Source organism: Pseudomonas sp. S1(2024) (assembly GCF_046557535.1).
In genome coordinates, this window is the sequence record NZ_JBKGFP010000042.1 from 1 (window position 1) to 57,671 (window position 57,671).

The following is a 57,671-nucleotide window of genomic DNA, read 5'->3' on the forward strand; positions in this document are numbered from 1 at the left end:
TCCCCCTTCTGTACCCCCCCCTCCCTGGAGTTTTTTTCGGGTTCCTCGGGGGGGGCGGGCGTGCCCGCGAAAGGGCCAGTGAAACCCTCATCAAAGCAAGGGTGATCCCCCATTACAGACCAAGGGGTGAAAACCTCCCCCCCGGATGCAGTACAATCGCCCCCTTTTTCTTGGCAACGAGTCGAAGCCAATGATCGAACCCAAGCGCGTCCTGCGCGCCCTAGCCGAACACTGGGCCCTGATCGAGCCGCTGTGCGAGCGTTTCGACCAGGGCACCCTGAGCCTGGTCGAATTGCGTCAGCATGTGGCCCGCCAGCAGGTCGAGAGCACCCCGCAGGACATCACCCAGCTGCTCGACGTGTGGATCCGCCTGGATATCCTGGTCCCGGTGGCCAAGAGCCCGAACCGTTTCGAGCTCAACGCGCAGATCCACGACTTCCTCGCCTACCTGCGCCGCGAACACCGGCTGGGCCTGTGCCTGGAGATCGAAGCCTACCTGCGCCACCTTGAGCGCCTGGCCGGGCATATCCAGGACGCCTTCGACAACCGCGACAGCGACGACCTGGCGCGCCAGCTGCGCCTGCTCGACATGCGGGTGCGCGATGTACTGAAGAAGCTCGACAACGACGAACAGGCACTGGTGGCCGTGGCCGAGCGGGCCAAGACCAGCAACCGCCAGATCCCGCTGCGCCAGCGCTATGCCGAAGTACTGGCGACCTGGGACGAGTACGTCGAGCCGATGATCCAGCTGGTCAACGCCGACGGCGCCTTCGAACAGGGCGTGCGCAAGGTCGAGACCGTGCTGCTGAAGCTGCTGGGCGAACAGGCGCGCCTGGGCCACCTGGTCGACGACGACATGCTGCTGCGCACCCACGCGCGCATCCTGGAAATGCAGACCAGCGCCCAGCTGACCCTGCGCCACGCCCGCGAATTGCTGTTGCCGCTGCGTGAAGAAGCCCGCCGGCACAACGCCGTGACCCGTGGCGCCGCACTGGCCCTGTCGGTGATCCGGCGCAAGGGCATCGACGCCGTACCGCAAGCGGCCATGCCGATGTTCACCCGCCCGCAAAGCACCTTCCTCGGCAGCGCCAGCCAGGTCGAGGCCTATGTCTACGCACTGGCCCGCTTCGAGCCCAAGCCGGCGCGCTTCCCCAAGGCCCACAAGACCCAGTCCGGCGCCCTGCCCCGCGCACCGCGCACGGTCAAGGAAATGGCCGAACGCTGCGAACAGGCCCTGCCGCTGCCCGACCTGATGGTCTGGCTGCTGGAGCAGGAACCCGAAGGCGCCACCGACGAGCTGCTGTACTGGTTCTCGCGCCTGTCGCGGGAAAAGCGCTTCAAGCGCGAACGCCTCGACCGCCGCGAGTACATCACCCAGGAACACCTGGTCAGCCTGCGCTCGTTCGCCCTGACCTCCAGCCGCGAAGACGCCGCCAGCGCGCCTACCGAATCCAACGCGAGCCCAGCCCATGCATCTTGATCTTTCCGAACTGTCCCAGCTCGCGCCGATCTTCCGCGAGCTGTTCAAAGGCTTCCACGTCAGCCGCCGCGACCCCGAGCTGTACGCCCAGCTGTCGAACTTCCAGGACCAGTACCGCACCCTGTTCAAGGCCCTGGGCTTCGAACTGGTGTGCGACACCCGTGGCTTCTACTACTTCGTGCCGGACATGACCGCCGCGCAGGTCAACAAGACCGCGCAGCGCCTGTCGCTGTTCACCTTCATCCTGGTCGAACACCTGGCCGACCAGGGCCGCGACCCGATGGCCGTGCTCGATGGCGGCAGCATTGGCCGTGACGAACTGCCCTCGCTGCTGGACAAGTACCGCGACCTTTTCCTGCAGGCCGAAGTGCAGACCGTGGACGAGCTGGAAGAAAAAATCCTGCGCCGCATGACCCAGCTCGGCTTCGCCTTCGAGGAAGGCGGCATCTACCGCTTCCTGCCGCCGATGCATCGCTTCCTCGACGTGTGCCTGGCCGTGCAGCAGGACCGCGACCTGGCCGCCACCCTGCACAGCGACCTGCCGCTGCCGACCCCGGTACTGGTCGAGGAAGAAAGCCCCGAAGAACTCAACCGCACCGACGACCCGCTCGACCTCAGCCCCTTCGAGGGCGAGGAAAGCGAAGAGGAAGCCCTGGCCCGGGCCATCCGCGAAGAGCAACAGGAGATTGACGCATGAGCCAGGAACGCTACGGCATCCGCCGCTTCGCACTGCTCAACACCGCCGGCTACAGCCTTGGCCTGTTCCCGCTGGAGCACCCACTGTCGGTATACGGTGCCAACAACCTGGGTAAATCGGCGTCGATCAACGCCCTGCAGTTCCCGATCCTGGCGCGCATGTCGGACATGAGCTTCGGCAAGTACAGCCTCGAGCAGTCGCGCCGCTTCTACTTCGCCAGCGACACCTCGTACATTCTCTGCGAACTGAGCCTGCCACACGGCCCGCACGTCATCGGCGTTGTCGGCCGCGGCCCGGGCGGCGGTTTCGGCCACCAGTTCTTTGCCTACAAGGGCGAACTGGACCTGGCCCACTACCAGAAGAACGACACCTGCCTGCGCCAGAAAGAGCTGTTCACCAACCTCGAGCGCCTGGGGATCAAGGCCTACGAGCTGAAGCCTGACGAACTGCGTCGTCTGCTGGTCGGTGGCCACACCTCGGTGCCGCTGGACCTGACCATGATCCCGCTGCGCTCGACCAGCGAGCAAAGCCTGAAAACCTTCCGCGCGCTGTTTATCAACCTGCTGCACATGCGCGAAATCACCGCCGCCAAGCTCAAGCAACTGTTCCTCGACGCCTTCGAGCACAGCCTGCGCTCTGGTAGCGTCGACTATATCGCCGCGTGCGAGGAAGCCTTCCGCGACGTGCGCCGCATGGAACAGGACTACAACGCCCTGGTCGCCGCCGGCCCGCTGGTCGAGGCCCTGGCCGGTGGCGTGGCCCAGCGCGACATCCTGCGCGGCAAGCTGCACCGCATTTCACCAGTGCTCGACACCCTGCTGGGCACCTGGCAGGAATACGCCATGGCGCGCAAGGAAGAGCTGGTGATCCAGGCCGAGCACTACCGTGGCGAGCAGGACCGCCTGCAGAACGACCAGCGCGGCGGTACTCAGGAACTGATGCGCCTGGAGCGTGAAATCACCGGTATCCAGCGCTGGCTGGGCGAACTGTCGGTGCTCAAGCATCGCTTCGCCCTGGTCGATGACGTCAAGGTGCTTGAGCAGCAACTGCTGGCGGCCAAGGACGCCCACGACGAACTGGCCGGCGCCCTGGCCCAGTCGCGGCAGTTCAGCGCCGAAGACCTGGACGAACGCGTCCGCGACCTGGAAAAGCGCCTGAAGCAGGTCAAGCAACAGCTCGACCACGCCGACAACAACAGCTACGCCCGCCTGCGCGAAGAGTTCTCGCAGCAGGACGTCGACCGCCTGATGCGCCTGTTCAATGGCGCACTGTTCAGCCTGCCGCTGGGTGAGCGCGGTATCGAACTGGACGACAGCGACCTGTGGGTAAAATCGCTGGAAGCGGTGCTCGACGGCTTCAAGGGCGAACGCTTCGAAGCCCCGGGCCTGTCCATCGACCTGTCGCACATCGACCCGCCGGCACTGCAGGCCCTGGCCGACCGTGCCGCCCTGCGTGACCAGAAAGAGCGCCTGGAAAAAGAGCTGAAGCAGCTCAAGACCCAGCAAGCCGTGGCCGCCGACCGCTCCGCCTCCAAGGCGCAGACCGAAGCCCTTTACCAGGAAGTACTGGACGCGCAGAAAGCGCTGGAAGACTTCCGCCGCAGCGAAACCCTGGCCGCCGAAGAGCCCGAGAAGCTGGAACAGCTGTCGCAGCTCGAAGCCGCCCAGGACGAACTCAAACGCTCCAGCGACGCCTTCACTGAACGTGTCCAGCAGCTGTCGGCCAAGCTGCAGCTGGTCGGCCGGCAGATCGGCGACCTCGAGGCCAAGCAGCGCACCCTGGAAGACGCCCTGCGCCGTCGCCAGCTGCTGCCGGCCGACCTGCCCTACGGCACGCCGTACATGGAAGCCATCGACGACTCGATGGACAACCTGCTGCCACTGCTCAACGACTACCAGGACAGCTGGCAGAGCCTGCAACGGGTCGACAACCAGATCGAGGCGCTGTACGCCCAGGTGCGCCTGAAAGGCGTAGCCAAGTTCGACAGTGAAGACGACATGGAACGCCGCCTGCAGCTGCTGGTGAATGCCTACGCGCACCGCACCGACGAAGCCCTGACCTTGGCCAAGGCCCGCCGCGCTGCGGTCACCGACATCGCCCGGACCCTGCGCAACATCCGCAGCGACTACGACAGCCTCGAGCACCAGTTGGCGCTGTTCAACCGCGAGATCAACAAGCGCCAGGTATCCAACCTGGAGAGCTTCCGCGTGGTGCTGGCGCCGAACAAGGAAGCGCTCAAGCACATCGACCAGATCATTCACAGCGCCGGTCAGTACGAAGAAGGCGAAACCCTGTCGGTATTCGACCTGACCCAGAGCGCCGAGCAGGACAACAAGAACGAAGAGGCCAAGGAATACCTGGCACGGCTGGTGGCGGCCAACCACAACCAGCTGGGCCTGAAGGACCTGTTCGAGCTGGCATTCGAGATCACCAAGGTCAACGGCCAGCCGGTGATCCATGCCGACATCGACGGCGCGGCATCCAACGGCACCACCATGACCATCAAGGCGCTGACCAACATGTACCTGTTGCTGCACCTGATGGACCGCGACCTGGCCGGGCGTATCCGCCTGCCGTACTACCTGGACGAAGCGGCGGACATCGACGAACGCAACCAGGCTGCACTGCTGGAGACCAGCCTGCAGCTCGGCTTCGTGCCGATCCTGGCGAGCGTGAAGCCGCAGGTGTCGGCGCGCGTGGCGATCGACCTGGAAGGTGGCAGTGGGCCGAATGGCATCTACATCGACGAGGCGGACTGGAAGTTCATCAGCCGTCGCGATGAGGTGAAGGCGGTTGTGCGTGAGGATCATCAGGCCGAGGAATTGGCCTGAGGTAATTGGGGCCGCTTTGCGGCCCTTTCGCCGGCAAGCCAGCTCCCACAGATATTGCACAAGCCCCGAGGCCTGCAATGTACCTGTGGGAGCTGGCTTGCCGGCGATGGAGGCCAAAGGCCTCCCGGCGATCTGTCAGGCTATCAATGAGCCCAAGGCAGAATCGGAATCGCGGTCACCGCATTCTGCGGGCTGCCTTCGATCATGCGGTCGCTGTACACCAGGTACACCAGCGTATTGCGCTTCTTGTCGAGGAAGCGCACCACCTGCATGGTCTTGAACACCAGCGAGGTGCGTTCCTTGAACACTTCCTCGCCATCCTTCAGCTCACCCTTGAAGTTGATCGGCCCGACCTGACGACAGGCAATCGATGCCTCCGCCCGGTCCTCCGCCAGCCCCAGCCCACCCTTCACGCCGCCGGTCTTGGCCCGCGACAGGTAGCAGGTCACGCCCTCGACCTTGGGGTCGTCGAACGCCTCGACCACAATACGATCATTCGGCCCGAGGAACTTGAACACGGTGGACACCTGGCCGATTTCCTCGGCCCCGGCCAGCATTGGCAGCACCAATGCCGCCACGCCGATTACCCGTTTCAGCACGCTCATACCAGCACCAGGTTGTCGCGGTGCACCAACTCCGGTTCTGCGCTGTAGCCCAGCAGGCTTTCGATGGCATCGGAGGGCTGGCCGATGATCTTCTGCGCCTCAAGGGCGCTGTAGTTGGCCAGCCCACGGGCTACTTCCAGGCCGTCCGGGCCGACGCACACCACCATCTCGCCACGACGGAAGCTGCCCTGCACGGTCTTCACGCCAACCGGCAGCAGGCTCTTGTTGGCCTGGCGCAGCGCCTGCACGGCACCGGCATCCAGCACCAGGGTGCCACGGGTCTGCAGGTGGCCGGCCAGCCACTGCTTGCGCGCGGCAAGCATGCCGCGCTCGGGCGACAGCAAGGTACCCAGGCGTTCGCCAGCCTTGAGGCGATCCAGCACGCGCTCGATGCGGCCACCGATGATGATGGTGTGGGCACCGGAACGGGCAGCCAGGCGCGCGGCGCGCAGCTTGGTCTGCATGCCGCCACGACCCAGCGCGCCACCGGTACCGCCGGCCACGGCATCCAGTGCCGGGTCGTCGGCGCGAGCCTCGTAGATCAGCTGGGCTTCGGGATTGTTGCGCGGATCTGCGTCGAACATGCCATCGCGGTCGGTGAGAATCACCAGCAGGTCAGCCTCGACCAGGTTGGCCACCAGCGCCGCCAGGGTGTCGTTGTCGCCGAAGCGGATCTCATCGGTGACCACGGTATCGTTTTCGTTGATCACCGGCACCACGCCCAGGTCGACCAGCGTGCGCAGGGTGCTGCGGGCGTTCAGGTAGCGCTTGCGGTCGGACAGGTCGTCATGGGTCAGCAGGATTTGCGCGGTGTGCTTGCCGTGCTCGCCGAAGCTCGACTCCCAGGCCTGCACCAGGCGCATCTGGCCGATCGAGGCAGCCGCCTGCAGCTCGTTCATCGCACTCGGTCGCGACGTCCAGCCCAGCTGGCTCATGCCGGCAGCCACGGCCCCGGAGGAGACCAGTACCAACTCCACGCCTGCCTCACGCAGCGCGACCATCTGCTCGACCCAAACGGCCATGGCACCGCGATCGAGGCCTTTGCCATCGGCGGTCAGCAGAGCACTGCCAATCTTCACGACCCAGCGCTTGGCGCCCGTCACCTTGCTTCGCATCTTCTTCCAACCTATGTCGAATCTGTAGATACCGTGGATACAAAAACGCCGCTCCAAAGAGCGGCGTTTAGTGTACTGCAACCGGTCAGTCGCGCACGTAAATGATTTCCGGGCCGTCTTCGTCGTCCTCGAAATCATCGTCCCAACCATCATCGTCGCCGATGTCGTGCACGCTCTTGACACCAGTACGGCGCAGGGTACGGGCATCGTCCAGGGCCTGCAGCTGGGCACGGGCTTCGTCTTCGATGCGCTGGTCGAGGTCGGCCAGCTCTTCGGCGTAGGCCGGGTCGTTGGCCAGGCGGTCGGCGCGGTCTTCGAGGTAGCGCATCAGGTCGTGGCTGAGCTTTTCGGTGCCCTGCTTGGAGATGGCCGAAATCACGTAGACCGGGCCCTCCCACTGCAGGCGCTCGACCACCTCCTTGACCCGCTCGTCGCGCTCGTCATCCATGACCATGTCGGCCTTGTTCAGCACCAGCCAGCGCTCACGCTCGGCCAGCGACGGGCTGAAGCGGGTCAGCTCGTTGACGATGACTTCGGCGGCATCGGCTGGGCTGCTTCCGTCCAGCGGCGCCATGTCCACCAGGTGCAGCAGTACGCGGGTACGCGCCAGGTGCTTGAGGAAGCGGATACCCAGGCCGGCGCCTTCGGAAGCACCTTCGATCAGGCCGGGAATGTCGGCGATGACGAAGCTCTTCCAGCGGTCGACGCTGACCACACCCAGGTTCGGCACCAGGGTGGTGAACGGGTAGTCGGCCACCTTCGGCTTGGCGGCCGAAACCGAGCGAATGAAAGTGCTCTTGCCGGCATTCGGCAGGCCCAGCAGGCCGACGTCAGCCAGCACTTTCATTTCCATCTTCAGGTCACGCTGGTCACCTGGCTTGCCCGGGGTGGTCTGGCGCGGTGCACGGTTGGTGCTGGACTTGAAGCGGGTGTTGCCCAAACCGTGCCAGCCGCCCTGGGCGACCATCAGTTTCTGGCCCGGGGTGACCAGGTCACCGATCACTTCCTGGGTGGAGGCGTCGATCACGGTAGTGCCGACCGGCACACGCAGGTACAGGTCGTCGCCCTTCTTGCCGGTGCAGTCGGTGCTGCCGCCGTTGGCGCCACGCTGGGCCTCGTGGTGACGGGTGTAGCGATAGTCGACCAGGGTGTTGAGGTTTTCGTCGGCGATCATGTACACCGAACCACCGTCGCCACCGTCACCACCGTTGGGGCCACCGTTCTCGATGAATTTCTCGCGACGGAAGCTCATGCAACCGTTGCCACCGTCACCGGCCTTGACCCGAATGGATACTTCGTCAACAAACTTCATTCAAAACCGCCTCTCGCCTGCTGGCGAGTTGAATACCTGAAAAACCTGAGGCTCTTGCAAAAATGAGCGCGGCGGCCCCGTACGACCGTAGAAACCCACGCCGGCAGCCCATACAAACAGCTTTGCAAGAGGCTCACCACAAACGAAAAAGCCCCGTCGCATGACGGGGCTTCTGGAGCGACGTCGCGATTAAGCGGCGACGATGCTCACGTAACGGCGCATGAACTCGCCTTTTTTCTCGAACTTGATCACGCCTTCGATCTTGGCGAACAAGGTGTGATCCTTGCCCATGCCAACACCGTAGCCAGCGTGGAATTCGGTGCCGCGCTGACGGACGATGATGTTGCCTGGCTTGATAACCTGGCCGCCATACATCTTCACGCCAAGGCGTTTCGATTCTGAGTCGCGACCGTTACGAGTACTACCACCAGCCTTCTTGTGAGCCATGGTTCAATTCTCCAAATAAATTCAGGGGATCTAGGGGATTAAGCCTGGATACCGGTGATTTTGATCTCGGTGAACCACTGGCGGTGGCCCATACGCTTCATGTGGTGCTTACGACGACGGAACTTGATGATGCGAACCTTGTCGTGGCGGCCTTGCGAAACGACTTCGGCCACTACTTTAGCGCCAGCAACAACTGGAGCACCGATGGTGACTTCTTCACCGTTGGCGACCAGCAGGACGCGATCGAAGGTCACGGATTCGCCAGTGGCGACTTCCAGTTTTTCGATCTTGAGGAATTCACCTTCAGCGACTTTGTACTGCTTGCCGCCGGTAACGATTACTGCGTAAGACATGGTATTTCTCCGATAATCCTGCTCACCCAGCGCTTTATATGATGAGTATTGGCTGGCATGGCTGCACAGGGCTGGAACGGCCCGGCGCAATTGCGTAAGGCAGGTGCTGCCCAGGAAGTTAGGGTGCGCGATTGTACGCAACCGCGGTTTTGCTTGCAAGTGCCGCCCCCGGGGCGCTGGCACCGCGCCTTGACACACCGGGACCCGCGACCTAGCATGCCGCGCAACCTCACTGGAGCAGCCGATGCAACCCCAATCCTTCTACCGCGCGGTGGCTGATGATTTCAGCGCCGTCGACGAGATCATCAAGAAGCAGCTGACCTCGCGCGTGCCGCTGGTATCGAAGATCGGCGACTATATCACGTCCGCCGGTGGCAAGCGCCTGCGCCCCCTGCTGGTGCTGCTGTGTGGCAAGGCCCTGGGCCGCGAAGGCGACGACCTGCGCCTGCTGGCTGCCACCATCGAATTCCTGCACACCGCTACCCTGCTGCACGACGACGTGGTCGACATGTCCGGCATGCGCCGTGGCCGCTCCACCGCCAATGCCCTGTGGGGCAACGCGCCGAGCGTGCTGGTGGGCGACTTCCTCTATTCGCGCTCGTTCGAGATGATGGTCGAACTGGGCTCGATGCCGGTCATGCAGATCCTGTCCAAGGCCACCCGCGTGATTGCCGAAGGTGAGGTGCTGCAGCTGTCGCGGGTACGCGATGCCAGTACCACCGAGGAAGTCTACATGGAGGTCATCCGCGGCAAGACCGCGATGCTGTTCGAGGCTTCGACCCACAGCGCCGCCGCACTGGCCGAAGCAACCGACGAACAGCGCGAGGCCCTGCGTACCTTCGGTGACCACCTGGGCGTGGCGTTCCAGCTGGTCGACGACCTGCTGGACTACAAGGGCGACTCGCAGACCCTGGGCAAGAACGTCGGTGACGACCTGGCCGAAGGCAAGCCTACCCTGCCGCTGATCTACACCATGCGCGAAGGCACCGCCGAACAGGCTGCGCTGGTGCGCCAGGCGATCCAGAAGGGTGGCCTGGAAGACCTGGAGCAGATTCGCGTGGCAGTCGAGGAGTCAGGTGCTCTGAAGTACACGGCGGAGCTTGCGCGTGACTATGTGAAGCGTGCCATCCAGTGCCTGGAAGTGCTGCCGGCCAGCGAATATCGTGATGCGCTGGTCGAGTTGAGCGAGTTTGCTGTCGCGCGTACTCACTGATAGACCGAGTCGTCTTCATTCGCGGGCAAGCCCGCTCCTACAGGATTGCGTCGCCTGTATGAGCTGGCTTGCCCGCGATGCTTTTGTCCGGACATAATCACTTCTGAAAAAATACCTTATACAATTCGGGTTTTTAACCGCCCGTCTGTTTGTTTGAGGAACCGAAGTGAGCACTCTGCCACCCTGCCCGAAATGCAACTCCGAATACACCTATGAGGATGGCACGCAGCTGATCTGCCCTGAATGCGCCCACGAGTGGTCGGCCAGCGGCGACGCCGAAGCGGCCAGCGACGAGGTGGTGAAGAAGGACTCGGTCGGCAACATCCTGCAGGATGGCGACACCGTCACCGTGATCAAGGACCTCAAGGTCAAGGGCTCGTCCCTGGTGGTCAAGGTCGGCACCAAGGTCAAGAACATCCGCCTGTGCGACGGCGACCACGACATCGACTGCAAGATCGACGGCATCGGCGCCATGAAGCTGAAGTCCGAGTTCGTACGCAAGGTCTGATTTTCCATAAAACCGCCAATTGGCGCTTGCTATTCAGATAATAAGAATTATTCTCATTGGGACTGCTATCCAAGGAGAATAGCCATGACTTATCTGATCGACGCCTGGCTGGACCGCCCTCACCCCTACCTGCGCATTCTTCATCGGGAAACCGGCGAAGTGTGCGCGGTGCTTGAAGAAGAAGCACTCGACGAGCTGCGTGACCAGGGCGACCTGGACATGAGCGGGCTGAATTCGAGTGAACCGGGGGTACTCAAGGAGCTAGTGCGGAATCTGTTTCTGTTCTGCTATGCGCGGGCGTTGCGCCCCGGAGGGATAGACTGGAACTGACGGACCTGGCGAGGGCTTCGCCCTCGATCACGACACAAGGCCGCTCCTACAGGTGTATGCGTTCCCCTGTAGGAGCGGCCTTGTGTCGCGAATGGGCCGCAAAGCGGCCCCGAGGGCATTACAGAACGTCGAGCAGCTCGACGTCGAACACCAGCACGCTGTGCGGCGGGATGCTGCCAACGCCTTGGGCGCCGTAGGCCAGCTCGCTCGGCACGTACAGGCGCCATTTGCTGCCAGCGTTCATCAGCTGCAGGGCTTCGGTCCAGCCAGCGATCACACCACCTACCGGGAATTCAGCCGGCTGACCACGGTCGTAGGAGCTGTCGAACACAGTGCCGTCGATCAGGGTGCCGTGGTAGTGGGTGCGCACATTGTCTTCGCGGGTCGGCTTGGCGCCTTCACCTGCGGTCAGTACTTCGAACTGCAGGCCCGAAGCCAGGGTGGTGATGCCGTCACGCTTGGCGTTCTCGACCAGGAATGCCTTGCCAGCGGCAGCAGCGGCTTCAGCCTTGGCAGCTGCTTCGGCTTGCATCACTTCGCGGATCACCTTGAAGCTGGCCGACAGGTCGGATTCGCTAACGCGGCTGTCGGCGCCGTTGAAGGCATCGGTCAGGCCAGCCAGGATGGCTTCCAGGCTGACGCCCGGTGGCGGGTTGTCGCGCAGCTGGCCGCCCAGCTGACGGCCGATGCCGTAGCTGACGCGCGTTTCGTCGGTGGACAGGTTGAGTTCGGACATTATCGTGCTCCACTGCAGGGCGCAGTGAAGCCGCGCCCTTGATGAAAAGGGCGAGCAGCCTAGCACACTGGGGCGCTGCGAGCAGCTACCAGGCCGAGCGCTGGGAAATCGGCACCTTCAAGTCTTCTTCCGGGTGCGTGCCCATGCCGCACATTTCGTCCTGCACCGACCAGTGCACCAGGTTCATCGAGACCATGGGGATGGTTTGCAGCAACTTGCGCGCATCCTCCACCGAATGCACGCGCAAGCGTTCACCACGGGCATCGGACAGGGGATGGGGGTGGCCTTTGATCCGCGCTTCGAGCAGGTAGTCACCGCCTTCGATGGCGATCAGGTTCAGTTCGTCGACATGGCCAGCCCTGGCCTCGGTGTTGAGCTGATGCAGGTTCATGAGAGCACCTCGCGATGGGAACCACGCATGAGAGCTCATTTTTTGTACAGAAAGGGCGAATGCACAAGGCATGACTGACGCCGCTCGTCAGTTAGACCGTGCCGGCCTCTTCGCGGGCTTGCCCGCTCCCACAGGGATTGCGAAGAGGCCTGAAAGGTTCAGTGCTTGGTCAGCTTGTCCAGGTAACCCATGCAGAATGCCGAGACCACGAAGGTCATGTGGATGATCACGTACCACATCAGGTAATCGGTGGAGATGTTCTGTGCGTCCATGAACACCCGCAGCAGGTGGATGGACGAAATGGCCACAATCGATGCAGCAACCTTCATCTTCAGCGACGAAGAGTCCATCTTGCCCAGCCAGTTGAGCTTTTCCTTGCTCTCGTCGATGTCCAGTTGCGAGACGAAGTTCTCGTAGCCGGAGATCATCACCATCACCAGCAGGCCGCCCACCAGCGACATGTCGATCAGCGACAGGATCACCAGGATCAGGTCGGCTTCGCTGAGGGCGAAGACGTTGGGCAGGACGTGGACCACTTCCTGGAAGAATTTCAGCGCCAGGGCCAGCAGGCCGAGGGACAGGCCGAAGTAGATGGGGGCGAGCAGCCAGCGCGAGGCATACATCGCATTTTCGAGGATACGTTCCATGGAGTGTCGGGACTCATCAGGTGACTAAAAAAGCGACGGCGAGTATAGCCAGCCACCTGTTACAGCAAAAGCCCGGTGAACGGGGCTGCTTTGCAGCCCAATCGCCGGCAAGCCAGCTCCCACAGGTTGAGCACCGACCTGTGGCCTTTGCTTTACCTGTGGGAGCTGGCTTGCCGGCGATGAGGCCAGTAAAAGTTACTCAGGTCTCAGGATGAAACTGGTAATCCCCCAGATTCCGACACCGCTCACCGTTGATCCGCCGCAACTGCGCCTGCAAATGCAAACACCAGATCTGCGGATCCTCGGCCACCTGGTACCCATGCAAGGTCAAGCTGTCGACAATGGCATTGAGCACAGATTCGGCCACCAGCGGCCCATGGAACGGCCCTTGGGCCTTGATCGCGGACGGTTGTTCACCGGCCATGCCGGCGGCGAACAGCAGCGTCCACATGCCGTTATCCCCGGCCAGCGGACGGATGCTGCATTCGATGCGGGTCACCAGGCCCAGGCACTGGCGTGTGAGGCTGAGATTGCGCATGGCCGCGCCCCCTCCAATAAGCCTTGTTCAGCCTGAACCTCAGGCTGTTTCCATCCTGAACGCTGTTACCGTCCTTAAGTTCCAGCATAGAAGAACGGTACAGAAAGATGGAAAACCGGCGCTGAACGGTAGCACATCGCCGCCAGCGCCGGCTTTTTGACTCAGGCCGGCTTGGCCTGGGCAATCACCTCTTCCAGGCGCTCTTTCTCCGCCTTCTCGATTTCTTCCTCGCTGATCATCTCGGCAATCTCACGCAGGCGCTCCACCACCCGGGCGTTGACGCTGCCTTCGGTGAACTGGCCCTTGTCATCCAGCACACCGGCCTCCTCGCCCACCAGCAGGCTCAACGCCTCGTCGGCCTGGCTGACCGCGTACACGTGGAACATGCCGTTCTCCACTGCTTGCAGCACACGCTCGTCGAGCATCAGCGTGGCAACGTTGGCACGCGGGATGATCACCCCCTGCTCGCCGGTCAGGCCACGCGCCTCGCACAAGCGGAAGAAGCCTTCGATCTTCTCGTTGACCCCACCCACCGCCTGCACTTCACCAAACTGGTTGATCGAGCCGGTGATGGCGAAGCACTGCTTGAGCGGCGTACGCGACAAGGCCGAGATCAGCGTGCAGGCTTCGCCCAGCGAGGCGCTGTCACCGTCCACATAGCCGTAGGACTGTTCCAGGGCGATGCTCGCCGAGATCGCCAGCGGGAACTCCTGGGCATAGCGGCTGCCCAGGTAACCGGTGAGGATCATCACACCCTTGGAGTGGATCGGCTGCCCGAGGTTTACCTCACGCTCGATGTCGACGATACCGCTGCCGCCCGGGTACACGGTGGCGGAGATACGCGCCGGCATACCGAACGCCGAATCACCCACTTCCAGCACGGTCAGGCCGTTGCATTTGCCGATGGCCGCGCCTTCGGTGTCGATCAGGATGATGCCGGCGAGCATGTCGTCCAGCACCCGCTGCGAAACACGCCCGGTGCGGGTGGCCTTGGCCTTGAGCGCACGCTCGATGTGCCCGGCGTCGGTCATTTCGTCACTGGCCAGCTGGCGGATGAAATCAGCTTCGCTGACCAGCTGGAACAGGTCGCCGATACGTGCCGACAGGCGCGACTGGTTTTCTGCCAGGCGGGCGCTGTAGGTGGCCAGACGCGCCACCGCGTCACTGGTCAGTGGCGCCATGCCCTCTTCGTTGGTGCGGGTGCGCAACAGCTGGGCGAACTGCTCCAGGTTCTCATCGACCATGGGCATGTCTTCGTCGAAGTCCACCAGCACCCGGAACATCTCCTGGAAGTCCGGGTCGTGGTCCTGCAGCGCGTAGTAAAGCTGGCGCGAACCGATGATGACCAGCTTGATGTTCAGCGGGATCATCTGCGGCGTCAGGCTGACGGTAGCCACCCGCCCCAGCTCGCCCAGTGGCGACTCCATCTTCAACTTGCGCGACTGCAGCGCACGCTTGAGCGCGTCCCAGACGAACGGCTCGCCCAACATTTTCTCGGCTTCCAGAATCAGGAAGCCGCCGTTGGCGCGGTGTAGCGCGCCTGGGCGCAGCTGACGGTAAGAGGTGTACAGCGCACCCTGGTCGGTGCTGTATTCGATACGGCCAAACAGGTTGTCGTAGGTCGGGTGCGGCTCGAACACCACCGGCGCACCGCCGTCGGCGTGGTGGCCGACCACCAGGCTTGGCGCGTACTGCTCTTCCAGCAGCTTGCGCGCAGCCGCGTCGGTCTTGCTGTCATCGACCAGTTGCTCGACCACGGTACGCAGCAGGTTCAGCTGCACCGACTGCAGGTAGGCGCAGACCGCAGCGTTCTCGGCGTACTTCTCCGACAGCGGCGCCAGCAACGGCTGCAGGGCCAGGGTGATGGTTTCCTCGTTGAGCTGGCGCAGCTGGTTGTTCGACTCGCGTTTCCATTGCGGCAGGCTGGCCAGCTCTTCGTTCAGGCGTTCCTCGAGCAGGGCGATATCCTCGTGGAACTGCTCGCGCACCTCTTCCGGCAACTGGGCGAATTCGGCTTCATCCAGCGCCTTGCCGTCGGCCATCGGGGTGAAGGCGACGTTGCTGGCATCGCGGTACAGGGCCACGTCCTTTTCCAGCGAGGCGCGCTCGATCACATCCAGGGCGCGGTCGTAACGCTGGTTGAAGGCGCGGTCGATGGCGCCTTTCTTCTGCTGGTACGACGGGTGCTCGAATACTGCAGGGAAGGTCGACAACAGGTTGTCGATCAGCCCGTTCATGTCGGCGATGAACGCCCCGGCGGTGCCGGACGGCAATTCCAGTGCGCGGGGTTCGCGTGTGTCATCGAAGTGGTTGACGTAGACCCAGTCGGCCGGGGTCTGCTGACGCTTGCCCTCGGCCTTGAGGTAGCGCTTGACGAACGAGAAGCGGCCGGTGCCGGGCTCGCCCATCACGTACACGTTGTAACCAGGGCGCGGCATGGCCACGCCAAACTGCAGGGCCTCGACAGCACGCTCCTGGCCCAGGACTCCGCGAAACGGCTCCAGATCGTCGGTATTGGTAAAGGCAAACTGCTCGGGGGAGAAACGCCGGGTCAGGGCTTCAGGCGCGAGACGCAGGCGCGCAGCGACAGGATCGGGCATTGGGTTTCCTTACTTCGGCGGGGCAGATACGCAGCATTCTGGCGCTGCCCGCGCGCGCCTTGCAAGGCTCCGCAGGACTTTATGTCGCAGCCGGTGCGGGTCATGCAGCAGCAAATTTTTCGCAATCAACAACGCAACTCTTAGATCGTGCCTAAACTCCAAGCTGCGCGGGTGGGTGAAAAGCTTTCCCGACCTGGCAACCGAGTTGCCAGAAACCCTGACCCTTGGTTAAGTCAAATAGAGAACAAATGCTATGAAACGGATTCTTCTGGGTACTCTGTTCACCGTGGTCTCGATCAATGCCATGGCCGAAGCGCCAGGCGGCCCGAACTGCGGCTGGGGCAACATGCTGTTCGAAGGCCAGCGCGGCACTCCGGCACACTTCCTGGCTTCCACCACCAACGGCACCTCCGGTAACGCCACCTTCGGCATGACCTCCGGCACCAACGGCTGCTCGACCAAAGCGTCGCTGACCTACGGCGGCAAGTCCTGGTTCGCCATGAACGGCATGATGAATGAACTTTCCGAAGACATGGCCATGGGCCAAGGCGAAGCACTGACCACCTATGCCGTGGTTCTCGGCGTGGCGCCGGAAGACCGTGGCTACTTCGCATCGGTCACCCATCAGCACTTCAACCAGATCTTCAGCAGCGCCGACGTCACTGCCGAAACCGTCCATAGCAACACCCTGGCTGTTCTGAAGAACGACCCACGCCTGGCCAAATACGCAACCGAGGCCTGAGTGCAGCTCCTCCCGCCCCGGCCCCGGGGCGGGTTTCGCCTTTTTTCGGCATCGTTAAGAAGTAGTTGCCCGACATGCTCAAACGCTTCGTATGCCTGGCGCTGTGTGCCTGCGCCCCTGTTCATGCCGCGCCCGTGCTGGACCAAGGCCGTGTCCAGCAACTGGCCAACACCCCTTACTGGATTGCCCTGGGCCATTACGAAACCGCCAAGCTGGGTGGTTGGCGCAGCTACGTGGATGATGATGCGTTCTTCCTCGCCGAGGATGGCGCGCACCACCCCGACCAGGAACTGAAAGCCACGGTCGAAGCGCTGTACGCCCCGGCCAGCCTCGGCGACAAGCATGCCCAGTGCGTATTCCCGGCGCGCACCCGCTGGCTGCGCGAACAGCTCGACCTGCAAGACTTGCCGCAACCTGACTGCCAGGAGTTCACCACCTGGTACCAGTCGATCGACCCACACAGTGCGGCGCTGATCTTCCCGGCGGCCTACCTGAACAGCCCGTCATCGATGTTCGGCCACACCTTGCTGCGCATCGACCAGTCCAACACCCGCAGCGACGACACCACGCTGCTGAGCTACGCAATCAACTTCGGCGCCTACATCGAAGGCAGCGACAACAGCATCCTGTATGCCTGGAAGGGCCTGATGGGTGGCTACCCGGGCCTGTTCGCGCTGATGCCCTACCAGGAGAAACTGTCCGAATACCGCAGCCTGGAAAACCGCGACCTGTGGGAGTACCAACTGGACCTGACCCCGGAAGAAACCGGGCGCATGGTCGAACATGTGTGGGAGCTGAAGCAGATCCAGTTCGACTACTTCTTCTTCGATGAGAACTGCTCGTACCGCCTGCTGGAGCTGCTGCAGGTGGCCCGGCCGGGCATTGACCTGACCTCGCAGTTCCCGCTGACCGCCATCCCGACCGACACGGTGAAGGCCGTGAAGCAGTCAGGCATGGTCGCCAGCGAGACGTACCGCCCCTCTCGCGAACGTGAACTGCTGGCCCGGGCCGAGCCGCTCGATCACGACGAAAAGCGCCAGGTGCTGGCTGTAAGTGCCGACACCGGGCAACTGCAGAGCCCCGAATTCAAGGCTCTCCCCCGCCAGCGCCAGGCGCTGGTGCAGGACGCCGCGTACCGGCTGGAGCGTTACCGTGCCAATGGCCAGGAGCGCGACCCTGGGCAGGCGAAACGCAGCTTCGATCTGCTGCGGGCAATCAACAGCAACCCGCCCCCGCCCCTGCAGATCGAGCGCCCAGGCCTGCCCGAGGACGGCCATGACTCGCGCACCTGGCAGCTGGGCGTAGGCACCCGCGAAGACCGCGCCTACGCCGAGTACGGCCTGCGCATGGCCTACCACGACCTGAATGACAACGCCTATGGCTTCCCGCTGGGGGCGCAGATCGAGATCCTGCAGCTGAAGCTGCGCCAGTACGAAGGCAATGACTGGCAGGTGCAGCGCCTGGACCTGGCCACCATCCGTTCGCTGACACCGCGCAACGAGCTACTCAAGCCCTGGTCGTGGCAGGTGGCCGGCGGGCTGGAGCGCGTGCCGGGCAAGCATGATGACGAAGTGCTGGTAAGCCATGTGAACGGCGGGGCCGGCGGCACCTGGCAACTGGCCGACGGGTTGCTGGGCTTTGCCCTGGGCACGGTGCGGGTCGAGCACCACAATGATTTTGCCCAGTTCATCGCCCCGGCGGCGGGCTTCAATGGCGGGCTGCTGTGGCGCAACGGGCTGGGCAACATGACGCTGGAGGCCAAGGGCGATTATTTCACCAATGGCGAAGTACGGCGCAGTGTGAGCCTGAACCAGCAATGGGAGATCAGCCAGAACCTGGGCCTGCGGTTGAGTGCTTCGCGAGAGTTCAGCCACCTGGCTACGGCGCAGAACGAGGTGATGCTGGAGTTGAAGTGGTATCACTACTGAGGCCGCTTTGCGGCCTTTCGCGGGCATGCCCGCTCCCACAGGTACTGCACTGGCCTCGAATCCTGGGGTGATCCTGTGGGAGCGGGCGTGCCCGCGAATGGGCCAGTGAGGTCAGCAGAGCAGTGTGAACCAACCGACTCTTTGACACTGTTTTGACGGCCCCCCGACAAATCGCCACCTAGACTTTCCAGTATCAACCGGAGGGTTTTGTGGTTATGTCGCGGTACTGGTTCGGCGTGTGCATGGCGTTGTTGCTGTCTGGTTGCGAAACCACCCACGAGCAGATGGTCCACCAGGGTTATCCCCCTGCCTATGCCGATGGCTTCCAGGACGGCTGCAGCAGCGGCCGACAGGCGGCAGGGCTGATGGTCGGCGCTTTTCGCAAGGACGTGCCGCGCTACCTGCACGAGCGCCAGTACGAAAGCGGCTGGGACGACGGCTTTCGCCAGTGCCACGCCATGCAGAACAGCGAAGAACAGCGCCAGTACCACGAGCGCTTCTGGGACCAGCGCGAGCGCGACTGGGAGCAGGAAAAGGACCGCGACGCCGCACGCGCCTATCGCCACAACTGAGTCGCAAACGGACATCCCTTGAAACCGGCGGCCTGCGATGATGGTCTCCTGCAAAAGGAGGCCACGCATGAGCCGAGCATTCGTCAACGAAGACCAGGCCGCCGCCCAGGCTGATCAGCCGGTCGAGCGACGGGTCAGCGAACAACCCAACTACGTCACTGCCAGTGGCCTGCGCCAGCTGCAGGAGCGCGTGACCGAGCTGAATGCCCTGCGCAGCGAACTGCAGGCACAAGGTGAACGTGGCGACAAGCAGCGGCTGGCGGATACCGAACGGGACCTGCGCTACTTCAGCGCGCGAGTGCAAAGCGCCCAGGTTGTGCCGGCGGCGACGTCGCGCAGCAAGGTGCAGATTGGCAGCCGGGTGCGGTATGTCGATGCGCAGGACCAGGAACATGTGGTGCGGCTGGTGGGCGAGGATGAGGCGGATGCCGGGCGGGGGTTGATAAACTGGGGTTCGCCGTTGGGGCGGGCTTTGCTCGGGGCAGGGCCTGGGGATGAAGTGGTCTGGCGGCGGCCGGTGGGGGAGCAGGTGATCGAAGTGGTTGAGGTTTTTGGTGAAGATTGAGGACCTGGGGGCTGCTTTGCAGCCCATCGCGACACAAGGCCGCTCCTACAAGGACCGCGTCATTTCTGAACATGCGCGATACCTGTAGGAGCGGCCTTGTGTCGCGAAAGGGCCGCAAAGCGGCCCCAACGGCCTCAGATCAAACCACGCCCTGCGCCAACATCGCATCAGCCACTTTCACGAAGCCCGCGATGTTCGCACCTTTGACATAGTTGATGCTGCCATCCGCCTCTTCACCGTAATGCACGCAAGCATGGTGAATCGACTGCATGATGTTGTGCAGCTTGCTGTCCACCTCACCGGCAGTCCACAGCAGGCGCATGGCGTTCTGCGACATCTCCAGGCCCGACACGGCCACGCCGCCGGCGTTGGAGGCCTTGCCCGGGGCGTACAGGATGCCGGCCTCCAGGAAGATATCCACAGCCTCCAGGGTAGTCGGCATGTTGGCGCCTTCGGCCACGCAGATGCAGCCATTGCGCAGCAAGGTGCGGGCGTCTTCGGCGTCCAGTTCGTTCTGCGTGGCACACGGCAGGGCGATGTCGCACGGCAGGCTCCACGGGGTCTGGCCCTTGCGGAACTCCAGGCCGAACTGCGCGGCCAGTTCGCTGATGCGACCACGCTTGACGTTCTTCAGCTCCATCACCGCATCCCACTGGGCATCGGTCAGGCCAGCTTCGGCGTACAGGGTGCCTTCGGAGTCAGACAGCGAAATCACCTTGCCGCCCAGGTCCATGACCTTGCGCGCGGCATACTGGGCCACGTTACCCGAACCGGAAATCGCCACGCGGCAGCCATCGATACGCTTGTCCTGGCGCTTGAGCATTTCCTCGGCGAAGTACACGCAGCCGTAGCCGGTGGCTTCCGGACGGATCAGGCTGCCGCCGTAGGTCATGCCCTTGCCGGTCAGCACCGAAGTGAACTGGTTGGCCAGGCGCTTGTACTGGCCGAACATGAAGCCGATTTCGCGGGCACCCACGCCGATGTCACCGGCCGGGACGTCCAGGTCAGCGCCAATGTGGCGGTACAGCTCGCTCATGAACGCCTGGCAGAAACGCATGACTTCGGCGTCGCTCTTGCCTTTGGGGTCGAAGTCCGAGCCGCCTTTGCCGCCGCCCATGGGCAGCGAGGTGAGAGAGTTCTTGAACACCTGCTCGAAGGCCAGGAACTTCAGCACGCCCAGGTTGACCGACGGGTGGAAGCGCAGGCCGCCCTTGTACGGGCCGATGGCGCTGCTCATCTGGATGCGGTAGCCGCGGTTGACCTGCACCTTGCCCTGGTCATCGACCCAGGACACGCGGAACAGTACGGCGCGCTCGGGCTCGACCATGCGCTCCAGAATGCCGGCCTGCAGGTAATGCGGGTTGGCCTCGAGGAATGGCCACAGGCTGCGCAGCACTTCTTCCACAGCCTGGTGGAATTCAGGTTGGGCCGGATCGCGTTGCTTCAGGCGCGCGAGGAAATTGTCGACAGATTCGATCATGGTAGACATCTCACCAAGAGGATTGGACTTATTGGTTTTTTTCAGGAATGTACCAAGAAGCAATCGCACCGGAATAGGGCGAAATGTCGTTTTTTTGAAATTATTTGGTGCGTTTTCTATAAGTGTATACAAAACCTTGGTCGGTGGTGGCTTCGTTCGCGGGCGCGCCCGCTCCCACTGGTTCATCACAGGCCTTGGTTCCAGGGGCTCCTGTGGGAGCGGGCATGCCCGCGAATGAAGCCAGCACCACTTTCCAGCCAGGCACAAAAATGGGGCCGCAAAGGGCCCCATTCTTGTGCATCAGAACACCGGCTTACTGGGCCAGCTTCTTGTGCCGTACACGGTGCGGCTGGGCAGCAGCATCGCCCAGGCGCTTCTTGCGGTCGGCTTCGTACTCGGTGTAGTTACCCTCGAAGAACACCACGTTCGAGTCGTCTTCGTACGCCAGGATGTGGGTAGCCACACGGTCCAGGAACCAACGGTCGTGGGAGATCACGATCGCCGCGCCCGGGAAGTCCAGCAGGGCTTCTTCCAGCGAACGCAGGGTTTCGACGTCGAGGTCGTTGGACGGTTCGTCGAGCAGCAGGACGTTACCGCCCTCCTTCAGGGTCAGGGCCAGGTGCAGGCGGCCACGCTCACCACCGGACAGGTCCTTGACGAACTTCTGCTGGTCGCCACCCTTGAAGTTGAAGCGGCCCACATAGGTACGCGACGGGATCTCGTAGTTGCCGATGCGGATCATGTCAGAGCCGTCGGAAACCTGCTGGAACACGGTCTTGCCGCCGTCCAGGTCTTCGCGGCTCTGGTCGACGCAGGCCAGCTGCACGGTTTCACCGATCTCGATGCTGCCCGAGTCCGGCTGTTCCTTGCCCATCAGCATGCGGAACAGGGTCGACTTACCGGCACCGTTACCACCGATCACACCGACGATGGCGCCTTTAGGCATGGAGAACGACAGGTTGTCGATCAGCACGCGGTCGCCGTAGCCCTTGGTGACGTTCTTGAACTCGATGACCTTGTCGCCCAGGCGCGGACCGGCCGGGATGTAGATCTCGTTGGTTTCGCTGCGCTTCTGGAATTCCTGCGACTGCATTTCTTCAAAGCGCTGCAGACGTGCCTTGGACTTGGACTGGCGGGCCTTGGCGCCTTTGCGCACCCACTCCAGTTCCTCTTTCATGGCCTTTTCGTGGGCGCTCTGCTGCTTGGATTCCTGCGCCAGACGCTCGGACTTGGCTTCCAGCCAGCCCGAGTAGTTGCCTTCGTACGGGATACCGGCGCCGCGGTCCAGTTCCAGGATCCAGCCAGCGACGTTGTCGAGGAAGTAACGGTCGTGGGTAATGGCTACCACGGTGCCTGGGAAGTCGTGCAGGAAGCGCTCCAGCCAGGCCACCGAGTCGGCGTCCAGGTGGTTGGTCGGTTCGTCCAGCAGCAGCATGTCGGGGGCCGACAGCAGCAGGCGGCACAGGGCCACTCGGCGCTTCTCACCACCGGACAGGTGCTCGATGCGTGCATCCCAGGCCGGCAGGCGCAGGGCGTCGGCGGCAACGTCCAGCTGGCGCTCCAGGTTGTGGCCGTCAGCGGCCTGCAGGATGGCTTCCAGCTTGGCCTGCTCGGCGGCCAGCTTGTCGAAGTCGGCATCCGGTTCGGCGTAGGCAGCATAGACCTCGTCCAGGCGCGCCTGGGCGTCCTTGATCACGCTGACCGCTTCCTCGACCACTTCGCGCACCGACTTGTTCGGGTCCAGTTGCGGTTCCTGTGGCAGGTAGCCGACGTTGATGTCGGGCATCGGACGGGCTTCGCCGTCGAATTCCTTGTCGACGCCCGCCATGATCCGCAGCAGGGTCGATTTACCCGCGCCGTTCAGGCCGAGCACGCCGATCTTGGCGCCCGGGAAGAACGACAGGGAAATGTTCTTGAGAATTTCCCGCTTCGGCGGCACGACCTTGCTCAGCCGATGCATGGTGTAGACGTATTGAGCCAAAACCAAGCCCTCTAATCAGATAGGTAAAGACATCGACGATCGCCCCGGCGCGCTGGCCAGGGGGATGTATTTACGGGGTGTCATTGAACAAAGTCGACCATTCTACGCCAACGCGCGGCGTTGCATAGGAGGGGCGGATGGTGGGGGGTAGGACCGGGGAGAATCTATTGCCTGTACCGGTCTCTTCGCGGGCACGCCCGCTCCCACAGGTTGACCCACAGGCCCTGAGCAATCAGGGATCCCTGTGGGAGCGGGCGAGCCCGCGAAAAGGCCGGCACGGCAGCCAGAGATGACTCAGACGTGACGCTGCTTGGCCTTGCCCCGCGGCAAGCGGCAACGGTCGCCCTGCTCGGCCAGGCGCGCGGCCCAGGCGGACTTCACGCTGAAGCCACCGCTACGAGCCGGCTGCTGCTCGGCAGCTTTTGCCGGTTTGGCGGCCGCAGGCACGCTGACAACCTTGGCCGTCGGCTTGACCTCGGCCACGGTAACAGCCGGCTCAACTGCCGCCTTGGCGGTCTTGCGCAGTTCAGCCAGCGATGGGCTCTTGCTCTTGGCGACAGCTGCCGCCTCGGGTTTGCTCAGCGAACGCTGGCAAGACTTGCAGGATACATCCTCGGTCACGGCAGTGCTGACAAGGGTCTGACTGCTGCGCCCGCAGGCGGAATCGAGGCCATTGGAGGAAAAGTGAGTAACCAAAACCGAACATCTCCGATGCGTTGTCATTTGAAGCGGGCGCTATTCTCGCACAGGTTGCAGGGGCTTGCCGAACCACCGGGCAGGCACCACCGGTCACATCGGCTGGCACTTTGCCATAATCCTAGGCATGCTAGCCCGTTTCGGGTGTCCGGCCTTATAGTGCGCCACCGCGGTCTGGCAACCAGACACCGGCACACACCGTGCATGATCCATCCCTGCCATCGCCAGCCCAATCGCAGGATCAACGCTTGACCAATCTTACTCATCCGTCGACATTGCGTTCCGCGCCACAGGCGCCCGTGGCCTCGCTGCGCGGGTCGATCAAGGGTGCGCTGGCGCTGCTGGCCCTGATCCTGCTGGGCCTGCTGCTGTGGCAGCTGTTCGCCCAGTTCAACCATACCCAGGCCGACCTGCGCAAACAGAGCCTGGACGCCACCGCCGAACTGGCCGACCACCTGAGCCTGAACATGGCCCTCAAGGCGCAACAGGCCGTGAATGTGGTGCAGCCCTACCTCAAGGCGCCGACGCCCTCGGCCCTGCCCAGCCTGCTGGGCACCCTTCGCGAGCGCCTGCCGGCCCTGCAGAGCATGGCCTGGCTGGACGCTACCGGGCAGGTGCAGGCCGACAGCCTGGCCGGCAGCCCCGACCGCCATTTGCTTGACGAGCTGCTTAGGCTGAACCAGGGCAGCCCGTACTTCTTCACCAATTCGGGCGACAACCGAACCGTCTACCTATTGCTACGCCAGGCCACCGAACAGGGCCGCGGCTACTGGCTGCTGCGCCTGTCGCCGGACTACTACCGCACCCTCACCCTCCACCTGGATGGTGCCGGCCACCCGCTGTGGCTGCTGGAAAACAGCCGCAACGGCGAGGTACTGCAAAGCCATGCGCCGGCCGTTACCAGCAACGAACCGCTGCAAAGCGTGATGCTGGCTTTCATCGACAACAGTACCTGGCAGTTGCGCGGCCTGTTCGACGCCAAGCTGGCCCAACAGAAGCTGCTGCCGGCGCTGCTCGGCAAATGCCTGCTGGTGCTGTTCTGCGCCCTGCTGCCGATGCTGGCCCTGGTCAACATGCGCCGCCGCCAACGGGCGCTGCAGGACGACCGCCGGCGCTATCAGGAAATTTTCGAAGGCACCGGCGTGGCCTTGTGTGTGCTCGACCTGTCCAGCCTGCCCGGCCAACTCGACCGTTACCACCTGCGCAACCGTGCCGCGCTCAAACACAGCCTGGCCCTGGACCCCAACCTGCGCCGCTCGCTGCTGCTGGAGCTGAAGATCACCGAGATCAACCAGGTCGCCCGCCAACTGTTGAACATCGACAGCCACGAAGGTGCCTGGCAGCGCCTGATCGATGGCACTGGCGATGGCCGCGACAGCATCGGCATGCAGCTGATCGACGCGCTGATCGAGCAACGCCCGCTGCTGGAGCTGGAGGTGCGCCTGCCGGCGCCGCTGGGTGGCGAGCTGCACCTGTGGCTGATGGCCCGCCTGCCGCAGCAGCGCCGCGACTACCAGGCGGTCATCCTCAGCATCAGCGACATCACCAGCCGCAAGCAGGTGGAGCTGTCGCTGCTGGAGCGCGAAAGCTTCTGGTCGGACGTGGTGCGCACCGTGCCCGACCAGTTGTATGTGCAGGACGTGCTCAGCCAGCGCATGATCTTCAGCAACCGCCACCTCGGCCAGACCCTGGGCTACGACCGTACCGAGCTGGCGCAGATGGGCGAGCGCTTCTGGGAGCTGCTGCTGCACCCCGAGGATGCCACGCACTACCAGGCGCTGCGCCAGCAACAGCGCGACAGCGGCCATGACCAGCCGCTGCACTGCCAGCTGCGTTTCCGCCACCGTGATGGCGGCTGGCGCTGCTACGACATCCGCGAACAAGTGCTGACCCGTGACGCCGACGGCCTGGTGACTCGCATCATCGGCGTGGGTAAGGACGTGACGGTGCAGATCGAGGCCAGCCAGTCGCTGCGCGACAGCGAGCAGCGCTACCGCATGCTCGCCGAAAGCATCAGCGACGTGATCTTCTCTACCGACAGGCTGCTCCAGCTCAACTACGTAAGCCCCTCGGTGCAAAGCGTGCTGGGCTACCAGGCCGACTGGATCTTCGCCAACGGCTGGCAGTCGATCATCGCCAACCCGTCCCAGCTCACCGGCATCTACAGCCTGATGGAGCGCGTCAGCAAGGCCATGGGCGACCCGGCCCAGCTGGCCCAGCTACGCAACCAACTGCCCACCCAGCTGTTCCTTTTCGACTGCCTGCGCGCCGATGGCCGCAAGATCCCCATCGAACTGCGCCTGGTGCTGGTGTGGGACGATGAAGAGCGCTTCGAAGGCGTGCTCGGGGTTGGCCGCGACATCAGCCAGCAACGCCGTGCCGAGAAAGACCTGCGCATGGCCGCGACGGTATTCGAGCACTCCACCTCGGCCATCCTTATCACCGACCCGGCGGGCTATATCGTCCAGGCCAACGAAGCGTTCAGCCGCGTCAGTGGCTACGCCGTCAGCGAGGTGCTCGACCAGTTGCCGGGCATGCTTACCGTCGACGAGCAGCAGGAAGGCCACCTGCGCTACGTGGTGAAGCAGCTTTACCAGCGCGGCAGCTGGGAGGGCGAAATGTGGCTCAAGCGCCGCGACGGCGACCACTACCCGGCCTGGGTCGGCATTACCGCAGTGCTGGACGACGAAGGCGACCTGGCCAGCTACGTGTGTTTCTTCACCGACATCAGCGAGCGCAAGGCCAGCGAACAGCGCATCCACCGCCTGGCCTACTACGACGCCCTCACCCACCTGCCCAACCGCACGTTGTTCCAGGACCGTCTGTACAACGCCCTGCAGCAGGCCGAGCGGCAAAAGGCCTGGGTGGTGCTGATGTTCCTCGACCTGGACCGCTTCAAGCCGATCAACGACTCCCTCGGCCACGCTGCCGGCGACCGCATGCTCAAGGACATGGCCCAGCGCCTGCTGGCCTGCGTGGACAACGACGACACAGTGGCGCGCATGGGCGGCGACGAGTTCACCCTGCTGCTGCAACCGCGCGCTACCCGTGAGATGGCACTCAACCGCGCCATCCACGTGGCCGAGAACATCCTCGGCAGCCTGGTGCGGCCGTTCGTGCTGGAAAACCGCGAGTTCTTCGTTACCGCAAGTATCGGCATCGCCCTCAGCCCGCAGGACGGCAGCGAGCTGAGCCAACTGATGAAAAACGCCGACACCGCCATGTACCACGCCAAGGAGCGCGGCAAGAACAACTTCCAGTTCTACCAGGCGGAGATGAACGCCAGCGCCCTGGAACGCCTGGAGCTGGAGAGCGACCTGCGCCATGCCATGGAGCAGAACGAGTTCATCCTCTACTACCAGCCGCAGTTCAGTGGCGACGGCAAGCGCCTGACCGGCGCAGAAGCCCTGCTGCGCTGGCGCCACCCGACCCGCGGCCTGGTCCCGCCGGGCGAATTCATCCCGGTGATCGAAGAACTGGGCCTGGTGGTGGACGTGGGCGACTGGGTGCTGCGCGAGGCCAGCCGCCAGCTCAAGGCCTGGCACAAGGCCAAGGTGCGCGTGCCCAAGGTGTCGGTGAACATCTCGGCGCGGCAGTTCTCCGACGGCCAACTGGGCACGCGCATCGCCACCATTCTGGAAGAAACCGGCCTGCCACCGGCGTGCCTGGAGCTGGAGCTGACCGAAAGCATCCTGATGCGCGAAGTGAACGAAGCCATGCAGATTCTCGCCAGCCTGAAAAACCTCGGCCTGAGCATCGCGGTGGACGACTTCGGCACCGGTTATTCGTCGCTGAACTACCTCAAGCAGTTCCCGATCGACGTGCTGAAGATCGACCGCACCTTCGTCGACGGCCTGCCCGAAGGCGAACAGGATGCGCAGATTGCCCGGGCGATCATCGCCATGGCCCACAGCCTCAACCTGGCGGTGATCGCCGAAGGGGTGGAGACCCACGAGCAGCTGGAGTTCCTGCGCGAGCATGGTTGCGACGAGGTGCAGGGCTACCTGTTCGGGCGGCCGATGCCGGCGCATCAGTTCGAGGCGCAGTTCGCCAACGAGAAGCTCTTCATGTTCCATTGAGCAGTTGCCTGCACTGGCCCTATCGCCGGCAAGCCAGCTCCCACCTCGACCGCACAGACCTCGAGCCCTGTGCAGTACCTGTGGGAGCTGGCTTGCCGGCGATGGGGCGCACAGCGCCCCCAAAAAAACGGACCTGCGAGTCAACTCCAGTTCCCGCCCAGCCCAGACACGGCGCGGGATGCAACGTGAAGCCCATTGGTCCGCGACTTGATGCCACTTCATATGCCAGCCGCGGATCAATCGGTTAGAATGCCCCCCCAATTCACCCCGATCCTTGAGGACCGCCATGTTCAGCCGTGATTTGACCATTGCCAAGTACGACGCCGAGCTCTTCGAAGCCATGCAGCAAGAAGCTCTGCGCCAGGAAGAGCATATCGAGCTGATCGCTTCGGAAAACTACACCAGCCCGGCAGTCATGGAGGCCCAGGGCTCGGTCCTGACCAACAAGTACGCCGAAGGCTACCCAGGCAAGCGCTACTACGGTGGTTGCGAGTACGTCGACGTCGTCGAGCAGCTGGCCATCGACCGTGCCAAGGAACTGTTCGGCGCCGACTACGCCAACGTCCAGCCGCACGCCGGCTCCCAGGCCAACGCCGCCGTCTACCTGGCCCTGCTGTCGGCCGGTGACACCATCCTGGGCATGAGCCTGGCCCACGGTGGCCACCTGACCCACGGTGCTTCGGTAAGCTCCTCGGGCAAGCTGTACAACGCCATCCAGTACGGCATCGACAGCAACGGCCTGATCGACTACGACGAAGTCGAGCGCCTGGCTGTCGAGCACAAGCCGAAGATGATCGTTGCCGGCTTCTCGGCCTACTCGCAGGTTCTGGACTTCGCCCGCTTCCGCGCCATCGCCGACAAGGTCGGTGCCTACCTGTTCGTCGACATGGCCCACGTTGCCGGCCTGGTTGCCGCTGGCGTGTACCCGAACCCTGTTCCGTTCGCCGACGTGGTCACCACCACCACCCACAAGACCCTGCGCGGCCCGCGCGGCGGCCTGATCCTCGCTCGCAAGAACGAAGAGATCGAGAAGAAGCTGAACTCCGCCGTCTTCCCTGGCGCCCAGGGTGGCCCGCTGGAGCACGTCATCGCTGCCAAGGCCATCTGCTTCAAGGAAGCCCTGCAGCCTGAGTTCAAGGCTTACCAGCAGCAGGTCGTGAAGAACGCCCAGGCCATGGCCAGCGTGTTCATCGAGCGTGGTTTCGACGTGGTTTCCGGTGGCACCCAGAACCACCTGTTCCTGCTGTCGCTGATCAAGCAGGAAATCTCCGGCAAGGACGCTGACGCCGCCCTGGGCAAAGCCTTCATCACCGTCAACAAGAACTCGGTACCGAACGACCCACGTTCCCCGTTCGTCACCTCGGGCCTGCGTTTCGGCACCCCAGCCGTTACCACCCGTGGTTTCAAGGAAGCCGAGTGCCGCGAGCTGGCTGGCTGGATCTGCGACATCCTGGCTGACCTGAACAACGAAGCGGTGATCGACGCCGTGCGTGAGAAGGTCAAGGCCATCTGCAAGAAGCTGCCGGTTTACGGCAACTGATTGGCGATTGCCTGACAGGAAAAAGCCCGGCCTAGTGCCGGGCTTTTTCGTTTGACGCAGGCTGCAAGACTTGAAGTCGATACGGTCAATGTGGGAGCGGCCTTGTGTCGCGAAAGGGGCGCGCAGCGGCCCCACGATTGCAACTTCGCCATCGAGATTGCCGGGACCGCTTTGCGGTCCTTTCGCGACACAAGGCCGATCCCACAAAAACCGCGACACCGTGCTGCTATCTCGTATTACCCTGTGCCCCCTCCACAGCACCGAGCACAGGCCGGACCTTGACCAGAGAGCAACTCGAAACCCACCAGATCCCGATCTACTTCGCCGCCGTGCTGGCCGCCGTCGCTTTCGGAGTGCTGACCAGCGACACTGCGCGCCACATGGAAGTCCTGGTCACCCCCGCCATCGCCGTGCTGATGTACGCGATGTTTCTGCAAATCCCCTTCCTCGACCTGCGCCAAGGCCTGGGCAACCGCCGCTTCACTTCCGCCCTGCTGCTGGCCAACTTCGTCCTCGTGCCGCTACTGGTATGGGCCATCACCCGCGGGCTGGTCGAGCACCCGGCGATCCTCATCGGCGCGCTGCTGGTGTTGCTGACACCGTGCATCGATTACGTGGTGGTTTTCACCCACATCGGCAAAGGCGACTCCCGCCTGACCCTGGCCGCCACCCCTGTGCTGCTGTTGGTACAACTGGCAATGCTGCCGCTCTACCTGGCCCTGATGCTGGGTGACAACAGCAGCGTGGCCATTTCCACCACCCCGTTCGTGGAAGCCTTCGTGCTGCTGATCGTGCTGCCGATGGTCCTCGCTGTACTCACCAGCGCCGGCGCCCGTCGCTCACGCACGGTCTCGACCTGGAACGACGCCTGGGCGTGGATGCCGGTACCGGCCATGGCTCTGGTGCTGGTGGTGGTCATCGCCTCGCAGATTGCCGTGGTACTGCGTGATTTCGACCGTTTGCTGCCGGTGATTCCGGTGTACATCGGCTTCATGCTGCTGGCGCCAGTGCTCGGGTTCGTTGCGGCGCGCTTGCTGCGCTTGCCGGTGACCGAGGCACGCTCGGTAACCTTCAGCGCCGCCACGCGCAATTCGCTGGTAGTGCTGCCGCTGGCGCTGGCGTTGCCGGAAGACATGCGCGGTTTGGCGGCGGCAGCTGTGATTACGCAGACATTGGTGGAACTGCTAGGCGAACTGGTCTACGTAAAGGCGATACCCCGGTTTGTGCGCTGACCCGGGGCGTCAGCCGCTTTGGGTCAGGAGCGCTCAGGGCACACGGCAAACACCTGCACCTCGACCAGGTACCCCTCTCCCAGGTCTGCGCCTACGCAAGCCCGTGGAGGTTTCGGATACCCCTTCAACCAGGCGTCGTACACCTCATTGACCAGGTCGAAGTGGCTGTAGTCGGCAATCCATAACTGAACCCGGGTCAAATGTTCCTTGCCGACGTTGGCCTCAGCCATCAGCCCATCGATCGTACTCAACGCCTGGCGCAACTGCCCCTGCACATCCTGCTGCAGGTCGTCCGCGACCACGCCAGCCGTTTCGAACAGGCCCCTGTAGCTCACCGCCAGCGACATCCGTTCGCCTTGTCCATACCGTTCGATCATCAAGATTCCTCCTCTTAGCCCATCTGGTTGAGGCAGACGACTTTGGGCTGGGTCATGTCCTCGTAGGCGAACCGCACCCCCTCGCGCCCAAGGCTCCCATATTTGGAGCCACCGAATGGCATGGCATCGAAGCGGTAGTCGGACGAGTCGTTGATCATCACGCCACCCGCCTCGATACGCCGCGCCAGGCTCAATGCCAAGGACAGATCGCGGGTAAACACACCGGCGTGCAAGCTGTACTCCGGGGCGTTGGCCAATGCAATCGCCTGCTCGATATCCTCGAAAGGCGCCAGCATCACCACCGGTGCGAATACCTCTTCACGCCACAGCCGGCTGCCATGGTCAACGCCTTCCAGCACCGTCGGCACATAGGTAGCCCCTTGCCGCTTGTGGCCGCAGAGCAGGCGAGCGCCGCCCTGAAGGGCCTGGCTCACGCGCTCTTCAATCTGCCGTGCCGAGCCTTCGGTGATCATCGGCCCCATGTCGGTTTCGCGCAGGCCAGGATCACCCACCACCATCGCCTGGGTCAAGGCAACGAAGCGCTGGCGGAACGCCTCATAGATCGAAGCGTCCACCAGGATGCGCTGGGTGCCGATGCAGTTCTGCCCGGCCGCCCAGAATGCGCCTGACACACATGACTCGACAGTGGCCTCGAGGTCGCAGTCCTTCAGTACCAGCACCGGGGCGTTACCGCCCAGGTCCATGGCAAGTTTTTTCAGGCCCGCCCCGCGGGCAATCTGTTCACCCGTGGCGAAGCCGCCCGTGAAGGAAATCATCCGCACTTCACGCACGGCCACCAGCGCCTTGCCCAGTTCGGCACCGCCAGTGGCCACGGTGACGACAGCCTCCGGCAGCCCTGCATCAACCAGGTACTGCACCAGCTTCAACGCAGAAAGCGGGGCCAGCTCCGAAGGCTTCAGAATGACCGCATTGCCTCCAGCAATCGCTGGCCCCAGCTTGTGCGCCACCAGGTTGAGCGGGTCGTTGTACGGGGTAATGGCCAGGATCAGCCCCAACGGCTCGCGGGTGAACCAGCCCTGGCGCGACTCGGAGCCTTCATAGGCATCGAAAGGCACCACCTCGCCGGCGTTGCGCCGCGCTTCCTCGGCAGACAGCTTGAGCGTGTTGATGCAGCGTTTCACCTCCTTCTCGGCCTGACGCAGGGTCTTGCCCGCTTCGTCGACAATCAGGCCGGCAAAATCCGCGGCGTCACGTTCGATCAGCCGGGCGGCCTGCTCCAGAATGCTGGCGCGACGGTGCCGAGGCAGCGCAGCACTTTCGTGCACGCCCTGCCGAGCACGCACGAGCAGACCTGGCACGGCATCGGCAGCAAGGTTGGCGACGCTGCCGACCAGGCTACCGTCGAACGGGCTGTAGACATCGATCAAGGCGGGTTGCTGAACGGCTACCCGGGACACGGAAGTCAGGCTCATGAAGGTTGCTCCTCAGGCCGAGCGGCCAGCAGTGTGGATGGCGACGATATCCGACAACAGGGCGAATGCCGTTTCGACACGCCCCGCACCCGGGCCGGACACGGTTACAGCGCCCAGCAATTCGGTGTTGAACGCAACCGCATTGGTGGCACCGGAAATACCCGCCAGAGGGTGGTTGCCGGGCAACAGGCGCGCTTCGACGCTGGCACGCACCGAACCATCGGTTTCACGGCTGGCACTGCCGATCAGTTTCCAGCGCTGGCCCGCCGCCTGCGCTTGCTGGATAGCAGCGCTATCGAGGCTGCTGATCCCGCTGCAGGTGACATCACTCACCTGCAAGCAAGCGCCGAGCAGCTCGTTGGCGAGGATCACCACTTTCAGGCGTACGTCATACCCCTCCACATCGGCGCTCGGGTCCGCCTCGGCATAGCCAAGTGCTTGCGCCTGGGCCACTGCATCGGCAAAACCGAGTCCCTCTTCCATACGCGTCAGCACATAGTTGGAGGTGCCGTTGAGGATGCCCTCGAACCCCACCAGGCCTGCGCCGGCCAACGTCTGGCGCGCCATGCGCAGCACCGGCGTACCGCTCATGACCGCGCCTTCGTACTCGAACGACACACCATTGGCCTTGGCCAGGGCCTTCAGCGCCGCAGCATGCAAGGCGATCGGCCCCTTGTTGGTAGTGACCACGTGCTTGCCAGCTTCCAGCGCCCAACGGCAGAAGGTTGCCGCCGGTTCACCGTCCTTGGGGTTGGTGAATGTGGCCTCGGCGATGATGTCGGCACCGGACTGCTTGATCACCGATTCGTTGAACGCTTCAGCCGAACCTTGCGGGATCTGCGCCAGCGCCCCCTTCTGAGCAGGCAGAGCAGCCAGCGTGGCCGCATCCAGGCCGTTGCGGTCGATTGCCGACCCCAGGAACAGGTCGGTGACGCCAACGATCTTCAGGCCAAAGCCCAGCTCTTGCTGCCAGCGCGCATTGCGTTCGGCGATCAGTTGGGCCAGGGCACGGTTCACACCGCCAAAGCCAACAAGTGCAATTTTGTATTCGGTCATGGTTCGCTGTCCTTTCCAGGCGGTTGGTCGATGGGGACAAGCGTAAGAGCCGTGCAATGCCAGTTGAATATGGCAATCCGCTGTATTTACTGGCCAATCTGACCAGTAGCCGATGCACGCCTGCGCGCCGCCGGAATGCAAAACGCCGCCAGGGCGCAAACCCGGGCGGCGTTGTTGTAGCAATGGGCCAAAAGGCAAACGCGCGTCTCAGATCACCGTGGCCAGGACGAACGATGTCACGGTGTTCTCGACCCCTGGCATGGCGGCAATCTCCTTCCATACATGGTGCACCCGTTCCGGGCTGGAAGCCTCGACGCGCAGCAGCAGGTCGAATTCGCCGCTGAGCACTTCACACTGGATCACCTCGGGGATCTGGCGCAACGCATCGAGCACAGCCTCTCCGCGCATGCGGTCGTAGCGGTAGACGAAGATGACCGCGTTGATCAGCGAGGTCGGTCGTCGCCCTTCACCGATACGCAGGGTATAGCCCTGGATGGCCCCGTCACGCTCCAGGCGCTCGATGCGCTGGCGTACCGCATTACGCGACAGGTTCACCTTGAGCCCCAGTTCGGCATGGGCAATGCGTGCATTGGCGGTGAGTTCGGCGAGAATTCGCTCGTCCAGGGGGTCGAGGATGCGCTTCATCGTCCTGCCTGCAACCGGGCCAATATCTCATGAACCCCCGCCAGGTCCTCTGGCGCCAGCAGCGGCCCAACGCCTGCGCTGCCAACACCACAGGCCGGCACCTCGCCATGCCAGGCCCCAAGCTCCGCCAGCAACCCGGCAGACTTTTCCGGGGCAAACTGGCCCAGCGTGACGATCGGCGCACCAATGTTGCGCCGGTGCAGGCGCCCGGCGAATGCCCCGGTAGCAGCGTGTGGGTCTACTGCGCAGCCGGTTTCCTGGAACAGCGTGACGATTTCTTCGCGAATCAGCGCGTCATCCACGGCATAGGAGTCGAACAGCATGCGCGCGTGCAGCCACTGGCGGTTGCCGATGCTCAACTCGCCACAATCCTCGAAATGCTCCATCAGTGCCCGGGTCGCCCCACCATCGCGGTCATACAGCTCCCAGACGAAACGTTCCAGGTTGGAGAACAGCGAAAAGTCCATGACCGGCGACAAGGTCTGGCTGGTGGAACCACGGCTGTAGCGATTGCAGTGGATGAACCGGTGCAAGGCATCGTTGCGGTTGGTGGAAACAATGATCTGGTTGATTGGCAGGCCCATTTTCTGGGCAATGAACCCCGCGTAGATCTCGGCAAAACTGGCCGTGGGGATGCTGAAACCCACCGGCCGAATCCCACCACCCAGCTGAAGCGCCGCGTGGAAATAGAACACGATCTGCGCCAGCACGCCGACCCAGTTGGTCGAATTGAAGCTCACGGGTATCAGCCCGGGGCACGGCCATGCACGCAGCAGCGCCGACACCAGCGACTGGCAGTCATCGAAGCTGCCGTCCACGGCCACGCAGCTCACGCTTTCGGAAGCGGCACTGCGCATCACCGCCGCCCGGTCGGCCGGTGTCCCGGCACTGGGGTAAAGCGCCAGCAAGCGTGCCGTAGGGCAATGCCGCAAGGCTTCGATAGCGGCCACCGCCGTATCGCCGTTGCTGGCACCGACCAGCATGACCCGTTCGCAATCGGGGCCCAGGAAATGGCGGATGAGCCGCGCCTGCAACTGCGCGGCGAAATCCTTGGAGGAACGGGTAGGCCCGTGAAACAGCTGCAGGATCCATTCGTTATGGCCAATCTGCTGCAGCGGTGCGATGCCACGGTGCTTGAAGCCGCGGTAGCTGTCGCTTACCAGCGCTCTCAGGGTCGGCTCATCGAGCGTGTCGCCGACAAACGGCGCCATTACCCGCCAGGCCAGTTCGTCGAACGGCAACCACGACCAGCTGGCAATATCCTGCTGGCTGAACGTCGGCACCGCAGTCGGCACGTACAGCCCGCCATCGTCGGCCAGCCCGGAAAGCAGCGCCGTGCGGAAATCAACCCGTGTCTCGTTGCCGCGCGTGGATGTGTACTGCATCGGTGCTCCAGGTAAATATTTGATTAACGGTGGGCCATCGCCACCAACCAGTGGCTGAAGGCTTGGGCATCCGTGGACAACGCCTCACCCAGGCCACGTACCAGGTAAAACGACTCGCTCGCCTCGATGCGCTGCGCAAAAGGCGCCACCAGCCGCCCCTCCCGCAGCAAGTCCTCGACCAGCGACGAGCGCGCCAGTGCCACCCCAAGCCCCAGTTCCGCCATGCGCAAGGTCGCCACCAGGGTGTCGAACTGCAGGCCGCTGGAAGAGTCGACCTGATCGGCGCCCACCCGCTCCAGCCAATAACCCCACCCCTCCTCGTAACCCAGCACATGCAACAACGGGACGCGGGCCAGGTCGCGCGGCTCGCGTAGCGGGGAGCCGGCAATCAGCGCAGGGGAGCAGACTGGCACCAGCAGGTCGCGGGTCAGGCGCTGCGCCTCCACGCCAGCCCACTGGCCGCTGCCCCAGCGGATTTCCAGGTCATCCTCTGCATCCAGTTCCTTGACCCACAGGTTGCTGATGTAGCGGATGTCCACCTGTGGGTGCGAACGGCGAAAATCGGCCAGGCGGGGCGCCAGCCAGAAATGCAGGAACGACAGGCTGCCGCGCACTTTCAGAGGCCGACGCTGGCGTTGCCCGAAAATTTCATTGGTGCCTACCGCCAGGCGGCTTATCGCATCCTGCACCACCGGCAGGTAGGACTGGCCTTCTTCGGTCAACCCCAGCCCCCGGGGCAGGCGCTTGAACAGCGCCACTCCCAACTGGCTCTCCAGGTGGCGGATCTGCTGGCTCACGGCCCCTTGGGTGAGGTGCAGTTCCTCGGCTGCATGGGTGAAGTTCAGGTAACGCGCCGACACTTCGAAGGCTCTGAGCCAGTTCAAGGGGGGCAGGGTTTTCTGGGTCATCGGCGGTTTCTCGTGGCAACGTTCCGGTGCCCTAGTATCACCCTGCTCTGGCGGCCTCGGAACCTGTTGCCAAGGCTTCCGGTTGCAGCGGGCGACGGTCGCGGTACTTGCGGGTCAGCCAGTAGGCCAGGTAACACCAGGCGATAAATGGAAGACCAAAGTACAGGGCCACGCGCTGGGCCGGGTCGAAGGCAATGCCGACGCAGGCCAGCACGCAGCAGAAGATGGCCGCCAGCGGCACGAACGGGTAGCCGCGCACGCGGAACTTGAGGTCTTCGAGCTTGCCGCCATTGGCGATGTAATGGCGACGGAATGCCATCTGGCTGGCCGCGATGCTGATCCACACCACCACCACCGCCAACCCGGAAATGGACACCAGCGCCAGGTAAATGGTGTCGGGGGCAAACACACTGCTCAGCAGCGATGCCATGCCACCGGCCATGCTCAGGACGATGGCATTGAACGGCGTGCCACGACGCGACAGCGCCGCGTACCGGCGGGGCATGTTGCCTTGGTCGCTGAGGGTCCACAGCATGCGCGCCGCAGCATAGAGCCCGGAATTGGCTGCCGACAGCAACGCAGTGATGATGACGAAGTTCATGATGTCTGCGGCATAGGGGATACCGATCATGGCAAACACCATCACGAACGGGCTTTCAACCAACCCTGCCTGTTCACGTGGCAACAAGGTTGCCAGCACGAAGATGGTACCGACGAAGAACAGTGCCAGGCGCAGGACCGTGGTTCGGATGGCCTTGGGTACGTTCTTTTCCGGGTCGCGGGTTTCGCCGGCGGCGATGCCGATCAACTCGGTACCCGAGAACGCGAAGGCCACCGCCAGCAGGGTCATGGCGATCGACCAGAAGCCCGTAGGGAACAGCCCCTCGCGGGTGAAGTTGCCCAGCCCGACACTGTGCGCCTGGGTGATTTCGAAAACGCCCAGGATCGCGCCGCCGCCCACCACCAGGAAGGCAATCACCGCAAGCACCTTGATCAGTGACAACCAGAATTCGGTTTCGGCAAACGACCGCACCGAAATGATATTGCTGATGAACACCGCAAACCCGAACAGCGCACTCCATATCCACACCGGCGTATCGGGGAACCAGCGCACCATCAGGATACCGGCGGCGGTGAATTCCGAGCCGATGGCCACGGTCCAGGTCAGCCAGTACATCCAGGCCACCATGTAGCCTGTTCCCGGCCCGAGGTAGCGCGTGGCGTAACTGCTGAACGAGCCGACTTCCGGCATGTGTACCGCCAGTTCGCCCAGGCACATCATCACCAGGTAGACCATGATCGCGCCGAGGATATAGGCGATGACCGCCCCCAGCGGGCCCGCCTGGTTGACGGTGTAGCCCGACGTCAGGAACAGGCCGGTACCGATGACACCGCCCAGCGCCAGCATGACGATATGGCGGGTTTGCATATCCTGCTTGAAGCTATGCGCCGAAGCATTTCTCGTTGTCGTTGTCTGCAGGGACATTGTGGTTTACTCATGAAAGTTGGCGGGCAAGGACGTTGCAACGACCTCGTCTTGGCAGAGCGAAGCGAATTGCCTTGCATATTGTTTTTGTTCGACTTCATGAAGTGGCACCCACCGCAAGGAGCGGGTGCTACACGCCTGTCTCAGGCCTGTGCTTCGGCCAGGCAGGCGTCTTCGTCACCGTGCAATTCCTTTGCTGCGGCCAACTCCTGGCGCACCGATGCACAGGCCTGTGCCAGGTCTGCCAGCAGGTCCTCGGTGTCTTCGATGCCCACCGAAATGCGCACCAGCCCTTCGGAAATGCCCAGGGCCAGCCGTTCTTCGAGGGTGTTTTCCACATGGCTGGTGGTACGCGCCGGGCCGTAGATGGTTTCTACCGCGCCCAGGTTGCCCGCCCGATGGGCGTACTTCAGGCGCGGCAGCAGCCGCGCTACGGTGGGCATGCCGCCTTTGAGCACGAAGCTGACAATGGCGCCGAAGCCACGCATCTGCGCCTTGGCAATCGCATGGCCCGGATGCTGGGGCAACCCCGGGTAGTTGACCGCTTCGACCAGCGGTTCGGTAGTCAGGTAATGCGCCAGGGCCTGGGCACTGGCCTGTTGCTGACGCAGGCGCAGGGCCAGGGTCTTGATACCGCGGATGATCAGGTAGGCGGAAAACGGGTCCAGCGCCGCACCGTTGATCTCGCGGTAGTGGCGCACCTGGGCCATCAACGACTCGGCACCGCACACCACCCCGCCCAGTACATCACCGTGCCCGGACAGGAATTTGGTGGCACTGTGCACCACCACATCCACGCCCAGGGCCAGCGGGTTCTGGTTCAGCGGGGTGGCGAAGGTGTTGTCGGCCACCACCACGGCGCCAGCCTTCCGGGCGGCAGCGCTCAGGCGCTGGATGTCCAGTACCTTGAGGGTGGGGTTGGTAGGGGTTTCCAGATACAGCAGGTCGCAACCCGCGGCGATCTCGCGCTCCAGCGCTTCGGTGTCGAGGGTGTCGCACAGGCAGACCTGCACACCCATGCGCGGCAGGAACTCTTCGAAGATCTTGTTGGTACCGCCGTAACTGTCGCGGGTCGATACCACACGCTTGCCGCTTGAGAGGAAGGTATGCAGCACGGCACTGATGGCAGCCATGCCGCTGCTGAATGCCACCGCCGACTCGGACTGCTCCAGCTCGCAGAGCTTGGCTTCCAGGGTAGCGACTGTCGGGTTGCTCATGCGGCTGTAGATGTAGCCGGGCAGCTTGCCCTGCGCCACGTCGTACCAGGCATCGATGTCGTTGTAGCCGTAGGCGGCACTGACCACGATCGGGGTCTGGGTAGCGTTGTACGGATGCTGAACCTGCTCCCCGCTCCACACCACACGCGTACCGATACCGGCCGCTGCATTGCCCTCGAATTTCTCGTTCTTGTTCATATCCGGTTCCCGCACCGCTGAGTTGTGTACACCGATTCGGCATCGGCTTTCAGCGGACTATAGGGGCATGGCGGGGGGACTGAAAAACGATGGAATCCGGGTCTGAGTAACGTTTTTTTTAATGGCTGGGGCCGAGCGGGTGCGGAAGCCGCCCTGCCCCTTCAAGGCTTTACGCCAGGTTGCGTTTCAGCTCGGCGATATGCTCCGGGCCAATGCCACAGCAGCCACCGATCATTCTGGCACCCCGTTCACGCCAATCGTTGGCCCATGCCAGGTAACCCGGCGGGTCAAGGTCTTCGCGCAGCTCATCCAGGCCGTCGTTGGCGGTGGCTTCCTTCGGCTGTGGCGGGAAGGCGTTGGCATAGGCGCCGATGGCGATGTCGGCGTTGTGTCGCTCGATTACCGAGCGCGCTACATCCAGTGCAGCGCCAATGACCTCGGGCTGGCTGCAGTTGAACAGCACGGCCGCCGCGCCCAGGCCGACCACGGCTTCGATGGCATCGGCCACTGGCTCGCCGGAGCGCAGGCGTGGCACCTCGTCGACCTCTTCGTCCTGCAGGGTGAACGACACCCAGAACGGCCTGCCGTCTGCCGGCAATTGGCTGTGAATGGCTCGCACCTCGGCAACCGAGCTCTGGGTTTCGGCCAGCCACAAGTCAACATGCGGGGCCAGGCCCTGCAGCAACGGGGCCAGCACCTCCTCGACGCGCTCGGGCTGGAACAGGTCCGGGCGATAGGAGCCGAACAGCGGCGGCAGCGAGCCCGCCACCTTGACCGGGTGCGCTGCGGTATCGGCGGCATGCCGCGCCAGCTGGCCTGCGATATTGGCCAGTTGTCGCCCTTCCTTTGCAAAACGCTCTTCGCCGATGTGGAACGGCACCACCGCATAGCTGTTGCTGGTAATGACCTGGGCACCGGCAGCGATGAACGCTGCGTGCACACCAACCACCGCTTCCGGCGCCTCGCTCAGCGCCAGCGCCGACCACTCGGGCTGACGAAACGGCGCCCCACTGCGCTGCAGCTCACGGCCCATGCCACCGTCGAGAATTACCATCGCTCGCTGTTTCATATAACTACTCTAAAGGTGCTTATGAATAAAATTCATTATGTAGGTGACATTTATAACTATTAAATACCGCTTCCTATAATTGGCCAACATTTCAGGTATGTCCATGCGATTTTCTACTGTGCTCGGTGCGGGCCTTGTGCTGCTCGCAACTGCTTCCCAGGCCTTTGCCGGTGCCACGCTGGAGCGGGTTGAATCGCGCAAGGAACTGGTCAACGTTTTGATGGAAAGCTACCCACCGTTTTCCTTCCTCAATGACCAGAACCAGCTGGACGGTTTCGACGTGGATGTGGCCAAGGCCGTGGCGGACAAGCTCGGCGTCAAGCTGCGGCTGGAAACCCCTTCGTGGGACGTGATCGCCGCAGGCCGCTGGAGCGGCCGCTACGACATCTGCATCTGCTCGATGACCCCGAGCAAGGCCCGCGCCGAAGTGTTCGACTTCCCGGTGGAGTACTACGCATCGCCTGCGGTGATCGTGGTCAACGCCAAGGATGAGCGCATCCATGGCGCCAAGGACCTGGAAGGCCGCAAGGTAGGCCTGACCAGTGCATCGAGCTACGAGAGCTACCTGAACAAGAACCTGGTGATCGAAGGCGACGAAGACAAGAAGCTCGAATACCCCTTCGATTTCGTGCAGATCGCGCCCTACGACACCGACAACGTCGCCTTCCAGGACCTTGGCCTGGGTGCCGGCGTACGCCTGGACGCCATCCTCACCAACCTGGTGACCGCGCAGCCGCGCCTGGACCAGGACAAGCGCTTCAAGCTGGCAGGTGCCCCGCTGTATGAAGAGCCGAACTCGGTGGCCATCGAGAAAGGCGACCCCGAGTGGGATGCCAAGGTGCGCCAGGTGTTTGCCGAGTTGAAGGCTGACGGTACCCTGGCCAAGCTGTCGCAGAAATGGATTGGCGCCGATATCAGCAAATGAGCACCTTCCCCTCCTCCCCCAAGCCCGTGGCCAAGCCCACGGGTGCCGGCCTGTTCGGCTTTCGCACCCGGCTGCTGCTGACCTGGCTGGCGCTGTTTGGCCTGTTCGTTGCGTTTTTCCTCAGTTTCGATCTGAAGTTCTCGATCATCCTGGAGAAGTTTCCGAACCTCGCAGGGTTCAAGCTGGGGCCCAACGGCTTTCTGCAAGGCGCGGCACTGACCCTGTTCCTGTGCCTGTGCTCGATGCTGGTGTCGGTACTGTTCGGCTTCGCCGCCGCGCTGGCGCGGTTGTCGAACAGCGCGGTGCTGGTGGGTGTCGCCAGCTTCTACACCTCGTTCTTCCGCGGCACACCCCTGCTGATCCAGATTCTGCTGATCTACCTGGGGCTGCCACAGCTGGGCCTTGTACCGGGCGCCATCAGCGCCGGCATCATCGCCTTGTCGCTGAACTACGGGGCCTACCTGAGCGAAATCTTCCGCGCTGGCATCCTCGGCGTCGCGCGCGGGCAACGTGAAGCGGCACTGGCGCTGGGCATGCGCACGCCGCAGATCTTCTGGCATATCGTCCTGCCCCAGGCCATGCGGGTGATCATTCCGCCTACGGCCAACCAGTTCATCTCGATGCTGAAGGATTCATCGCTGATATCGGTGATGGGGGTATGGGAGGTGATGTTCCTGGCGCAGTCGTACGGGCGGTCGAGCTATCGATACCTGGAGATGCTGACCACGGCGGCGGTGATCTACTGGGTGCTGTCGATCCTGCTCGAGCTGGTGCAGGCGCGGCTGGAGCGGCATTTTGGCAAGGCTTACCAGCGCTAGGGGCCAGGCTGGGTTGGCAGCCCCCCCTTATTGAACTGCACGTAAAATCATTGAATTAGCAGGGACACTGTGGGAGCGGCTTTAGCCGCGAACACCGGCGCAGCCGGTGCCATGCACCGCGTTGGATTCTTCGCGGCTAAAGCCACTCCCACAGAGTCACAGCGCCTTCATTTCAGCAATGTCCCGCGCCACCTGATCAGCCGATTGGTCGAACATCGCCTGCTCCTGCGCATCCAGCGGCAACTCGATCACCCGCGCCAGCCCCTCCTCTGCCAGGACGCAGGGCACACCCATGGCAATATCCGTGCGCCCGTACTCGCCTTCCAGAATCGCCACCGCCGGCAAGATGCCGTTTCGCCCGTTGGCGATCGCATCGACCATCTGCGCAATCGCCACGCCCGGCGCATCGCAGGCGCTGCCCAGCTTCTTCAGCCCCAGGATCTCGCCACCACCCTTGCGGGTGCGCTCGACGATCTGCTCGATCTGCTCACTGGACAGGAAGTGCGACAACGGCACCGAACCGATCTGGCAGTAGCGCATCAGCGGCACCATGCTGTCGCCATGCCCGCCCAGGACCAGCGCCGTGATATCCCGGGCAGAAAACCCGGTCTGCTCGGCGATGAAACACTTCATGCGTGCGGTATCCAGCACCCCCGCCTGGCCGAACACCTTGGTGCGCCCCAGCCCGCTCAAGCTCCAGGCGCGATAGGTGAGCACATCGACCGGGTTCGACACCACCAGCACCGTCGCAGTTGGTGCATGCAGCTTGATGTCGGCCATGATGCCGTCGAGGATTGGCAGGTTGATACTCAGTACATCCTGACGCGACTGCCCCGGCTTGCGCGGCACGCCTGCAGTGATGACCACCAGCTCAGAGCCGTCCAGCATTTCAGCCTTGGCCCCGCCGTGAACCCGGGTATCGGAACCCGACTCGACTGCCGCCTGCCACACATCCAGCGCCTTGCCTTGCGCCATCTCGCCCTGCACATCCATCAACACCAGCTCACGGCACAACTCTTCCCGAGCGATGATCTGCGCCGCCGCCTCGCCGACCATGCCGGCACCCACGATTGTCAGTTTGTTCACACGACACCTCCCAGCGGCGCGCGCCACCAGGAACACGCCTGCGATACAGAGAAGTATCGCCTGCTGAGGCGAAAAGACCACACAAAGGCAAATGGAAGCGGTACGCGTACCCCGTGGGAGCGGCTTTAACCGCGAAGAATCCAACGCGTTGCCTGGCACCGGCTGCGCCGGTGTTCGCGGCTAAAGCCGCTCCCACAAGGACCGCGCCACCTTCGAGTGCAGTGCAGTACCTGTGGGAGCGGCTTTAGCCGCGAAGAGGCCGGTGCAGGCTGGCCTCGAACTCGAAGGTACTGGACAAGCTCACCTGCCGCGCATCGCCAATGGCCACAAAGTACTGGTTCACCGCCAAGCGCCCACAGAGTCACTGCTAATTCAACCGACCCTGTCCTTGCACGGCGATTTTCCATCTGGCAAGGTTGCCATCAGAACGCCCACCGACTGACCAGCGGTGCCCCACATCAAAGGAAACCTGACCTGTCACTGCAACCCTCCGTTCGCCGCGATCTGCTGATTCTGTGGCTTTCCATTGCCGCAGTTGCGCTTGTGCTGGGATGGCTGCTGCTGATAATCAGCCGCCAAGGCGCCGGCCCTCAGATTGCGCAGGCGCGCCAACTCACCTCGACCAGTTGCCAGGCGCTCCAGGCGGGTGCGGCACGGGTTCGCCAGCAGCTCCCGCCTGCACAAGACCACCCTGATCTCATGCCCCCCGCTGCCGCACAGGCAGTGCTGGATTTGGCACTGCGCGATCAGCCGGGCATGGAGGGCGGCTTCTGGCGAGCGGATGCGGGTGTGGTGGCCTACGCCTTCCCAACCTACGACGGCACGGGAATCAAACGCGACCCGCCGAGCGCCGAGTTGCAGCGCATTGCCTCCACGGCCCAGCGTGCGCAGGATTCTGCAGGCCTGGTGGCGGACGTCCGACCGGGCTTACGCGAAGCCGTGGCCTTCGCCGCCTGCCCCGTTCAGGCCTATGACCGGCAGCTGATCGCCTGGACCCTGATGCGCGTTCCGCTTTTGGCCACAGAAACAGTCAATACCTTGATACTCGCGGTAAGCCTGCTGCTGGCGCTGGTCGTTGTCTCCGGGGCATGGCTGGGCTGGATGATTTCGCGTTGGCAGCGCCAGTCGGCGCATTTGCGAAAGCAACTGGCCCAGTCCGAGCGCCTGGCCACGCTGGGGCGCGTTTCCGCCGGGCTTGCACACGAGATCCGCAACCCTTTGGGCACGATGCGCATGAAGGTGGAAAACGCGATGGCTGCCCCGGCTGACCGGCGCGAAGCACGTGTGGTTGGCGCCCTGGAGGCCGTACTGTCGCAAACGGCACGCCTGGAGACGCTGGTGTCGAGCCTGTTGGCGTTGACCCAGCCGTTCCGCGCCGAGCGCCAGGCAGTTGACCTGCAGGAATGGCTGGAGGAGCGGCGTAATGCCCACGCCGAAGCAGCGCAAAAGAAAGGCGTACGAATAACACTGGCCGTTGAACCGGAGCTGACCGCTAGCGCGAAGCAAGTTGCGCTGTTCGACCCGACACAAATGGCGCGGGTCTTTGACAACCTGCTGCTCAATGCGTTGGCGCACACGGAAGAACGCGGTGAAATCGAGCTCGGTGCGCATCGCACGCACCGCGGCACATTGCTGTTGTGGGTGGCGGACGATGGTTCCGGCATTCCGCATGACCTGCGCGATACACTGTTCGAACCGTTCTCCACCAATCGCGCTGGAGGTACCGGCCTGGGGCTGGCGCTGGTGCGCGAGATCGTGCAGGGTCACGGCGGGCGGGTCGGTCTCGCCGAGTCGGCCAAAGGAACGCGCATAGAGATGGAGCTACCGTGGCCCGAATCCTGATCGTCGACGATGACGCCGCATTCCGCGACAGCCTTGCAGAAATGCTGCAAGACCTGGGGTATGCGGTGCTGCAGGCTGAAACCACCGATGCAGGCCTGCACAGGCTGCGCACCGAGGACGTGGATGCGGCCATCGTCGATCTGCGGCTGCCGGGCGAGGATGGCCTGGTGTTCCTGCGCCGCGCGGCGCGCATCTCGCAGGTGCCTTGCATCATGCTCACCGCCTATGCGAGTGGCGGCAACACCATCGAGGCGATGAGCCTGGGCGCGTTCGACCACCTGACCAAGCCCGTGACCAGGGCCGCCCTGATCGAGACGCTCGAACGGGCCCTGCGACGGGCAGCCAACACCCCAGACAACCCCCAGGCGGCCGGGGCATCACCTGCCGCCAAAGAGCCCGTGGATGGCACCGAACTGGTCAGCAGCAGCGAGGCCATGCGCCAGGTCTTCAAGCGTATCGGGCTGGCCGCGAACTCCGATGCCACTGCGTTGATCCTGGGCGAGACGGGCACAGGCAAGGAACTGGTCGCGCGCGCCTTGCATCGCAACAGCGGGCGAGCCACCGGCCCCTTCGTCGCCGTCAACTGCGCGGCGATCCCGGCCGAACTGATGGAAAGCGAGCTGTTCGGTCATGTCAAAGGCGCGTTCACCGGTGCCATCACTGAACGCACCGGGCGCTTTCGCGAGGCCGATGGCGGCACCCTGTTCCTCGACGAAATAGGCGATATGCCGCTGGCCACGCAGGCGAAGATCCTGCGGGTGCTGCAGGAACGCGAAATCACCCCCGTGGGCGCCAATCGTGCCCAGCCGGTGAACGTGCGCATCATCGTGGCCACCCACCGGGACCTGCCCAGCGCAGTCAAGGAAGGGCGCTTCCGGGAAGACCTGTGGTACCGCCTGCAGGTAGTACCACTGTGGCTACCACCGCTGCGTGAGCGCCTGGGCGACGTGCTGCTGCTGGCCGAACACTTTCTACGCCTGCTGGGCGGCGACTCGCCCAAGCGGTTGAGCGCGGCGGCAGCCCGGCTGCTGCTGGCCCATTCCTGGCCGGGCAACGTGCGCGAACTGCGCAATGCCATGGAGCGCGCGGCCATCCTCAGCCACGGCCCGGTCATCGAGGCCGAACACATCGGGTTGCAGACGGCGGCGGCGCCCCCCCCGGGCCTGGACATTGACTGGGAAGGCCCAATGGCACAGGCCGTTGCCCAGCTGGAGCGCGAAATGATCGTACGCGCCCTGGCTGCGACGGCGGGCAACCGCGCAGAGGCGGCGCGGCGCCTCGGTCTGTCTCGCCAGCAGCTCTACCGCAAGCTGGCCGAGTTCGATCTGAACTAACCCCTTCGCACGCAAAGGAGGTGTCCGATTCCGTGACACCTTAGCGTCACGGAATCGGACGGCACATTACTCCTATCAATCATAACTGATTGATTTAATTAACAATTTTATCTGGCATAGTGTTTGCGCTACAGGTTGGGTGTTCCCACCCAAAAGAGCTTCTCCAATGTCCAGGTATTTCATCGCCACATCTCTTGCACTGGCAATTGGCCTGGGTAGCCTCAGCGCGCATGCCATGCCGCCCGCCGCCGCCCATCTGCCTCCAACACCGCATCAGGGTGTGGAAACACCTGGCCTGGTGAGCCAGTACGTGGTGGAAGGCCAGGTGCAACGGATGCTCATCAATCCCTATGGTGAGGTCGACGGGCTGCGCCTGAGCGACGGGACCATTGCAAAGTTTCCACCGCATATGGCCGATGCGCTCACAGCCACGGTCAAAGTGGGGGACGCCGTCCGCATCATCGGGCGGGCGGAAACGCGAGGCACGGTCAAAGCCGACGCCATCATCCACGCCGACAGCGGGCGCACCGTGTACGACCAGCCGCCACCGGTCGGCGAAGGCCGAGCCCTGCCGCCACACCTGCGCGCCCAGCGTTTGCAGCCGCAACAGGTGGAAGGCCAGGTGGAGACCGTGCTCACTGGCCCACGGGGCGAGGCCAACGGCGTCATCCTGAGCGATGGCAGCATCGTACGTTTCCCGTCAGAGAGCCTGCGTATTTCCGTGCAGACGGGCGCACCGTTCGCAGCATCCGGGCTGGGCACGCGCAATGCCTTTGGCACCGCTTTGGAAGCGGTCAGCATGGGCACCACGTTATCCACCCTGCAGCCGCTCTATGACCGCGCGCCATAAGGGAATGCCTCTATGCACCCGGCAATGCCTTTCATAACTCCGGCGCATGCCAGCTCACGGCGCTGGCTGTCCGGCCTCAACTTCTTCCTGGCCGATGTCCGTGACGGCCTGGGCCCCTTCCTCGGTGTGTTTCTGGCCAGCCACGGCTGGCGAGCCGATGACATTGGCTACGTGATGGCCGCTGGCGGCATCGCAGGCATGTTGGCGACCACGCCGATGGGCGCGTGGATCGACGCCTCGCGCCACAAGCGACTGCTTCTGGCAAGCGGCGCCATTGCACTCATTCTCGCCACGGCAGCGCTATGGACGGCGCCAACGTTCGGCGTCGCCGTCGCCTCTCAAGTGGTGACGGGTGTTGTGGGTGCGTTGATGGGCGCCGGCATCATGGGCATCACCTTGGGCATCGTTGATCAAAAAGACTTGTCTCGGCAGCTAGGCATCAACGAAGCCTGGAACCATGCCGGCAACGTGGTAGCGGCTGCCTTGGCCGGGCTGGCAGGCTACCGCTGGGGGCTGTCAGCCGTATTCGTCCTGATGGCCCTGATGGCGTGCGCGGCCCTTGCCTGCTTGCGCAAGATCGATCCACATGACATCGATCATGAGCGTGCCCGCGGTGGTGACCTCACTGGCAACCAGCCTGCGCAAGGTAGCAGCCCCTCGCCTTCCCTGGTGCGGGTTTTGACGCACTCGCGCGAGCTGGGCCTGCTCGCGATCACCATGCTGCTGTTCCACCTTGGCAATGCCGCGATGCTGCCCTTGCTGGCACAGTCGGTTGTCACGCGTGGGCTGGCCGACCCCAGCGTGTTCACGGCATCCACCGTCATCGTGGCGCAGCTGGTCATGATTCCCGTCGCGCTTTGGGCCGGGCGGCATGCCTCTCGGCACGGGTATCGGGCACTGATCCTTGCCGCCCTCCTGGCCTTGCCCTTGCGCGGGCTGATCGCCGGTTGCTGGGAGTCCCCTTGGGCCCTGATTCCGGTACAGGCCCTTGATGGAATCGGGGCAGGCCTGCTGGGTGTCGCCTTGCCAGGGCTTGTCGCTTCCATCCTGCGCGGCACTGGGCACATCAATGCAGGGCTTGGTGCAGTGATGACGATACAGGGAATAGGCGCGGCCATGAGCCACGCACTTGCCGGCTGGATCGCGCAACATTTCGGCTATGGCACAGCCTTCGTCGTTCTGGGTATCGTGGCTGCAATCGGGCTACTCACCTATCAGACAGGCCTTAGGAAGGAACACCCAAGCCGGCAATTGCCAGCTCAGCCAAATAACGTTGACACGATATAGCGTGCTGCACGCCATCCACCAAAGGCTGGCACCCGGCCAAGCCGCGCCAACTCATTCATTCACCTGAGTAAACTGCATGCCTGTATTTGATCCATCCTCGCTCATCTGGGCCGTCGCCGCCGTTGCGACCGGTGGGGTAATCCTGCGCCCCTGGCGGGTGCCGGAATATGTCTGGGCAGTCGGCGCCGCTGTATTGCTGACCGCGTTTGGCCTGGTGCCACTACCCACGGCCCTCGGCGCTGTCGCCGAGGGTGGCGATGTTTACCTGTTTCTGATCGGTATGATGGTGCTGGCCGAACTGGCACGCCAGGAAGGGCTGTTCGACTGGCTGGCCATGTACGCGGTGCAGCATGCCCGGGGCTCCGGCCAGCGCCTGTTCGACCTGGTATTCCTGGTGGGGGTACTGGTAACGGTGTTCCTCTCCAACGATGCCACGGCTGTGGTGCTTACCCCAGCAGTGTATGCCGCATGCAGGGCGGCCAAGGCCGAGCCGCTGCCCTATCTGTTCATCTGTGCCTTCATCGCCAATGCCGCCAGTTTTGTGCTGCCCATTTCCAACCCGGCCAACCTGGTAGTGTTCGGCAGCCAGATGCCGCCGTTGCTGGATTGGCTGCGGCAGTTCACCTTGCCGTCGCTTGCGGCCATCGGCCTGACCTACCTGGTGCTGCGGCTGGCCCAACGCAAACAGATACGCCAGCCCCTGGCAACGACTATCGACATGCAACCGCTGTCCAGCGGTGCACGCTTGTGCGCGCTGGGTATCGTGCTGACAGGCGCCCTGTTGCTGCTGACCTCCGCCCTGGACCGGCAGCTCGGCTTGCCCACCTTCTGCGCCGGCATCGCCACGGCCGGGCTGATCCACCTGCGCCAGCGGCGCAACCCGATGCCGGTGCTCAAAGGTGTGGCATGGGGCGTACTGCCGTTGGTCGCGGGCCTGTTCGTGCTGGTGGAAGCGGTGGCACAGACGGGTGTGATCGAGCACCTGGCCCATGGCTTGGCCGCGCTGGCGCGCAGCTCCGAGCACCAGGCGAGCTGGGGCGCCGGCGTGGTCGCGGCTATCGCCGGCAACCTGATGAACAATCTGCCGACCGGCCTGATCGCAGGCTCCGTTGGCCATATTGTCGATTTACCCGCGAGAACCACTGCGGCGCTGCTGATTGGCGTCGACCTCGGGCCGAACCTGTCGATTACCGGCTCCCTGGCCACTTTGCTCTGGCTGGTTGCCGTTCGCCGTGAAGGCGAACACGTCGGTGCCTTGGACTTCCTGCGCCTGGGGGCGCTGGTAATGCCGCCTGCCTTGATCGGGGCGTTGGGGTTGCTTCATTTGTGAAGCGCTCGCAAGCGGTCCGCGTACCGTGTGGGAGCGGGCGTGCCCGCGAAGAATCCAACGCGGTGCCTGGCACCGGCTGCGCCGGTGTTCGCGGCGGTTCGATGCCTCGACACGCCCGCGCCCACTAGGTCACTGCCAACTCAATGAGTTATGTGTTGTGGAGAGCGTGGGAGGCGCCGGGCAATTTACGCCTTGAACAAACGCTCGGCGATGAAGTCGACGAACACACGGATCTTCGGCGACAGGTGGCGGCTCGATTGCCACAGCGCCCAGAACTGGCCCTGGTCGGAGGTATGCGCATCAAGCAGGCTTTCCAAGGCGCCAGTCCTGACCGATTCACGTACCAGAAAGTCCGGCATGTAGGCGATACCATGGCCGTCCACCGCAGCCATCAGCATTGCCTCCATGTTGTTCAGCGTCAGCACCGTGGGTAAGCGCAACTGGGTAATCTCGGGATCGGCGCCGAGGCTCCAGTCCATGATCTTGCCGGTCGTGACAAAGCGATAGCGCAGGCAGTCGTGTCGCTCCAGGTCGGCTAGCGTCTGGGGCCGCCCCTTGCGTGCCAGGTAGGTAGGCGCTGCGCACATGACAAAGCGGAACGGCCCGAGCTTGCGCGACATCAATTTTGAATCGGCTAGCCCACCACTGCGGATCACCACATCGAAGCCATCGTCGATCAGGTCGACCAAGTGGTCGTTGAAGTCCATTTCCAGTTCGATTTCAGGGTATGCCTTGCGAAAAGCCGGCATCAACGGCAGCAGAAAACGGTAGCCGATGGTCGGGAGGCTGACCCGCAAGCGACCACGCGGGGCCTGTATCGCATGGGACAGCATGGCCTCCGCATCCTGGAGGTCGTCGAGGATACGCCGGCAGCGCTCATAGAACAGCTGGCCTTCCGCCGTCAGGCTGACCTTGCGCGTACTGCGCTGGAACAGCCGCACCTTCAACGAACTCTCCAGGCGGGCAACGTTCTTGCCAACCGCCGATGCGGAAATACCCATCGCCCGCGCCGCGCTGACAAAGCTCAACGACTCGGCGGTTTTCACGAAGGCGAGGATGCCGTTCAGGCTTTCCATGGCATTACTTCCCTTTTGTCCATTATGAGTGGAGTTCCAGCCTGTTTATCCAGCATTGCGGCCACTATAGATTTAACGCACACGGAGCTACAACAGGAGGGATAGCGCAATGGATCAGGCTACTGATCACACCCCGCACGCGGGCCGTTACCATGTTCTGGCAGCCATCTGCCTGGCCGCCCTGGTGCTGCCGCTGAGTTTCACCGGTGGCGCCGTGGCCACGCCTGCCATCGGCAAGGCCTTCGATGCCGAGCCGTCCTCGCTTACCTGGATCACCAACGCCTTCATGCTCAGTTTCGGCAGCCTGCTGATGGCAGCCGGAACCCTGTCGGACATTTACGGGCGAAAGCGCCTGTTCACGCTGGGCCTGGCCCTGTTCGTCATCGTCAGCATCCTGCTGGCGAGCGTCTACAGCATTGTCTGGCTTGATGCCCTGCGGGCGGTGCAGGGCGTTGCCGCCGCCGCTGCCCTGGCCAGCGGTTCCGCCGCCTTGGCCCAAGAGTTCGAGGACCAGGCCCGCACGCGCGCGTTCAGCCTGCTTGGCACCACGTTCGGGCTGGGCCTGGCGTTCGGGCCGATGGTCAGCGGCCTGCTGATCGAACAGTTCGGCTGGCGCTCGATCTTCGTCAGCACCGCGGCCCTTGCTGCGATCTCGCTGCTGGCAGCGTTGTCACGGATGCGCGAAAGTTTCAACCCCGAAGCGCCCAAGCTGGACCTGCCCGGTGTGCTTGCCTTCTCGAGCATGCTCGCACTGTTTACCACTGCGATCATCCTGGGGCCGCAGGCCGGCTGGCGCTCCCCGCTGATCCTGGGCCTGTTCGGCGGCGCGGCACTGAGCTTGCTGGCGTTCGTGACCATCGAGCTGCGCGCCAGGCAGCCGATGCTCGAGCTGAGCCTGCTGAAATACCCGCGCTTTGTCGGGGTGCAGATTCTGCCGATCGGCACCTGTTATTGCTACATCGTGCTGATCGTACTGCTTCCGTTTCGCTTGATCGGCGTAGAAGGCATCGCCCCGATGCAAAGCGGCCTGATCATGCTGGCACTGTCGGCGCCGATGCTGGTGGTCCCGCTGCTGGCCGCCTGGTTGACCCGCTGGGTAAGTGCTGGCGTGCTGTCGGCTGCAGGCTTCCTGGTGGCGGCTGCGGGGTTGTACCTGTTGGCCCATGCCGCTATTGGCGATTACCAGCAACTGGTGCTGGCAATGCTGGTGATTGGTATCGGCACCGGTTTCCCTTGGGGCCTGATGGACGGGCTGGCGGTTAGCGTGATCCCCAAAGAGCAGGCAGGCATGGCCGCCGGCATCTTCAACACCACCCGGGTAGCGGGCGAAGGTGTCGCCCTGGCGATCACCATCGCCCTGCTCACCGCGTTGGTAGGTAACAGTCTTGGGCGCGTACTGCCTGCCGGCGATTACAGCGAACTGGCGCAGCGCCTGGTGATGGGCGACCTGGGCCAGGTTCAGGGCGTCGATCCGTTGCTGCTGCAGGCTGCGTATCTGGACGGCTTCGGCACCTTGGTTCTGGTGCTGATCGGATTCACCGTGTTGTCGGCTGGAGCGGCGTTCTTCTTGCTTGGTCAAGACGAGCAGGCAAGGCGTGCCAAAGCGCCTCACAGCAGCCTGCCAGCCTCCGATTCGGTGCGGGGCTGACGACGGCATGGCGATTACACGCAACAACGGGATCTTGCCTAACGCTCAGGGGCCTGGCCGCTTCGCTCCATGACCTTCCCACACCGCTCACTGGCCAAACGGCTGATGATCCGGATCGCCTGATGGATACCGGCCGTGTTGCGAAAGCTCAGGTGGAGGTTGTGTTCGCACTCCAGCATTTCGCCGTGCTGGAGGGACTAGCGCGGTCCCTGTAGGAGCTGGCTTGCCTGCGATGGGCTGCGCAGCAGCCCCATAACCCTACCCGACAGGAATACACCACCAGAAGGCCATTAGCAGAAGGCCAGCCGCAAGCGTGATATCCGGCCCGCCGCTCATCAATGATCCTGCCTAACTAACAGGGTCCTGCCCGTTTCGCTCCATCACCTTCCCACACTGCTCACTGGCCAAACGGCTGATGATCCGGGTCGCCTGGTGGATACCGGCAGTGTTGCGAAAACTCAGGTGGAGGTTGTGTTCGCACTCCAGCATTTCGCCGTGCTGGAGGGACTAGCGCGGTCCCTGTAGGAGCTGGCTTGCCTGCGATGGGCTGCGCAGCAGCCCCATAACCCTACCCGACAGGAATACACCACCAGGAGGCCCTTATCAGAGGGCCAGCCGCAAGGGTGATATCTGGCCCGGCGCTCATCAATGATCCTGCCTAACTAACAGGGTCCTGCCCGTTTCGCTCCATCACCTTCCCACACTGCTCACTGGCCAAACGGCTGATGATCCGGATCGCCTGGTGGATACCGGCAGTGTTGCGAAAACTCAGGTGGAGGTTGTGTTCGCAGTCCAGCATTTCGTCGTGCTGGAGGGACTAGCGCGGTCCCTGTAGGAGCTGGCTTGCCTGCGATGGGCTGCGCAGCAGCCCCATAACCGTACCCGACAGTAATAAACCACCAGGCGGCCTTGAGCAGAGGGCCAGCCGCAATGGTGATATCTGGCCCGCCGCTCATCAATGATCCTGCCTAACCAACAGGGTCCTGGCCGTTTCGCTCCATCACCTTCCCACACTGCTCACTGGCCAAACGGCTGACCGTGCCGTAGTGGCCGCCGCCGAACATGTCTTTCAGCGCCTGCGGCCCTGCGTAGCTCAATTGCCTGCCGTATCCGAAATTGCGGCCATCCCGCCTACCTACCAATGCCATGTCGATCACCTCATCGCCTGTTCTCTGATCCTCGCCCCACGTCATCCCGCCAAGAATGCTGAGTGTTATCAGGGATCAAGGCCCCTGCGACCTGTGGGGAGTGTCCACTACGCGGGACTGGCGGCTCCTTACGACCGGGAGCAAGGGCATCTCATGATCTGGCCTCCTGAGCACCGTTACCGGTGGGCGGGTGGAGGCAGCATTGGCTGACGAGACCAGTGCCTGAAGATCCTGAGCCATGTGCAAGCAGCACTGCGATGACCGGGGCATGCCTGACTGTCAATCAGGTGCAGTCCATTCCCTGGTCTGCGGCACCATCATCTACATGGCTGTTGCTGGTGACATCGGCGTTTGTCACGCCGATTGTCACGAGGGGGAATGCCGCAAAGCCTTGTGCGATCAGGGCTGCAGCAGTGGTAGAAGTGCCCGTCTCTTTCCAGAAGAAAGAGACGGGCACAGGTTGGCGCAATATTCGGTCAAGCGGATAGGTTGCTGCAGGGCAGCGAGGTACGGTGTGTCTGGCGCACGAGCGCCATAGGTGTAAGAGCATCCATCACATGGGTAGTGACCGGGCGAGCTGCCGGATGCGAATCGCCCTTGGGGAGAACCACCGCGAGAGCGGCGTGACCTTGAAGGCTCGGGTCACCTGGGGTGCTGTCAACGACAGCCTTTGCACTGTCTTTTCTACGCCCGCAATCCGAGGGGGTCAAGCGACTCGCCTGCAGGATTTTGTGGTTGAAAATGGCATGGGGCGTGTACGGAATCCCGTGGTTTCCAGTGGCCGATTTGGTGTTTTTGATATTTTTGGTGAGGTCCATCCAAACAGGGCGGCTTTGCAGCCCTGTTTGGATGGACCCGCATGGAAAGCGGATCACCGAACTTTCAAAGCCGTGCGCTCACTCGACTGCGCCACGCCTTGCTCTAAGGCTCGATACGTTTGCCCCGGTCTGATTCGCGAACTCATGCGGCGAGATATGCTCCTGCCGATTCGCTTCGAGGTAGCGGCTCCACCAACTCATGATCATTCGCCGTTCCTCCAGAAACTCGGCCTTGTGGATATACGCCGCCCGAACGTTGTTGCGCTCCCTATGGCTCATCTGCCGCTCAATAGCCGTCTCTGACCACAGCCCGGATTCGACCAAGGCACTGCACGCCATGGACCGGAAGCCATGCCCGCAGATTTCGGTCTTGGTGTCGTAGCCCATGTTCCGCAAAGCGCTGTTGACCGTGTTCTCGGACATAGGCTTCCACGAGCGAGCGTCACTGGTGAACACCAGATCGAAATACCCCGTGATCGCATGAATCTGTTCGAGCAACGCCACCGCTTGCGGTGACAGAGGGACAAGATGGATGTCTCCCGCCATCTTCGTTCCTCTGGTCGAATACGGTACGCCGTCCAACGCAGGTCGCGTATCCGGTATCTCCCATATGCCGCGCTTCAGGTCGAACTCACTCCAACGTGCGAAGCGCATTTCGCTGGAGCGTACGAACACATGCAGCGACAGCATGACTGTCAGCCGAGTGAGCGTGCGCCCTTTGTAGTTCTCGATGCGGTCCATCAACTCAGGCAGGCGTGACAGCGGGAGTGCTGGCCGATGCGTAACCCGTGGCGCGCTGATGAAGCCCTCAAGGTCATATGCCGGGTTCACCGTGATCAGCCGTAGCCTCTTCGCCTCACGCATGATGCTCTGCAGGTAGTTTTGTACCCTCAAAGCCACATCAATCGTGCCGCGCTTCTTTATCGCCTCAAGCGGCTGCATGAGGTCAAAGGTATCCAGATCAACGACGGCGCGTGCGCCGAGCAGCGGGAAAACGTGAGTCTTCAAACGACTCAGCACGGTCCTCGCATGGCCAGGCGCCCACTTCACGGACATTTCCTTATGCCAGTCCAAGGCAACGCGCTCGAATGTGTGGCCTCTGACAACCGCCTCGGCCTTGGCCTGTTGCTTGGACGCAATCGGATCAATGCCTTCAGCCAGCATCCGCTTAGTCTCCAGACGCTTCTGCCGAGCATCTGCGAGCCCGATGACGGGGTAGTTGCCAAACGAGGTCAGCCCCTCTCGCCCATCCGGTTTCACATACCGGAAGCGCCAGCCTTTGCGGCCATTGGGGTAAACGAGGAGGTAAAGACCGTCACCGTCGAAAAGCTTGTAGGGGCGGTCAGTAGGCTTGGCCGAGCGGCATGCGGTGTCGGTCAGGGGAGCAGTAGTACGAGCCATAAGGGTAAACCCCTTTATCGAATCGACTTTATCCCAAACGTTACCCCTAAATCGGCTGGCAGCTGTCGGAATCCGACGGAACGCCATAACGAAAAAACCCGCCAGAAGGCGGGTTTTACGGGGGTTCCAGAGATTTTGGTAGCCTTCACTGGAACCTGAACTGGTGCCGGAGACAGGAATCGAACCTGCGACCTTCGCGTTACGAGTGCGCTGCTCTACCGACTGAGCTACACCGGCGTGTAGCGCAACGTACCACTGCTCGCACCCGTTACGCAAACCCCTGTTTCCGCTAGTTTATTGCCCCCCCCTCAAGGCGCCTTGCACCCCTTCGGCGCCAGGTCTTCCTCGATGTTGGTCGTACACGCCCATCCGGTAGCCGAACGCGTCAGGGTCAGTGCCTTGCCCAGCACGGTCGCCGGCGCATCCACCAGCGTGCAAACGATGCTCCCAGTGCCATCCGCCGCCTTGCCGCTAGCCGTGATCGCACAATGCGCCGTCGCCGGCTGGCCACCCAACGCGGCCACATCCGCCACATCCTTCCCATCATTCAACCGCAGGTCCATCGCCGTCTTCAGCGCGCTGATCTCCAGCAACCCGGCCGCGGCCTTGGAGCGTGACTGGTGGTTGGTGTACATCGGTAAGGCGATGGTCGCCAGAATGCCGATGATCGCGACGACGATCATCAGTTCGATCAGGGTGATACCGCGTTGCCCTTTCATGAACGTTTTCCTTTTTGATACGCGTACTCGTTGAGGTCAGGCTCGACCCCGGCTGGCAGCGGCGCAGTAGGCCTGAACAGACACCTTTTGTCACCCCTGCCCGCTCGGGCGTCGTCTTCGCTGAACTACTCTAGTGAGCATCTCGGAAGCACGCCCTTGCATGGGCGCGGCAAGCTGTTTCCAGGCTTGTCGCACGGGCAGAAAAAGGACCTTGCATGACCCAACCCACACTCCTCTACACCTGGCACGGCACCGACGCCAACGGCGCGCCGGTCAGCGGGCAAACGTCCGGGCGCAGCCCGGCTTATGTGCGTGCCGGGCTGATCCGCCAGGGTATCAAGGTCGCCAGCTTGCGGCCTGCCGGTGGGCTGACGCTCAGTTTGCCGAAACGGCGGGCAAAGGCCGATCCGTCGGGGTTCAGCCGGCAGTTGGCGACCTTGCTCAAGGCCGGGGTGCCGCTGCTGCAGGCGTTCGAGGTGATGGGGCGCAGTGGCTGTGATGCGGCGCAGGCGGCATTGCTGGATAGATTGAAACAGGATGTGGCCTCGGGCCTGGGGCTGGCGGATGCGTTGCAGCGCCACCCGGGGTGGTTCGATGCGCTGTACTGCAACCTGGTGCGCGTCGGTGAGCAGTCCGGCACGCTCGACCGGCAGCTGGAACAGCTGGCAGGCATGCTGGAGCAGCGTCGGGTGCTGCACAAGAAGGTGCGCAAGGCGATGATCTACCCGTTGCTGCTGTTGCTGACGGGGTTGGGGGTGTCGGCGATCCTGTTGCTGGAGGTGATTCCGAAATTCGAGGGCATGTTCTCTGGCATGGGCGTGGCGTTGCCGGCATTTACCCAATGGGTGATCGACTTGTCCACAGGGCTGAGCCGCTTTGCGCCGCTGTTGCTGGTGATGGGCGTGGTGCTGGGTTTTGCCATGCGCCAGCTCTACCGGCAGCACGCGCCAGCGCGCCTGTGGATATCTCGCCGGGTGCTGGGCTTGCCGGTGTTTGG

General features: G+C 63.2%; 48 protein-coding genes, 1 tRNA gene and 1 pseudogene (1 of these 50 running past the window's edge). 22 read left to right on the forward strand and 28 right to left on the reverse strand.

Annotation, left to right across the window (positions count from 1 at the left end):
* Positions 1 to 190: 190 nt before the first annotated feature.
* Genes mksB through mksF form a run of 3 tightly spaced genes read left to right on the forward strand, consistent with a single transcriptional unit; the run spans position 191 to position 5,008 of the window.
* On the forward strand, positions 191 to 1,480 hold the full coding sequence (gene mksB, locus ACLCGK_RS11780) for an Mks condensin complex protein MksB (RefSeq protein WP_024086237.1): 1,290 nt from the start codon (positions 191 to 193) through the stop codon (positions 1,478 to 1,480).
* Complete coding sequence (gene mksE, locus ACLCGK_RS11785; RefSeq protein WP_013970824.1) at positions 1,470 to 2,177, forward strand: Mks condensin complex protein MksE; 708 nt, start codon at positions 1,470 to 1,472, stop codon at positions 2,175 to 2,177. The genes mksB and mksE overlap by 11 nt, the downstream gene beginning before the upstream one ends.
* Positions 2,174 to 5,008, forward strand: coding sequence for an Mks condensin complex protein MksF (mksF, locus tag ACLCGK_RS11790; protein WP_410952053.1), 2,835 nt, complete (start codon positions 2,174 to 2,176; stop codon positions 5,006 to 5,008). The genes mksE and mksF overlap by 4 nt, the downstream gene beginning before the upstream one ends.
* A gap of 143 nt (positions 5,009 to 5,151) precedes the next feature.
* On the opposite strand, the gene ACLCGK_RS11795 is transcribed toward mksF, so the two are convergent.
* From ACLCGK_RS11795 to rplU, 5 genes are all read right to left on the reverse strand, one after another.
* Positions 5,152 to 5,613, reverse strand: coding sequence for a CreA family protein (locus tag ACLCGK_RS11795; RefSeq protein ID WP_003256322.1), 462 nt, complete (start codon positions 5,611 to 5,613; stop codon positions 5,152 to 5,154).
* Complete coding sequence (gene proB, locus ACLCGK_RS11800; RefSeq protein ID WP_015268899.1) at positions 5,610 to 6,728, reverse strand: glutamate 5-kinase; 1,119 nt, start codon at positions 6,726 to 6,728, stop codon at positions 5,610 to 5,612. The genes ACLCGK_RS11795 and proB overlap by 4 nt, the downstream gene beginning before the upstream one ends.
* A gap of 85 nt (positions 6,729 to 6,813) precedes the next feature.
* Positions 6,814 to 8,040, reverse strand: coding sequence for an Obg family GTPase CgtA (cgtA, locus tag ACLCGK_RS11805; protein WP_013970821.1), 1,227 nt, complete (start codon positions 8,038 to 8,040; stop codon positions 6,814 to 6,816).
* 189 nt (positions 8,041 to 8,229) lie between these two features.
* Positions 8,230 to 8,487 carry a 50S ribosomal protein L27 gene (gene rpmA, locus ACLCGK_RS11810; RefSeq protein ID WP_003247464.1) on the reverse strand — a complete coding sequence of 86 codons (258 nt, stop codon included), beginning with the start codon at positions 8,485 to 8,487 and terminating at the stop codon, positions 8,230 to 8,232.
* Positions 8,488 to 8,525: 38 nt separating this feature from the next.
* A complete protein-coding gene (gene rplU, locus ACLCGK_RS11815) occupies positions 8,526 to 8,840 on the reverse strand; it encodes a 50S ribosomal protein L21 (RefSeq protein ID WP_003247466.1) in 315 nt (104 codons plus the stop codon).
* A gap of 244 nt (positions 8,841 to 9,084) precedes the next feature.
* Between rplU and ACLCGK_RS11820 the strand changes: the two genes are divergently transcribed.
* The 3 genes from ACLCGK_RS11820 to ACLCGK_RS11830 all read left to right on the forward strand — a co-directional run bounded on the left by ACLCGK_RS11820 (position 9,085) and on the right by ACLCGK_RS11830 (position 10,891).
* The gene (locus ACLCGK_RS11820; RefSeq protein ID WP_003256318.1) at positions 9,085 to 10,053 is read left to right on the forward strand and encodes a polyprenyl synthetase family protein; all 969 of its coding nucleotides are present in this window, start codon (positions 9,085 to 9,087) and stop codon (positions 10,051 to 10,053) included.
* A 166-nt stretch (positions 10,054 to 10,219) separates the two neighbouring features.
* A complete protein-coding gene (locus ACLCGK_RS11825) occupies positions 10,220 to 10,561 on the forward strand; it encodes a zinc ribbon domain-containing protein YjdM (RefSeq protein WP_009686103.1) in 342 nt (113 codons plus the stop codon).
* Positions 10,562 to 10,645: 84 nt separating this feature from the next.
* The gene (locus ACLCGK_RS11830; RefSeq protein ID WP_253138618.1) at positions 10,646 to 10,891 is read left to right on the forward strand and encodes a hypothetical protein; all 246 of its coding nucleotides are present in this window, start codon (positions 10,646 to 10,648) and stop codon (positions 10,889 to 10,891) included.
* Positions 10,892 to 11,009: 118 nt separating this feature from the next.
* On the opposite strand, the gene ACLCGK_RS11835 is transcribed toward ACLCGK_RS11830, so the two are convergent.
* The 5 genes from ACLCGK_RS11835 to ACLCGK_RS11855 form a co-directional block, all read right to left on the reverse strand.
* Entirely contained in the window at positions 11,010 to 11,627 is a 618-nt protein-coding gene (locus ACLCGK_RS11835; protein WP_410952054.1) for an FKBP-type peptidyl-prolyl cis-trans isomerase, read from the reverse strand.
* 85 nt (positions 11,628 to 11,712) lie between these two features.
* A complete protein-coding gene (locus tag ACLCGK_RS11840; RefSeq protein WP_015268897.1) occupies positions 11,713 to 12,018 on the reverse strand; it encodes a DUF6482 family protein in 306 nt (101 codons plus the stop codon).
* A gap of 158 nt (positions 12,019 to 12,176) precedes the next feature.
* Positions 12,177 to 12,665, reverse strand: a complete 489-nt coding sequence (locus ACLCGK_RS11845) for a TIGR00645 family protein (protein WP_003247486.1) — start codon at positions 12,663 to 12,665, stop codon at positions 12,177 to 12,179.
* 199 nt (positions 12,666 to 12,864) lie between these two features.
* Entirely contained in the window at positions 12,865 to 13,203 is a 339-nt protein-coding gene (locus ACLCGK_RS11850) for a hypothetical protein (protein WP_003247487.1), read from the reverse strand.
* A 161-nt stretch (positions 13,204 to 13,364) separates the two neighbouring features.
* Positions 13,365 to 15,803 carry a Lon protease family protein gene (locus tag ACLCGK_RS11855; RefSeq protein WP_013970817.1) on the reverse strand — a complete coding sequence of 813 codons (2,439 nt, stop codon included), beginning with the start codon at positions 15,801 to 15,803 and terminating at the stop codon, positions 13,365 to 13,367.
* 253 nt (positions 15,804 to 16,056) lie between these two features.
* Here ACLCGK_RS11855 and ACLCGK_RS11860 point away from each other — a divergent pair, with 253 nt between their 5' ends.
* The 4 genes from ACLCGK_RS11860 to ACLCGK_RS11875 all read left to right on the forward strand — a co-directional run bounded on the left by ACLCGK_RS11860 (position 16,057) and on the right by ACLCGK_RS11875 (position 19,610).
* Positions 16,057 to 16,545, forward strand: coding sequence for a DUF3015 domain-containing protein (locus tag ACLCGK_RS11860; RefSeq protein ID WP_003256313.1), 489 nt, complete (start codon positions 16,057 to 16,059; stop codon positions 16,543 to 16,545).
* Between the two features lie 74 nt (positions 16,546 to 16,619).
* The gene (locus tag ACLCGK_RS11865) at positions 16,620 to 18,473 is read left to right on the forward strand and encodes a DUF4105 domain-containing protein (RefSeq protein WP_410952055.1); all 1,854 of its coding nucleotides are present in this window, start codon (positions 16,620 to 16,622) and stop codon (positions 18,471 to 18,473) included.
* A gap of 215 nt (positions 18,474 to 18,688) precedes the next feature.
* Entirely contained in the window at positions 18,689 to 19,045 is a 357-nt protein-coding gene (locus ACLCGK_RS11870) for a hypothetical protein (RefSeq protein WP_013970815.1), read from the forward strand.
* A gap of 67 nt (positions 19,046 to 19,112) precedes the next feature.
* The gene (locus ACLCGK_RS11875; RefSeq protein ID WP_410952056.1) at positions 19,113 to 19,610 is read left to right on the forward strand and encodes a GreA/GreB family elongation factor; all 498 of its coding nucleotides are present in this window, start codon (positions 19,113 to 19,115) and stop codon (positions 19,608 to 19,610) included.
* A gap of 139 nt (positions 19,611 to 19,749) precedes the next feature.
* On the opposite strand, the gene gdhA is transcribed toward ACLCGK_RS11875, so the two are convergent.
* The 3 genes from gdhA to ACLCGK_RS11890 all read right to left on the reverse strand — a co-directional run bounded on the left by gdhA (position 19,750) and on the right by ACLCGK_RS11890 (position 23,767).
* Positions 19,750 to 21,090: an NADP-specific glutamate dehydrogenase gene (gene gdhA, locus ACLCGK_RS11880; RefSeq protein ID WP_015268894.1), complete on the reverse strand. Its 1,341-nt coding sequence runs from the start codon at positions 21,088 to 21,090 to the stop codon at positions 19,750 to 19,752.
* A gap of 313 nt (positions 21,091 to 21,403) precedes the next feature.
* A complete protein-coding gene (gene ettA / locus ACLCGK_RS11885; protein ID WP_015268893.1) occupies positions 21,404 to 23,071 on the reverse strand; it encodes an energy-dependent translational throttle protein EttA in 1,668 nt (555 codons plus the stop codon).
* A gap of 294 nt (positions 23,072 to 23,365) precedes the next feature.
* Positions 23,366 to 23,767: a hypothetical protein gene (locus tag ACLCGK_RS11890; protein WP_410952057.1), complete on the reverse strand. Its 402-nt coding sequence runs from the start codon at positions 23,765 to 23,767 to the stop codon at positions 23,366 to 23,368.
* Between the two features lie 248 nt (positions 23,768 to 24,015).
* On the opposite strand from ACLCGK_RS11890, the gene ACLCGK_RS11895 reads away from it, so the two are divergent.
* The 3 genes from ACLCGK_RS11895 to ACLCGK_RS11905 all read left to right on the forward strand — a co-directional run bounded on the left by ACLCGK_RS11895 (position 24,016) and on the right by ACLCGK_RS11905 (position 30,618).
* Positions 24,016 to 27,846 (forward strand): EAL domain-containing protein, encoded by a 3,831-nt coding sequence (locus ACLCGK_RS11895; RefSeq protein ID WP_410952058.1) that lies wholly within the window; start codon positions 24,016 to 24,018, stop codon positions 27,844 to 27,846.
* 286 nt (positions 27,847 to 28,132) lie between these two features.
* On the forward strand, positions 28,133 to 29,386 hold the full coding sequence (glyA, locus tag ACLCGK_RS11900) for a serine hydroxymethyltransferase (protein ID WP_003256308.1): 1,254 nt from the start codon (positions 28,133 to 28,135) through the stop codon (positions 29,384 to 29,386).
* Positions 29,387 to 29,664: 278 nt separating this feature from the next.
* Positions 29,665 to 30,618, forward strand: coding sequence for an arsenic resistance protein (locus tag ACLCGK_RS11905; protein WP_410952059.1), 954 nt, complete (start codon positions 29,665 to 29,667; stop codon positions 30,616 to 30,618).
* 23 nt (positions 30,619 to 30,641) lie between these two features.
* Here ACLCGK_RS11905 and ACLCGK_RS11910 read toward each other — a convergent pair whose 3' ends face one another.
* The 9 genes from ACLCGK_RS11910 to ACLCGK_RS11950 all read right to left on the reverse strand — a co-directional run bounded on the left by ACLCGK_RS11910 (position 30,642) and on the right by ACLCGK_RS11950 (position 40,377).
* A complete protein-coding gene (locus ACLCGK_RS11910; RefSeq protein WP_322265735.1) occupies positions 30,642 to 30,965 on the reverse strand; it encodes a RidA family protein in 324 nt (107 codons plus the stop codon).
* A 44-nt stretch (positions 30,966 to 31,009) separates the two neighbouring features.
* Positions 31,010 to 32,428, reverse strand: coding sequence for an aldehyde dehydrogenase family protein (locus ACLCGK_RS11915; RefSeq protein WP_123085685.1), 1,419 nt, complete (start codon positions 32,426 to 32,428; stop codon positions 31,010 to 31,012).
* A 12-nt stretch (positions 32,429 to 32,440) separates the two neighbouring features.
* A complete protein-coding gene (locus tag ACLCGK_RS11920) occupies positions 32,441 to 33,484 on the reverse strand; it encodes a homoserine dehydrogenase (RefSeq protein WP_013970806.1) in 1,044 nt (347 codons plus the stop codon).
* A 207-nt stretch (positions 33,485 to 33,691) separates the two neighbouring features.
* The gene (locus tag ACLCGK_RS11925; RefSeq protein WP_015268886.1) at positions 33,692 to 34,129 is read right to left on the reverse strand and encodes an Lrp/AsnC family transcriptional regulator; all 438 of its coding nucleotides are present in this window, start codon (positions 34,127 to 34,129) and stop codon (positions 33,692 to 33,694) included.
* Entirely contained in the window at positions 34,126 to 35,514 is a 1,389-nt protein-coding gene (locus ACLCGK_RS11930) for a threonine synthase (protein ID WP_015268885.1), read from the reverse strand. The genes ACLCGK_RS11925 and ACLCGK_RS11930 overlap by 4 nt, the downstream gene beginning before the upstream one ends.
* 23 nt (positions 35,515 to 35,537) lie before the next feature.
* Complete coding sequence (locus ACLCGK_RS11935) at positions 35,538 to 36,422, reverse strand: LysR substrate-binding domain-containing protein (RefSeq protein WP_410952060.1); 885 nt, start codon at positions 36,420 to 36,422, stop codon at positions 35,538 to 35,540.
* A 37-nt stretch (positions 36,423 to 36,459) separates the two neighbouring features.
* Positions 36,460 to 37,908, reverse strand: coding sequence for an amino acid permease (locus tag ACLCGK_RS11940; RefSeq protein ID WP_013970802.1), 1,449 nt, complete (start codon positions 37,906 to 37,908; stop codon positions 36,460 to 36,462).
* Between the two features lie 143 nt (positions 37,909 to 38,051).
* Positions 38,052 to 39,323: a cystathionine gamma-synthase family protein gene (locus tag ACLCGK_RS11945; RefSeq protein WP_015268882.1), complete on the reverse strand. Its 1,272-nt coding sequence runs from the start codon at positions 39,321 to 39,323 to the stop codon at positions 38,052 to 38,054.
* 169 nt (positions 39,324 to 39,492) lie between these two features.
* Positions 39,493 to 40,377 (reverse strand): homocysteine S-methyltransferase family protein, encoded by an 885-nt coding sequence (locus ACLCGK_RS11950; protein WP_410952069.1) that lies wholly within the window; start codon positions 40,375 to 40,377, stop codon positions 39,493 to 39,495.
* Positions 40,378 to 40,495: 118 nt separating this feature from the next.
* Here ACLCGK_RS11950 and ACLCGK_RS11955 point away from each other — a divergent pair, with 118 nt between their 5' ends.
* Positions 40,496 to 41,317, forward strand: a complete 822-nt coding sequence (locus ACLCGK_RS11955) for an ABC transporter substrate-binding protein (protein WP_023663597.1) — start codon at positions 40,496 to 40,498, stop codon at positions 41,315 to 41,317.
* Positions 41,314 to 42,135, forward strand: coding sequence for an amino acid ABC transporter permease (locus ACLCGK_RS11960; RefSeq protein WP_015268879.1), 822 nt, complete (start codon positions 41,314 to 41,316; stop codon positions 42,133 to 42,135). The genes ACLCGK_RS11955 and ACLCGK_RS11960 overlap by 4 nt, the downstream gene beginning before the upstream one ends.
* 156 nt (positions 42,136 to 42,291) lie before the next feature.
* On the opposite strand, the gene ACLCGK_RS11965 is transcribed toward ACLCGK_RS11960, so the two are convergent.
* Positions 42,292 to 43,221 carry a malate dehydrogenase gene (locus ACLCGK_RS11965; protein WP_410952061.1) on the reverse strand — a complete coding sequence of 310 codons (930 nt, stop codon included), beginning with the start codon at positions 43,219 to 43,221 and terminating at the stop codon, positions 42,292 to 42,294.
* Between the two features lie 699 nt (positions 43,222 to 43,920).
* Here ACLCGK_RS11965 and ACLCGK_RS11970 point away from each other — a divergent pair.
* From ACLCGK_RS11970 to ACLCGK_RS11990, 5 genes are all read left to right on the forward strand, one after another.
* Positions 43,921 to 45,063 carry a sensor histidine kinase gene (locus ACLCGK_RS11970; RefSeq protein ID WP_013970795.1) on the forward strand — a complete coding sequence of 381 codons (1,143 nt, stop codon included), beginning with the start codon at positions 43,921 to 43,923 and terminating at the stop codon, positions 45,061 to 45,063.
* On the forward strand, positions 45,048 to 46,397 hold the full coding sequence (locus tag ACLCGK_RS11975; RefSeq protein WP_410952062.1) for a sigma-54-dependent transcriptional regulator: 1,350 nt from the start codon (positions 45,048 to 45,050) through the stop codon (positions 46,395 to 46,397). The genes ACLCGK_RS11970 and ACLCGK_RS11975 overlap by 16 nt, the downstream gene beginning before the upstream one ends.
* A 166-nt stretch (positions 46,398 to 46,563) precedes the next feature.
* Positions 46,564 to 47,247: a hypothetical protein gene (locus tag ACLCGK_RS11980; RefSeq protein WP_013970793.1), complete on the forward strand. Its 684-nt coding sequence runs from the start codon at positions 46,564 to 46,566 to the stop codon at positions 47,245 to 47,247.
* Between the two features lie 24 nt (positions 47,248 to 47,271).
* A complete protein-coding gene (locus ACLCGK_RS11985; protein ID WP_410952063.1) occupies positions 47,272 to 48,534 on the forward strand; it encodes an MFS transporter in 1,263 nt (420 codons plus the stop codon).
* Positions 48,535 to 48,610: 76 nt separating this feature from the next.
* Positions 48,611 to 49,864: an arsenic transporter gene (locus ACLCGK_RS11990; protein WP_330142726.1), complete on the forward strand. Its 1,254-nt coding sequence runs from the start codon at positions 48,611 to 48,613 to the stop codon at positions 49,862 to 49,864.
* Positions 49,865 to 50,049: 185 nt separating this feature from the next.
* Here ACLCGK_RS11990 and ACLCGK_RS11995 read toward each other — a convergent pair whose 3' ends face one another.
* Entirely contained in the window at positions 50,050 to 50,940 is an 891-nt protein-coding gene (locus tag ACLCGK_RS11995) for a LysR substrate-binding domain-containing protein (RefSeq protein WP_410952064.1), read from the reverse strand.
* A 109-nt stretch (positions 50,941 to 51,049) separates the two neighbouring features.
* On the opposite strand from ACLCGK_RS11995, the gene ACLCGK_RS12000 reads away from it, so the two are divergent.
* Positions 51,050 to 52,588, forward strand: a complete 1,539-nt coding sequence (locus ACLCGK_RS12000; RefSeq protein WP_410952065.1) for an MFS transporter — start codon at positions 51,050 to 51,052, stop codon at positions 52,586 to 52,588.
* Between the two features lie 1,034 nt (positions 52,589 to 53,622).
* On the opposite strand, the pseudogene ACLCGK_RS12005 reads toward ACLCGK_RS12000, so the two are convergent.
* The 4 genes and pseudogenes from ACLCGK_RS12005 to ACLCGK_RS12020 all read right to left on the reverse strand — a co-directional run.
* Positions 53,623 to 53,736, reverse strand: a pseudogene (locus ACLCGK_RS12005) (integrase); the annotation flags it as partial.
* A gap of 896 nt (positions 53,737 to 54,632) precedes the next feature.
* Positions 54,633 to 55,955 (reverse strand): tyrosine-type recombinase/integrase, encoded by a 1,323-nt coding sequence (locus tag ACLCGK_RS12010; protein ID WP_410952066.1) that lies wholly within the window; start codon positions 55,953 to 55,955, stop codon positions 54,633 to 54,635.
* A gap of 161 nt (positions 55,956 to 56,116) precedes the next feature.
* Positions 56,117 to 56,192, reverse strand: a tRNA-Thr gene (locus ACLCGK_RS12015).
* A gap of 71 nt (positions 56,193 to 56,263) precedes the next feature.
* Complete coding sequence (locus ACLCGK_RS12020) at positions 56,264 to 56,674, reverse strand: pilin (RefSeq protein WP_075043667.1); 411 nt, start codon at positions 56,672 to 56,674, stop codon at positions 56,264 to 56,266.
* A gap of 215 nt (positions 56,675 to 56,889) precedes the next feature.
* Here ACLCGK_RS12020 and ACLCGK_RS12025 point away from each other — a divergent pair, with 215 nt between their 5' ends.
* Positions 56,890 to 57,671, forward strand: partial view of a type II secretion system F family protein gene (locus ACLCGK_RS12025; protein WP_410952067.1) — the 5' portion only. 427 nt of this gene lie beyond the right edge of the window; 782 of the gene's 1,209 nt are visible here — the first part of the coding sequence; the start codon lies at positions 56,890 to 56,892; the stop codon falls past the right edge of the window.

Bases quoted from the DNA above. Each gene is read 5' to 3' on its own strand.
- mksE (WP_013970824.1), top strand. From the start codon at position 1,470: ATGCATCTTGATCTTTCCGAACTGTCCCAGCTCGCGCCGATCTTCCGC.
- ACLCGK_RS11995 (WP_410952064.1), bottom strand. From the start codon at position 50,940: ATGGAAAGCCTGAACGGCATCCTCGCCTTCGTGAAAACCGCCGAGTCG.
- ACLCGK_RS11950 (WP_410952069.1), bottom strand. From the start codon at position 40,377: ATGGTAATTCTCGACGGTGGCATGGGCCGTGAGCTGCAGCGCAGTGGG.
- ACLCGK_RS11820 (WP_003256318.1), top strand. From the start codon at position 9,085: ATGCAACCCCAATCCTTCTACCGCGCGGTGGCTGATGATTTCAGCGCC.
- ACLCGK_RS11945 (WP_015268882.1), bottom strand. From the start codon at position 39,323: ATGAACAAGAACGAGAAATTCGAGGGCAATGCAGCGGCCGGTATCGGT.
- mksF (WP_410952053.1), top strand. From the start codon at position 2,174: ATGAGCCAGGAACGCTACGGCATCCGCCGCTTCGCACTGCTCAACACC.
- ACLCGK_RS11795 (WP_003256322.1), bottom strand. From the start codon at position 5,613: ATGAGCGTGCTGAAACGGGTAATCGGCGTGGCGGCATTGGTGCTGCCA.
- ACLCGK_RS12000 (WP_410952065.1), top strand. From the start codon at position 51,050: ATGGATCAGGCTACTGATCACACCCCGCACGCGGGCCGTTACCATGTT.
- ACLCGK_RS11920 (WP_013970806.1), bottom strand. From the start codon at position 33,484: ATGACCGAATACAAAATTGCACTTGTTGGCTTTGGCGGTGTGAACCGT.
- cgtA (WP_013970821.1), bottom strand. From the start codon at position 8,040: ATGAAGTTTGTTGACGAAGTATCCATTCGGGTCAAGGCCGGTGACGGT.
- ACLCGK_RS11915 (WP_123085685.1), bottom strand. From the start codon at position 32,428: ATGAGCCTGACTTCCGTGTCCCGGGTAGCCGTTCAGCAACCCGCCTTG.
- mksB (WP_024086237.1), top strand. From the start codon at position 191: ATGATCGAACCCAAGCGCGTCCTGCGCGCCCTAGCCGAACACTGGGCC.
- ACLCGK_RS11990 (WP_330142726.1), top strand. From the start codon at position 48,611: ATGCCTGTATTTGATCCATCCTCGCTCATCTGGGCCGTCGCCGCCGTT.
- ACLCGK_RS12020 (WP_075043667.1), bottom strand. From the start codon at position 56,674: ATGAAAGGGCAACGCGGTATCACCCTGATCGAACTGATGATCGTCGTC.
- ACLCGK_RS11970 (WP_013970795.1), top strand. From the start codon at position 43,921: ATGCCCCCCGCTGCCGCACAGGCAGTGCTGGATTTGGCACTGCGCGAT.
- ACLCGK_RS11865 (WP_410952055.1), top strand. From the start codon at position 16,620: ATGCTCAAACGCTTCGTATGCCTGGCGCTGTGTGCCTGCGCCCCTGTT.
- ACLCGK_RS11910 (WP_322265735.1), bottom strand. From the start codon at position 30,965: ATGTCGCTGGCGGTGAGCTACAGGGGCCTGTTCGAAACGGCTGGCGTG.
- ACLCGK_RS11850 (WP_003247487.1), bottom strand. From the start codon at position 13,203: ATGCGCAATCTCAGCCTCACACGCCAGTGCCTGGGCCTGGTGACCCGC.
- rpmA (WP_003247464.1), bottom strand. From the start codon at position 8,487: ATGGCTCACAAGAAGGCTGGTGGTAGTACTCGTAACGGTCGCGACTCA.
- gdhA (WP_015268894.1), bottom strand. From the start codon at position 21,090: ATGATCGAATCTGTCGACAATTTCCTCGCGCGCCTGAAGCAACGCGAT.
- ACLCGK_RS11870 (WP_013970815.1), top strand. From the start codon at position 18,689: ATGTCGCGGTACTGGTTCGGCGTGTGCATGGCGTTGTTGCTGTCTGGT.
- ACLCGK_RS11855 (WP_013970817.1), bottom strand. From the start codon at position 15,803: ATGCCCGATCCTGTCGCTGCGCGCCTGCGTCTCGCGCCTGAAGCCCTG.
- ACLCGK_RS11835 (WP_410952054.1), bottom strand. From the start codon at position 11,627: ATGTCCGAACTCAACCTGTCCACCGACGAAACGCGCGTCAGCTACGGC.
- ACLCGK_RS11840 (WP_015268897.1), bottom strand. From the start codon at position 12,018: ATGAACCTGCATCAGCTCAACACCGAGGCCAGGGCTGGCCATGTCGAC.
- glyA (WP_003256308.1), top strand. From the start codon at position 28,133: ATGTTCAGCCGTGATTTGACCATTGCCAAGTACGACGCCGAGCTCTTC.
- rplU (WP_003247466.1), bottom strand. From the start codon at position 8,840: ATGTCTTACGCAGTAATCGTTACCGGCGGCAAGCAGTACAAAGTCGCT.
- ACLCGK_RS11845 (WP_003247486.1), bottom strand. From the start codon at position 12,665: ATGGAACGTATCCTCGAAAATGCGATGTATGCCTCGCGCTGGCTGCTC.
- ACLCGK_RS11955 (WP_023663597.1), top strand. From the start codon at position 40,496: ATGCGATTTTCTACTGTGCTCGGTGCGGGCCTTGTGCTGCTCGCAACT.
- ACLCGK_RS11940 (WP_013970802.1), bottom strand. From the start codon at position 37,908: ATGTCCCTGCAGACAACGACAACGAGAAATGCTTCGGCGCATAGCTTC.
- ACLCGK_RS11830 (WP_253138618.1), top strand. From the start codon at position 10,646: ATGACTTATCTGATCGACGCCTGGCTGGACCGCCCTCACCCCTACCTG.
- ACLCGK_RS11930 (WP_015268885.1), bottom strand. From the start codon at position 35,514: ATGCAGTACACATCCACGCGCGGCAACGAGACACGGGTTGATTTCCGC.
- ACLCGK_RS11860 (WP_003256313.1), top strand. From the start codon at position 16,057: ATGAAACGGATTCTTCTGGGTACTCTGTTCACCGTGGTCTCGATCAAT.
- ACLCGK_RS11985 (WP_410952063.1), top strand. From the start codon at position 47,272: ATGCCTTTCATAACTCCGGCGCATGCCAGCTCACGGCGCTGGCTGTCC.
- ACLCGK_RS11980 (WP_013970793.1), top strand. From the start codon at position 46,564: ATGTCCAGGTATTTCATCGCCACATCTCTTGCACTGGCAATTGGCCTG.
- ACLCGK_RS11875 (WP_410952056.1), top strand. From the start codon at position 19,113: ATGAGCCGAGCATTCGTCAACGAAGACCAGGCCGCCGCCCAGGCTGAT.
- ACLCGK_RS12010 (WP_410952066.1), bottom strand. From the start codon at position 55,955: ATGGCTCGTACTACTGCTCCCCTGACCGACACCGCATGCCGCTCGGCC.
- ACLCGK_RS11925 (WP_015268886.1), bottom strand. From the start codon at position 34,129: ATGAAGCGCATCCTCGACCCCCTGGACGAGCGAATTCTCGCCGAACTC.
- ACLCGK_RS11935 (WP_410952060.1), bottom strand. From the start codon at position 36,422: ATGACCCAGAAAACCCTGCCCCCCTTGAACTGGCTCAGAGCCTTCGAA.
- proB (WP_015268899.1), bottom strand. From the start codon at position 6,728: ATGCGAAGCAAGGTGACGGGCGCCAAGCGCTGGGTCGTGAAGATTGGC.
- ACLCGK_RS11960 (WP_015268879.1), top strand. From the start codon at position 41,314: ATGAGCACCTTCCCCTCCTCCCCCAAGCCCGTGGCCAAGCCCACGGGT.